We start from the raw sequence: 56,272 nt of genomic DNA, 5'->3' as shown, positions 1-56,272 counted from the left end.
CCGAGGACATTCACGGCATGCACGCCGCCAAGGGGATTCTGACCAGCCGAGGCGGCATGACCAGTCACGCGGCCGTCGTCGCCCGCGGCATGGGCCGTCCCTGTGTGTCCGGCGCCGGGTCGCTGCGCATCGACTACGCTGCGGGCACCCTGTCGGTGGCCGGCGAGACGCTGAAACGCGGGGACATCATTACGCTCGACGGCTCGACCGGCGAGGTGATCAAGGGCGCGGTGCCGACAATCCATCCGGAGCTTTCCGGCGACTTCGCCACCCTGATGGGCTGGGCCGACAATGTGCGCCGCATGAAGGTGCGCACCAACGCCGAAACCCCGCTCGACGCGCGTACCGCCCGTCAGTTCGGCGCCGAGGGCATCGGCCTGTGCCGCACCGAGCACATGTTTTTCGAGGCCGACCGGATCATGGCGGTGCGGGAGATGATCCTGTCGGAAACCGAGGCCGAGCGCCGCGCCGCGCTGGCCAAGCTGTTGCCGGTCCAGCGCGAGGACTTTACCGAGCTGTTCCACATCATGAAGGGCCTGCCGGTCACCATCCGGCTGCTCGATCCGCCATTGCACGAGTTCCTGCCCCAGACCGACGAGGAACTGAAGGAGATCGCCGAACAGGCCGGCGTTTCGCTCGCCACCATGCGCAAGCGCGCCAACGAACTGCATGAGACCAATCCCATGCTTGGACACCGTGGCTGCCGGCTGGGCATCTCCTATCCTGAGATCTACGAGATGCAGGCCCGCGCCATCTTCGAGGCGGCGCAGGAGGTGCATCGCCAGACGGGCGATACGGTCGTGCCCGAGATCATGATCCCGCTGGTCGGCTCCAAGCGCGAGCTGGACATCCTCAAGGGCAGGATCGACGGCATCGCCAGGGAGCTGGGCTTCAAGGCCGACGGATACGTCGTCGGCACCATGATTGAGCTGCCGCGCGCTGCGCTGCTGGCAGACCAGATTGCCCAGACGGCGGCGTTCTTCAGCTTCGGCACCAACGACCTGACGCAGACGACCTATGGCCTCAGCCGTGACGATTCGGCCAGCTTCCTCGAGGATTATCTGCGCAACGGCATCTACGAACGGGATCCGTTCGTGACCCTCGACCGGGACGGTGTCGGTCAATTGGTGCGCATGGCCGCCGAAAAGGGCCGCGCCACTCGCCCCGAGATCAAACTCGGCATTTGCGGCGAGCATGGCGGCGATCCGGCGTCCATCGCGTTCTGCGAGGAGGTCGGCCTCGATTATGTCTCGTGCTCGCCCTACCGCGTCCCGATCGCCCGGCTGGCGGCGGCGCAGGCGACGCTCAACAACGCACCCGCCAAGGACTGAGGATTGGCCGCGCGGGTCCCCGATTTTCAGACCCTTGCAGCCGGCACCAAGCCGGCCATGGCGGCGGCGCTGGCCGCCATCGAGCGCGACCCCGGCGCCCCGGATGTCGTTGCCCTGCTGGACAGGGCGTGGGCGGCGCCCAGGGCCCATGTCATCGGTCTGACCGGTCCGCCCGGCGTGGGCAAGTCAACGCTCACCGGCGCGCTGATCCGCGCTTGGCGCAGCGAAGGCAGGTCCGTGGGGGTGATCGCCGTCGATCCATCGTCGAAGCGCACCGGCGGCGCCCTGCTGGGCGACCGCACGCGGCTTGCCACCGATGCCGAGGACCAGGGCGTGTTCGTCCGCTCCATGGCAGCCCGCGACCGGCTGGGCGGCCTGGCGTCGCTGACCTTTGCCGCCATGGTGCTGATGCGCGCGGTTTATGACATCGTGCTGGTCGAGACCGTGGGCGTGGGTCAGTCGGAGACGGATGTGGTGACTGTCGCCGACACGGTGGTGTTCTGCATCCAGCCCGGCTCGGGCGACAGCCTGCAATTCATGAAGGCCGGCATCATGGAGGTGCCGCATATCATCGTCGTCACCAAGGCCGATATGGGCCAGCCTGCAATCCGCGCGCGCGCCGATGTGAAGGGTGCCCTCAGCCTGAACAGCGCGGGCGATGGCTGGGACGTGCCGGTGCTCCTCGCCTCGGCATCCTCGGGCACCGGCCTGGAGATGCTGCGGGACGCGGTGGACAATCGCTGGTCATGGCTGGGTGAGGATAACCGTCTGATCGACTCGCGCCGCGCCCAAGACGGTCACTGGCTGGAGGAAAGCCTGCGCGACCGCTTCGGCCGCGAGGGAATCAAGCGGCTCGGTCCCGCCATAGATCATCGCGAAGGCTCGCCCTTCGACCGCGAAGCCCGATTGGGAAAGATGCTGCTGGAACAGTAGCCTAGGCGGACATGCTCATCAGGACGATCCCGCCGATCACACCGATGGCCAGGACGATCCAGAGCCACTTTTCCTTGCTCTGCTGCTGTTCCTTGCGTTTACGCGAAGTCATGTTGTGGGCCGCCTGTACCGGTTCTTTACTCAGGACGTTACCGTGCCGCACCGACTGTAGCCGGTTGCGGCGGCGGACCCAAGAGGGTGGTGCGCACCAATGCCTCGAAACGGGCGAGGGCGTCCCGCGTACCGTCCGGATCGTAGATCGCCTGCGCAGCGGGATCCGGGCCGCTGCATAATCCGAACGCGTAGCGCACCGAGGCGGCGGTAACCGTCAGGTTCGATGCGTGCTCCACGAACACGTTGGGCTCGGTCTCGGTGAAAAAGCAGCGCACCGGCAGATTGCCGCGCACCGGCAGCTTTTCGACAAGGCGGAAATAGGGATGCGGGTAATCGAATGCGTGCCCGCCCGCCGGATAGACCTGCATGTCGATGCTCAGTCCCGGATTGTCGTGTTTCAGCCGGCCGGCGAAATCTGCGCACAGCGCGGCGGGCGTGACCCGGTCGAGACCGCCGCTCAGGATCAGTACCGGCGCGCCGGTTGCGGTTTCCTCGAGGAACGAGAAGCCGCACCATGGATAGAACGCCACATGCAGGGCAAAGCGGCTGTCCTCTGTCGCCAGCGTGCCGCGGAAGCGTTCGAGACTGGCAAGGAGCGCGGGGCCGGCCCCCTTGGAAAAACCCATGATGCCAATGCGTTGCGAATCGATTCTTGGGTCCTTGCTTAGAATGCCTAGCGCCGTGTAGGCGTCGGCGATGATCGATGCCTCGGAAACCGCCGCCTGGTCGAAGATGGTTTCCTTGACCTTGCGTCCGCTGAAACTGTCCACCGCCAGGGCGGCGATGCCCCACTCGTTCAGCAGCCGGGCGTAGAACCAGTCCTGCGATCCCTGGCCGGTGCCGCCATGCAGGATCACCATGGCGGGGACTTTGACGCCCGCCGGCGTGCCGGACGGCATCATCAGGCTGCCGGTGATCCGCTGCGGCAGCGCGTCCGATGGATGGGCCAGTTCGTCGATGAAGCCCAAGGTCCGGCTGTCGAGGGCGATCGTCTGGCGGTCGGGCGGCGCGCTGGCGCCGCAGGCGGTGAGCAGGATCACCAGCAGCAATGCCAGGGCTATGCGGCAACTCCATTTCCAGCCGTCAATCGGCCAGGTCTGGATCCCGGCCTTCGCCGGGATGGCGGCGATATGGATGTTGAAGAAAGTCCCCCAAGCCATTGGATAATACTACCTAACTCAACTCCTTGTGCCGGAAGCACGACGCCGTGTGGTCATTCACCATGCCGACGGCCTGCATGAAGGCATAACAGATGGTCGGGCCGCAGAACTTGAAGCCGCGCGTCTTCAGGTCTTTCGACATGGCCCGGCTCTCGGCGGTCTCGGTGGGCACCTGGTCCATGCCCGTCCAGTGGTTCTGAATGGTCTTGCCGCCGGTGAACTGCCACAGATAGTCGGAGAACGAGGTGCCCTGCTCGCGCATCTCCAGATAGGCCCGTGCGCTGGTGATGGCGCCCTCGATCTTGCCTCGGTGACGGATGATGCCGGCGTCGCCCAACAACCGGGCAATGTCCTGCTGGTCATAGCGGGCGATTCTTTCCGGCTCGAAGCCGTCGAAGGCCTTCCGGAAGTTGTCGCGCTTGCGCAGGATGGTGATCCACGCCAGTCCGGCCTGGAAGCCGTCGAGCATCAGCTTTTCATAGAGCGCCCGGCTGTCGCGCTCGGGTACGCCCCATTCACGGTCGTGATAATCGATATAGAGCGGGTCACTGGACGGCCAGGAACAGCGAACGGGCTCGGTCATGGCGCGAGAGCCTCCACGTGCAGCGTGGCCGACCCGGCAGTCAGCGACGCGCCCTGTTCGCGGGCCTGGTCCACGTCCTCGATGCGCAGCAACGCGATGCCCCGGTTGCCGGCGACCGAGCGCACCTGGCCCGCGGGCTTGTCGCCCAGCAGCACCTCGGCGCCCGGCGCGGCGGCGCCTTCAAACAGCACGGGGTAAAGCCTGCGGCGGACATTGCCGCGATACTTGGTGCGGGCGGTCAGTTCCTGGCCGACATAGCAGCCCTTGCTGAACGACACGCCGTTGAAGGTGTCGAAATTGGCCTCCAGCAGCAGGGTCTTGTCCACCTCCAGGTCGCGGCGGGCATCGGCCGCGCCCACTGCGACGCGCAGCGCCTCATAAGCCACGAATGGCGCCGGCGCGAATCCCATCCCCTCCAGCGCGTCGGCGGCGCCGGCGCGCGGCAGTACCGCGCGGGCGCCGAGCCGGGCCGAGCGCGGATCGGCGAAGATCACGCCGCCGTCCACGTCCGGCGCGGCGCCGGGCGTGCCGCCGATGCCTTCGACGGGGCCGAGCAGCGCATAAACGGCGAAATCCGCGCTGCGGTCGGCGATGGCAGCATCCGAGCGCAGCTTGTACATCATCAACCGTCTCTGCAAGTCGGGCAGGCGGTCGCGGTCGGTGTCGAGCAGCAGCACGTCGCCCAGTTCGGCGATGAAAAACTCGAACAGGAACTTGCCCTGGGGCGTCAGCAGCGCGGCGTAGACGGCGCCGGAGGGGCCGACCTGCTCCACGTCGTTGGAAATCAGCCCCTGCAGAAATTCCCTGCGCTGCGATCCGCCGATGGCCAATATGCCACGTTCTTCCAGTAACACCGCGTTTTTCAACGGCTTCTCCTTCTTGACGCCCGCGTTCCAGGGAGGCTGGCAGGTGCGTAATGTATGGTGGTGCCGGGTTACGGGCTTTTGCAACTCGATTTAGTGACATATAACCCGAAGGCCAACAGAACCACGGATCGCATGGCCAGTTTCGACCTTCTCATCCGCAACGCAACCTGCGTCTCGCATCGCGGCATCGGCCAGGCCGATGTCGGCGTGCGCGACGGCAAGACCGCCGCCATCGGCGATTTGTCCGGGGCGAGCGCCGCCCAGGTGATCGACGCGACCGGCCTGCACCTGCTGCCCGGCGTCGTTGACAGTCAGGTGCATTTCCGCGAGCCGGGACTCGAGCACAAGGAAGACCTCGAATCGGGCAGCCGCGGCGCTGTGCTCGGCGGCGTCACCACCGTGTTCGAGATGCCGAACACCAAGCCATCGACGACCACCGCCGACGCGCTGCAATACAAGCTCGACCGGGCGCTGAACCGCATGTGGTGCGACCACGCGTTCTATGTGGGCGCCGCCGCCGAGAACGTGGAATTGCTTGGCGAGCTTGAGCGCCTGCCGGGCTGCTGCGGCGTGAAGCTGTTCATGGGCGCCTCGACCGGCGATCTGCTGGTCCACGAGGACGAGACCATCCTGCGGGTGCTGCAGAGCGGCTCGCGGCGGGTGTCGATCCACTCCGAGGACGAGCAGCGCATGCGCGACCGCAAGGGACTGGCCGAGGAAGGCAACGTGCTGACCCATCCGGTGGTGCGCGACGACCAGTCGGCGATCATCGCCACCCAAAGATTGCTGAAACTGGCGCGTCAGGCGGGCAGGCGGGTGCATGTGCTGCACATCACCACCGCCGACGAGATCGAGCTCTTGTCGCGCCACAAGGACATCGCCACGGTGGAAGTGACGCCGCAGCACCTGACCCTCGCCGGTCCCGAGTGCTACGAGCAACTGGGAACCAGGGCGCAGATGAACCCGCCGATCCGCGACGCCCGCCACCGCGACGGCCTGTGGCGGGGTATCGCCGACGGCATTGTCGATGTGCTGGGGTCGGACCACGCGCCGCATACGCTGGACGAGAAAGCCAAACCCTATCCCGCCAGCCCGTCGGGCATGACCGGTGTCCAGACGCTGGTGCCGATCATGCTGGACCACGTCAACGCCGGGCGGCTCAACCTGCAGCAATTCGTCGATCTCACCAGCGCCGGTCCGGCCCGTATCTGGGGCATGGCCGGCAAGGGACGTCTCGCCGTGGGCTGGGACGCGGACTACACAATGGTGGATATGAAAGCCTCCAGGATCATCGAGGACGGCTGGATCGCCAGCCGTGCCGCATGGACCCCGTTTGACGGACGCACCGTCACCGGATGGCCCATCGGCACCATAATCCGGGGCCAACGCGTGATGTGGGACGGCCAGCTGGCCGACTCCGCCGCAGGGCACCCGGTACGGTTCAACGATACCCTGCGGGCACATGGATAGCCTGCCGCTTTTCATCAAGGGACTGCTGATCGGCATAATCGTCGCGGCGCCCATGGGGCCGGTGAATATCCTGTGCATCCATCGCACCATCACCTGCGGCCGGATCGCCGGCCTGGTCGCCGGCCTCGGCGCGGCGCTGGGCGATGCCGCATTCGCGCTGGTGGCGGCGCTGGGCATCACTGCGGTGGCTGCCTTCGTCCAGGCGCACGAAGCCTGGTTCCGTATTCCCGGCGCGATCATGCTGCTGGCGCTGGGCGTCAAGCTGTGGCTGTCCCATCCCCATTACGAGCAGCGCGAAACCAACGGCCATGGCCTGTTCCGGTCGCTGGCCGCGACCTTCCTGCTGACCGTCAGCAATCCCATCACCATCGCCGCCTTCCTTGCCCTGTTCGTGGCCTGGGGGCTCGGTTCGGGCCTCACCGTGCCTGCCGCCGCCGAGGTGGTGCTGGGCACGCTCGTGGGCTCGGCGGTCTGGTGGGTGGCGCTGGTATTCATCATCGGCATGCTCCACCGCAAGATCGAGGACAGGCACATGCTGCTGCTGAACCGCATCACCGCCATTGCGGTGGTGCTGTTCGGGGTCTACGCGGTGGATTCGGTGACGCTGAAGATCTTCAGCTAGGCCGCCGGCCACCGCGATCTGCGGCCCTGTTTCGGAACATTAACGTCTTTCCGTTGTTCGCATCCCATGCGGCCGGCCCATGAAACCGCACATGGCCGGGCCGGCCCCGCAACAACGGGAGAACTGTCATGGCAAGAAACCTTGGACCCATCGTGGGACTTTGCGCGCTCGCGGCCGCCGGACTGAGCGCCTGCGGCGGCGCCACGCCATACCAGCCCGCCGCCGAGCCTGGCCGCAACGCACCCAGCGGCTATGGCTACAGCGAACAGCGGCTGGAGCAGGATCGCTTCATCGTCATGTTCAGCGGCAACAGCATGACGTCGCGGAACACGGTGGAAACCTACCTGCTGTACCGGGCGGCCGAGCTGACCGCAGGCACCGGCTACGATTGGTTCCTGACCGTCCAGCGCGGCACCGACCGGCACACCCGGACGCGTATCGACCGGGCCTATGGCGGCATCGGACCCTATCCCTATTGGGCGCCGTACTGGCGCTACAGCAGCCCGCGCTTTGGCTGGCGCACCTGGGATCCCTATATGGGCGATCCGTTCTGGGACCGGGGCGTCGATGTCCGCAACATCGACCGCTACGAAGCCAGCGCCGAGATCGTGATGGGCAGGGGACCGCGGCCGGACGATCCGCGCGCGTTCAACGCCCGCGATGTTCTCGCATCGCTGTCGGGCAAGATCCAGGAGCCGCGCTGATCCGGCTGGCGCTCAGCGCCGGCCCCAGGCGATGAAGAACGGGTTCTCGAAACCCGGCTTGCCGTAAAGGAACGCGGCGCCGTCGACAGTGGTGACGGTGCCGCCGGCGGCGCGCAGCACGGCGTGGCCGGCGGCAATGTCCCATTCCATGGTCCGGCCCAGCCGCGGATACATGTCGGCCTCGCCGGCGGCGATCAGGCACAGCTTGAGCGAGCTGCCGGCGGCCTTCAGTTCCTTGACGTCAAAGTCCTTCAGGAACTCCTCGGTCTTGTAGTCCCGGTGCGACCGGCTCGCGACCACCGTCAGGCCCTTGTCGGGCACGGGATGCGCCTTGATCGGCGCGCCGTCTCCGGTGGCGCTGTCGCCCCAGCCGCAGAACATGCGGCCGATGGCGGGCGCATAGACCACGCCAATCACCGGATGGCCGTCCTCGATCAGCGCGATGTTGACGGTGAACTCGCCGTTCCGGTTGATGAATTCCTTGGTGCCGTCGAGCGGGTCCACCAGCCAGAACCGGCCGCCCGATACGTCGGGCACGTGTCCGGCGGCGACGCTTTCCTCGGCGACCACCGGAATATCCGGCGCGATTCGCGCCAGGCCCCTCAGGATGACGGCCTCGGCCGCCTCGTCGGCTTCGGTGACCGGCGAGGAATCGTCCTTGCGGCGCACCTCGAAGTCGGTGTTGTAGATGGCCAGGATGGCGTCGCCGGCGTCGCGGGCGATGGCCTGGAGTTCGGTGCACAGGGCGGCGTGAGTCTGGGCGGCATGATGTGTCATGGGACAGGTTTTTAATGGGCGGATTTGACCAAGTCACGCGGCAAGCGCGGCAGCGGCGACGAATTGCCGTCCTTGCCCAGAGGCGGCCTCCCGCTATATAGCCACCCCATGCAGACGGCACCGGCGCATGGGGCGGCCCCCGCGATCGACCTGGGACTGGGCAAGGCGCCCGGCGCCTCGCGCGTCGTCGTCGCCATGTCGGGCGGCGTCGACAGCTCGGTGACGGCGGCGCTGCTGGCCGAGGCGGGCTATGACGTGGTCGGCATCACCCTGCAGCTCTACGATCACGGCGCGGCGGTGGCCCGCAAGGGCGCGTGCTGCGCCGGGTCGGACATTCACGACGCCAGAAGGGTTGCCGAGGCGCTGGGCATTCCCCATTACGTGCTGGATTACGAAAGCCGGTTCCGCCAGTCGGTGATGGACGACTTCGCCGACAGCTACCTGCGCGGCGAGACGCCGATCCCCTGCGTCCGCTGCAACCAGACGGTGAAGTTCCGCGACCTGCTCGAAACCGCCCGCGACCTGGGCGCCGAATGCCTGGCGACCGGCCATTATGTCCGGCGCATGGACGGGCCGGACGGCGCCGAGTTGCACCAGGCCGCCGATCCGGCCAAGGACCAGTCCTATTTCCTGTTCGCCACCACCGGTCAGCAGCTCGATTATCTGCGGTTTCCGCTGGGCGGCATGAGCAAGGGCGAGACGCGGGCCCATGCGGCCCGCTTCGGCCTTGACGTTGCCGACAAGCCCGACAGCCAGGACATCTGCTTCGTGCCGTCGGGCGATTATGGCGCGGTGATCGAGAAGCTGCGCCCCGGCGCCGGCGCGCCCGGCGACATCGTCCATCTGGACGGCAGGGTGCTGGGGCGGCACGGCGGCGTGATCCATTATACCGTCGGCCAGCGGCGCGGCCTGGGCATCGGCGGCGGCATCACCGACGGCAACAGCCCGCTGTTCGTGGTGCGGATCGATCCGGCCGCCCGGCAGGTCGTCGTCGGCCCGCGCGAGGCGCTGGCGGTTACCGATGTCTATGTGAAGGATCTGAACTGGCTGGGCAGCGCCATTCCGGCGCAAGGACTGGACGTGGCGGTAAAGGTGCGCTCGACCCGCCCGCCGCTGCCGGCGCGGATCAGGCCGCTGGGCGAGGGCAGGGCGGTGGTCGCGCTGCTGGCCCCCGAGGAGGGCGTCTCGGCCGGCCAGGCCTGCGTGGTCTATGACGGCGGGCGCGTCCTGGGCGGCGGCTGGATCATGGGCGCCGAGCGCACCAGCCTCTAGATACGAAAACGGCGCGGACCGTGGCCCGCGCCGTGTGTCTTCCCGCCAGGGAAGGCTCAGTTCGTCTTCTGCGCGTCCTTCAGGGCTTCACGATTGTCCTCGTTCTGCTCCTTGACCGCCTCGTTGACGGCCTTCTGGTGCGCCTTGAGGTTTTCGCGCTGGTCTTCCTGGGCCTCGCTCAGGGCGTCATCGTCGGTGACCGGATCGAGCACCTCGTCCTGGACGTCCTGCCGGTCCTTCAGCGCCTCGCGCTGCTCCTCCTGAAGAGCCGTCGTGGCCTTCATGTCGGCCTTCTGCTCATCTTTCAGCGATTCGCGCTGGTGCTCCTCGTAAATCTTCTCGACCTTGGTGTCGGCGTCCTCGGCATGGGCGGCATGGGCGCCGAAGGCTACCGACGCCGCGATAAGGGCTGCTTGGAGTCGCATCTGAAAGACCTCTGTCTGGTTGTTCACTGGGGCACTAACGATAGCGCGCCCCCGCAGTTCCCTGATGGCTTGACAGACCGCCCGCCCGCGCCGTATATCCGCGCCTCGTTGCCCCGTCCGGGGCGCGCCCCTTGGGGCGGAGTAGCTCAGCTGGTTAGAGCAGCGGAATCATAATCCGCGTGTCGGGGGTTCGAGTCCCTCCTCCGCTACCAAAATCCCTTTTGCGACTTTTGCGGATCGGTACCGTTTGTCCCGGAGACATCGGCGGCGATGCCGTGTCGCCCGTTTGTGGGCTGGCGGATGCATTACGGTGACGGTTTGCTTGCCACCTCCTGTCTGCCATCCTCTCCCGGTCTGACAGGGGAGGCGCACTATGGGGAGATTGGCGCGGTTGGGGGTTCCCGGGCTGTCGCATCACGTGACGCAGCGGAAAAGCCGGCGCGAGCACGTGTGCTTCTGTGACTACCGGCAACTGGACCTGATCGGCGCGGCCGCGCACAGGTACGGTACGGCGGTGAATGGGATATTTAGTGAACTGTCACCTTAATCCGGGGCCCGAAGCCGAAGGATAGTTGAGTGCACTGTCACCGTAACCCTATCCGTAACCCTGTCACCGTAACCCATCTGAGTCGGTAGCCACTGGCATGCCAATACTGTCCGGCGTCAGGATTGGTTCTTCCATTTGCGTGAAAGAAAGTTGCTGTCGTCGCTTTGTTGGCGAGCAGTGGGGAGGAAGATTCAGATGCCCGAAGGTGCCATTAGCCGAACCACGCGGAAAGCACGCCACTCACCCACAAAATCCCAAGCAGGCCAACGATCGATAAGACGATCGGGTACGTGCGACGGCCCTGCGCACCCGGAATCTGCCCGCCTGAAACGCTGGAACTGCGCCGTGCTCGCCGCTTCATTTCGATCATTATCGACTCCCTGCATTTGTTAATGAACATCCATGCGGGGACTTGGTTCCGCCTTGGCAACGACCTCTGTGAGATGTCGCACGGCGCCTGGCCTGCCAAGTTGGACTTGCGGCGCGTGCCGGGCTGGTTCCTCGGAAAATGAGGTTCGTCCGGGCCGTTGGGCGTCTCCTTCATGGAACTTCCAGCACACAGGATTCGTTCAGGTCGAGATCTGAATCGGCGTTGCCGCTCCGCCGGCTAAGGAAGAACCCTTTAATCCGGCACGATGGAGTCACTTATGAAGAAGATCCTTTTTTCAATCGTTACCGCGTCAGCACTACTCACCGCTGGCGTTGCTTTCGCAGAATCGTCGACCACAACCACAACCACTTGGACCGCGGACGACGGGACAGTGATCAAAGAATATTCGACGACCAAAAACTATGCTCCGATCAACGATCCCGCGCTGAATGCGGAAATCGGCGTGGTACTACCGGGTACGGTAACGGTCTATCCGCTGCCGGAAACCATGAAGGTGGAAAACCCCGATCACTACAGCTACACGATCATCAACGGCACGCCGACGGTTGTTGAACGCAGCAGCCGGCGCATCGTCCACGTCTGGTAAATCCACCTCATAGTAGAAGCGTCACTCAATCAGGCCCGTCGGAGCAATCTGGCGGGGCTTTGCTGCGTTCACGGCCGACACTCGCGGACCAGATGCCGTGACATCCTCGTGTCCGCGCTCGTCTGAATTGGCGGCGCGGGAATACGTGATCGAAGCATTTGCATGCTTGGATTTCACGAACTTGGCGGCCTCCAAGGCATCCTCTGCCCCAAGCGTTACATTTTCGGATGTCTCGTTGATCCGGTAACCGACGGTGTCCGTCGTCACAACATTTGGCGTAGATCTCGGCTTGGATTAGCGGAGGATTGGCCTCGTCTGGGGTTGATGTTAGGCGGCGAGCTTGCGGTGCTGCAAGCGCCGGTGTTCGATCGTCTGTCGCTTGATCCTTTCGCACTGTTTGCCTCCCCCGCAGTGATCCGTCTGGCCCTCGAGTAACGATTGCCACCCTAATGTGCTTCTGCAGACCGCCACACAGGCACGGTGGCGCGCAGCCGTGATTTGCCGTGGAACCGCCAAGACCTAGTCAACGTTAAGGCAACACCAAGGCAGTTCTCGGCTGAACCGTGGTCCCGCCTGGTAGTCCGGCCCTGGCGACCAGAGAACGCAAATCAAGGATTGGATGGTTACATGATCAAAGTGGGAGCTCTCGCGGCATTGACTTTCGTGGCACTGTCGGCGTGGCCGTCGACGGCGCAGGTGGCATGGCGCGACATCGGCAGCGTCGACTTCGATAGAGGCGGCGATCACGAGCGGCAATACGGCAATTTCGGCGGCCCGATCGAGAAGCTGAGATTGGCCGCATCGGGTAACGATGTGATCTGCAAGTCCGTTACCGCGACTTTCAACAACGGCAAGACGCGACAGATATTCGAGGGGCGCATCCGCAAGGGTGCCGCAACCGCCGTGGATCTCCCTGGCAAGGAGCGCCAGATCCGCAAGCTCGGCTTTCGCTGCCGCTCCGAAGGCCGGCGTGATGCCCGCATCAACATCGCGGCCGATCTGGGTAGTTTCAGCGATATCTGGCAAAGGAATCCGGCCTGGGCGAGCCTGTTCGGCGTCGCCGTAACGGCAGACCGCGGACATGATCGCCAAGATGGCCGCAGTGATGGTCGCCACAATTACCGTGATGAAGATCGCATGAACGGCTGGGTGCGCCTCGGCGCCGACAGTTTCGAAGGCAGGCGCGATCGGGAAGCGGTTTCCGCCGGTTGGAAGGGCAGGAGCGTCGACACACTGGGTCTCCGCGCAGTAAACGGTGATGCCCGTTGCAGCCGCGTCTACGTCACCTTTGGTAACGGCAAGACCCAGGATCTGGACATCGGTGACCGTGGCCGTCTGCGCGAAGGTGATTTCCACCGCATTGATCTGCCCGGCGACGAGCGCAATGTCCGCCAGCTCCAGCTGGTGTGCAGCTCGATCGGCGATCGCCAGGTGACTATCGAAAGCTACGCCCATGAGGGTCGCCGCAATTACCGTGATGAAGATCGCATGAACGGCTGGGTGCGCCTCGGCGCCGACAGTTTCGAAGGCAGGCGCGATCGGGAAGCGGTTTCCACCGGTTGGAAGGGCCGGAGCGTTGACACGCTGGGTCTTCGCGCGGTAAACGGCGATGCCCGTTGCAGCCGCGTCTACGTCACCTTCGGTAATGGCAAGACCCGGGATCTGGACATCGGTGACCGCGGTCGTCTGCGCGAGGGTGATTTTCACCGCATCGATCTGCCTGGCGACGAGCGAAATGTCAGCCAGCTCCAGCTGGTGTGCAGCTCGATCGGTGATCGCCAGGTGACTATCGAAAGCTACGCCCACAAGTAGAGAGCACGGCTTCGGAAAGGCTCCCCGGGTTCGTCCCGGGGAGCCTTTTGCTGTTCTCGGAAGGCACGTACGCCAGATTCCCGGTGCCTGGCCAATCCGACTCCACTTGCGCGCCTTGGGATTGTACCTCGCGCTCGTTGGCTCGTCGCCGGATGCGCGGCAGAAGGATACCGTCCGCATCATGTATATTCATGTGCCGGCGGGCTTGGATGGCGCTGTCGACCTATGTTCTGATGGCGATCTTCAGCGGCATGGGGTTCGTCTGGAAGCACCCTTTCGCCGACATCGCCGCCAAGAACTGCGCGCCCATCGGCGCCAATCAGCTTTTAAGCGCAATCAGGACGTTCGGGTCACTTCTCAACGAGCCGTGGTTCCGGCCCTTGGCCTGCTGACGTGCAGCCAGGAACGTCGAGAGGTAGGCCGAGCAGAATGATGGCGGGGAATGGAAGGTAGAGGATGGTTCTTCGGTCGTATGCCGTTGCCGCGCGCAATTGGAGAATGTTCGATGTGAGTCCCTTCTGCTCTACCAATACCTACCCAGAACCTATCTCGGCCGAGCCCTCTGCCGGACCGTCAATGGCGCGGAAAGCCTGACTTTTCCATGTAAGTCCGTACTGCGCGGATCTGCCAGTAGGGGTGAGCTGTTCTCTGCTAGGCCTCATTCTCTGCACACCCCGTATTTCGTCAAAAAAGTACGCAGAATTTTGCCGAGCTAAATCAGGAGCTTGAGAATTTTCAGATGTAGGACAGTTCGAACTGACCAGTGGTATGCGAGGGGAATTCCAAACGCTTGAAACGGTACGGCACTGCTGGAAACTGAGTGCCACCTTCCAAGTCTTGCCCCCGACCCTATTCGGTTTTTGCGCGCCCTGAAGGGGCATATTGGTCAACCTGCCACTGCCGCAACAGCAGACATTAGCGGGAGATTCTGCAAATCCAGGTCGTCGGCACAAGGTACTGCATTTATGATCACTGCGTTTCCTTCCAGCAAATCGGATTTGGCAAATCATGATTGATACTGAGGATGCAACCTTCCTGGCTCCCCGGAGGTGTCTGCGAGAGCCCGTTGATGAGATTTTCATTGCTGCCGACCTTTTGACTCATGCGGTCGATGCGCATCTAGCCGGTGAAATTCGCGCGGCGGGCGAGTTTATCAAACGCGCGGACCTGCCACCAATCCGAGTCTGGACAGAATCGTTGTGGGGAAGCAGCAAGTCTAATCCAGAGCAGTGGCGCTATATTCGCTACCGACAGCTTTCCGACGCTCCTCCACTTTTAGGAAAAGGTGAGCGAACCCCGGTTCGGATGCCAAACGCTTCAGAGAAGAAGGCGGTGCTTCGAACGTACGGCTACAACTGCTGCTTCTGCGGCATTCCGCTTGTCAGGAGTGAGGTGAGGAAAGCGTTTACCCGGATTTACCCTGAGGAGGCGTACTGGGGTGGCTCCAATGCGAGCCAGCACGCGGCATTTCAATGCATGTGGTTGCAGTACGATCACCTACTTCCTCATTGTCGCGGCGGGGACAATTCGTTGAGCAACGTCGTGATAACGTGCGCAGGGTGCAATTACGGAAGGATGCAGTGGACGATCGATGAACTGGGTTTGGTGGATCCTAGGACGCGTTCGCCCCTAAGCAGTGTCTGGGATGGACTCGAACGCTTGCTCGGATAATTTGTCGGCCGCCTAGCGTTGAAGTTTTCGCCTGCTCAGCGGCCTTCTCAATCCGCAGATATGCATTGGCGCGGACCTCGAAACCGGCACGCATTCATAATAAGATATCCACAGACGATCAGGGGCAGGCCAAGACCACCGTGGGCGACTAGCGGCTATGGGCGGCATGAGGCCGCTGACTGTTGCAGGGGCATCCAGCGCCAGCGACTTTCATTTCCGGGCGCCTGGTTGCGCAACCCGCACTAGCTAAATCGGGAGCGCTACCATTGGCACAAAGGCCACCATGAACTAGCATTGAAACCGGATCACCAGTCAGAGGCAGTCCAGCATCTCGGTCGAACCCATTTCATTGACGGCCGAACAATCGCTTGCTGATCGTTTTCGTCGGCGGCTGGTGAATCAGAGGGCGCCAAATGGGGGCTCGCTAGTCAAATCGGAGGCTTACGCTATGAAGATCGCAACCATCGCGACGATCTCCCTGCTCGTCGCTGCCCCGGTGTTCGCCGCCGACCCGGTCTCGCTCATCGGCACCTGGAAGGGGGAGGAGGCCGGCGTGGGCGCGCAGGACGGTTGGGACCGGCACGAACTCATCATGGAAGTCCGCGAACAGCAGAAGACCGCGTTCAAGGCCGTCAAGTCCCACGGCGCCCCTGGCGCCTATGAAACCACCGACGTCTACGGCAGCATGACCCCGGATGGGCGCGTCGTCGTGGTCGTTGACGCCGACGGCGTCTTCACCGGCTCCCTCGCCGGCCCCGACGTGCTCGACCTCTGCTATACCGAGACTGGCGAGGACGCCTCGGCTAAGTGCGCCCGCCTCGTCCGGCAAAAGTAGTTCAGGGCCTAGGTTACGGTCTAGGTTACGGTGACAGTGGGTTACGGTGACAGGGTTACGGTGACAGTGCACTTAATTGACGCCTGCCGCTGATGCGGCGATAGTGGGCCATGGCCCGTCTCGCCCGCATCGTCATTCCCGGTCTGCCGCACCACGTCACCCAGCGTGGCAACGGGCGGGCGCGGACGTTCTTCCGAGACGAAGACTATGCGCTCTACCGCGACCTGCTGGCGGCGTCGTGCCGCGCGGCGGGCGTCGAGGTCTGGAGCTGGGTGCTGATGCCCAACCACGTTCACCTGATCCTGGTGCCATCCGACGCCGACGGGCTGCGGCGCGCGCTGGCGCCGGTGCACCGGCGCTATGCCGGTTCGGTCCATGCGCGCGAGCGGCGGACGGGACATTTCTGGCAGGGGCGGTTCGGCGCCGTCGCCATGGACGAGGCGCATCTGGGCGCGGCGGTGCGGTACGTCGCGCTCAATCCGGTGCGGGCGCGGCTTGTCGCGCGGCCCGAGGGCTGGCCGTGGACCAGCGTGCACGCGCACCTGTCCGGCCGCGACGACGGCATCACCACCCTGGCGCCGGTGCTGCAGCGTTTCTCGCCGTTCGCCGACTTCATCGCCGACGAGGGCGACCCGGCGCTGCTCGACGGCCTGCGCCGCGCCGAGACCATCGGCCGGCCGATCGGCGACGAGGCGTTCATCACGGCGCTGGAAGAAGCGACGAATCGCATGCTCAGGCCCGGCAAGCGGGGCCCGAAGCCGAAGGATAGTTGAGTGCACTGTCACCGTAACCGCCACCGTAACCGCTCGCCGCCCCGATAGCGTGCAGCGGTGAGAGGCTAGCCACAGGTTGCTGCCTGGCGAAGCATTTTCCGGAACTTTCTGTCCCGCTTCAGGTGCCATTCGCGGCTCATCGCAGCGCTCGGCGTTGCATGTTTTTCTGCATAAAGCAGGACCCACAGCCGGCCCCGGGTCGATTTTGCGCCACTGCCGGCGTTGTGCTGGGCGACCCGCCTGTCGAGATCCGTCGTCCATCCCACATAGGTGCGGCAGGAACGGTCGTCGTCGCTTCCCAGGACATAAATGTAGCAGGTCATGGTGGATCCCGCAGACATCCCCGATCGGTTGGATACAGGGGCGGACTGGCCGGATGTTGGCCGGACTCGGTGAATGAAAGCTGGCGTGGTTCTTCTGCCGCCTGTCGTTGTCGCGCCATCCAAGTTTGTTCGATGCAAGTCCTACCTGCACTAGCAAAATTCCCTGGTGCGGTTATGGCGACGGGGACCGCCTCCACGCCGGACGGCGCACAAGGGAACGAGTTCATGTGCGGCCTGGTCCAGCTAGTGCGCCGGCGCAGGCCGGCAGCACCCTTGGGATAGGGTGCCTAAACGCTGCGACTGGGCCGCCAGACCTCGCGCACGATAGATCGTCATGGCCGCCTTTCGCATTGTCACAGCGATCCGATCCGGGTCTGTGACGACGCAAAATGCTGGAGGCATTTATCATGATACAGCGCGTAAACTATGCTCAACGATCGCCCGAGCCGATAGAGGCGTTCATTCATGGGCCAGGCGCGGACGAGCTGGTGCCGTCGCGTTATGCACTGCGGGTCGGCCAGCTCGATGTGCTGGTGATCAGCGATGGCGTGCTGCCTTTGCCCACCGGGACGCTGGCCACCAATGCGGCCCCGTCCGTTCTGGCGGCGTGGCTCGAGGACACGTTCCTGCCGCCGGACTTGTTCGATTGGCCGCTGAACGTGCTGGTGGTGCGCAGCGGCGACCAGACGATCCTTGTCGATGCCGGGCTGGGCGGACAGTTTCCCGGCTTTCCGCGGGCCGGGCAGTTTCCGCTGCGGCTGCAGGCCGCCGGCATCGATCTCGCATCGGTGACCGACGTGGTGCTGACCCACATGCATATGGACCATATCGGCGGGCTGCTGGTCGAGGAGGTAAAGCGCCGGCTGCGGCCGGACCTTCGGATTCATGTGGCGGCGGCCGAGGTCGCATTCTGGGCGACGCCCGATTTCTCCCATACCGACATGCCGACACCGGTGCCGGACGTGCTCCGCTCGACCGCCCGACAGTTCCTGAACGAATATCGCGGCCAGCTGCGGACCTTCGACACCGAGCACGAGGTGGCGCCGGGGGTGGTCGCCCGCCGCACCGGCGGCCACACGCCGGGGCACAGCGTGGTCTGCCTGGAATCGGCCGGCGAGCGCCTGACCTTCCTGGGCGACGCCATCTTCCCGGTGGGCTTCGAACACCCCGACTGGCACAACGGCTTCGAGCACGACCCTGAGGAATCGGTGCGTGTGCGGGTTCGTCTGCTGCGGGAGGCGGCGGCCACCGGCGAGCTGCTGGTCGCCACTCACCTGCCGTTCCCGTCCATCGGCCGGGTGGCGGTCGACGGCGAGGCTTTCCGCTGGGTGGCGGGTTACTGGGACTACTGACCACCTGCCGGCTTGGAGGCCAAGGGGTGCGCGCTCGCCGGCGGGCGCGCGCCCTGCGCCGCGTTGCGGGGTGAACGCTGCCTTGCTCGCGGCCGGCTAGCCGGGGCCGAACACCGACCAGCCGGTCCGCTGCACCAGCCGCTCCAGCGCCAGGGTGCCCAGCTGTGAATTGCCCCGGTCGTTCAATCCGGGCGACCAGACGGCGATGGACGCAATCCGCGGGGCGATCGCCAGGATGCCGCCGCCCACACCGGACTTTCCCGGCAGGCCAACGCGGTGCGCGAACTCGCCCGATCCGTCGTAATGGCCGCAGGTCATCATCAGCGCCAGAATCCGCCTCGCGCGCTGCGGCGTGACCACCGACAGGCCCGTGTCCGGGTTGCGCCCGCCGGTCATCAGGAAACGGCCGGCACGCGCCAGCTGCCGGCAGTCCATCGACAGCGAGCATTGGTGGAAATAGACCCCCAGGGTCTTGTCGACCGGGTGATGGATGTTGCCGAAGGCGCGCATGTAATTGGCGAGCGCGACGTTGCGAAAACCGGTGTCGCGCTCGCTTCGGGCGACGATCTGGTCAATGGCGACGCTGTCATCGCCCGTGAGCATGCGCATGAACTGAAGAAACTCGCCGATCACTTCGGCCGGCTCGTAGTGGGAGAGCAGGATGTCGGACACGACGATGGCGCCGGCGTTGATGAACGGGTTGCGCGGAATGCCGCGTTCCCACTCGAGCTGGACGATTGAATTGAAGGCGCTGCCCGATGGCTCCCGCCCGACCCGGTGCCACAGGGCATCGCCAACCGCACCCAATGCCATGGTCAGCGCGAAAACTTTGGTGATGCTCTGGATCGAAAACGGCACCTGCGCATCGCCGGCGACATGGCATTCACCGTCCATGTCAACGATCGCCATGCCGAAGTGCCAGGGCGAGACCGACGCCAGCTGGGGGATATAATCAGCAACCGCGCCGCGGTCGCCCGCCAGCTTCATTTCCTCGGCGATCTCCTGCACGATCGACCCCAAAGGAACACTATTCATGGACATCTCGCCTTGGTCTCTGGGGGCGTGCACGCTGTCGGTGTTTATAACCGCGATCATCTGTAGCGGCCATACCCTGCAGAGGACCGTACCCCATAAATCCCGGCCCCGGGCATGGTTCGCATTCACTTCACAGGAACTTTCGTGTATAATTGAAACTTCCGAGCGTCCATCCTGCTCAGGAAAAAATCCGGAATCTATGCCAGAGGAGAGTTGCATCAATTTCTTTGATGAAATGCTTGGCGACGAAAAATCAGTTCGCGAACCTTATGTCACTTACGGCGCGTGGCTCGATAAAGAAGATCCTTCAAGGATTAGGCGAAAGACACGGCAAGCCGAGGCATTTTTTCGAAGAACCGGGATCACCTTCAATGTTTATGGCACCGATGAGGCCGACGAACGCTTGATCCCGTTCGATGTGATCCCGCGGATTATTTCCGACCGCGAATGGCGCCGGTTGTCGCGCGGCATCGAACAGCGGGTGAGGGCGCTCAACGCCTTCCTGCACGATATCTACCATCGCCAGGAAATTCTCCGCGCGGGCCGTATTCCGGTCGAGCTGATCGCCACCAACGAGGCATTCCTGCTGCCGATGGTCGGCGTGAACCCGCCGGAGGGCATCTACACGCACATTGTCGGTACCGACATTGTGCGCACCGGACCCGACGACTTCTATGTGCTCGAGGACAACGCCCGAACGCCGTCCGGCGTTTCCTACATGCTGGAAAACCGGGAAACGATGTTGCAGATGTTTCCCGAGCTGTTTTCGCGTATCGCGGTTCAGAAGGTCAGCGACTACCCGGCCAATCTGCGCCGGTCGCTCGCGGCCTGCGCCCCGGCCAGGTGCACCGGCACGCCGGTCGTCGCGGTGCTGACACCGGGCATCCACAATTCCGCATATTTCGAGCACAGTTTCCTGGCCGACCAGATGGGCGCCGAACTGGTCGAGGGCAGCGATCTGCGCGTTGCCGACGGCCGGATCGCCATGCGCACCACCGAAGGCGATGTACCTATCGACGTGCTCTATAGGCGGGTCGACGACGACTATCTGGATCCGATGAATTTCAGGCCGGATTCGATGCTGGGCGTGCCGGGCATCTTCGATGTCTACCGCTCGGGCGGGATCACCATCGCCAATGCCCCGGGCACGGGGATCGCGGATGACAAGGCGCTCTATTCCTACATGCCGGACATCATCGAGTTCTATACCGGCGAGCAGGCCTTGCTGAAAAATGTCCCGACCCATCGCTGTTCCGACCCGGACCAGCTGGCCTATGTGCTCGAGCGGCTGCCGGAACTGGTGGTCAAGGAGGTTCACGGATCGGGCGGCTATGGCATGCTGGTCGGCCCGGCCGCCTCGAAGAAGGAGATCGAGGCGTTCCGCAAGAAGCTGCTGGCCAAGCCTTCCAATTATATCGCCCAGCCGACGCTGGCGTTGTCGACGGTCCCGATCTTTACCGATCAGGGTCTGGCGCCGCGGCACGTTGATCTGCGGCCGTTCGTGCTTCTGTCCCCCGACGGCATCGAGATCACGCCGGGCGGGCTTACGCGGGTGGCCATGTCCGAAGGCTCGCTGGTGGTGAATTCCAGCCAGGGCGGCGGCACAAAAGACACCTGGGTCCTGGAGGAGTAACGCCATGCTGAGTAAAACCGCAGGCGGACTCTTCTGGATGTTCCGCTACCTCGAACGCTGCGAAAATAACGCCCGGTTGCTCGACGCGGGTTTCCGGATCGCCCTGACCCGTTCTGCGACCGCAGCTGCGGAATGGAAATCCGTGCTGACCACGTCAGGGTCGCTGGGCGATTACAAGAAGCTGCACGGCGATTTCGTGTCGTCCAATGTGGTCGATTTCGTGCTGCGCGATCCGGCCAATCCCTCCAGCGTCATTTCCAACGCCAAGCAGGCGCGCGATAACGCCAGGCTGGTGCGTACGGCGCTGACCCGCGAAGTCTGGGAGGCGACCAACGAGTGCTGGATGACGCTGAAGGCGCTGCTGGACAAGCCGGTGCCGGAACAGGAGCTTCCCGATACGCTGAGTGTCATTCGCCAGCAAAGCGCGCTGGTGCGCGGGGCGACCCATGGCACGATGATGCGCAACGACGGCTATCATTTCGCGCGGCTGGGCACCTTCCTGGAACGGGCGGACAACACGGCCCGCATTCTGGACGTGAAGTACTACCTGCTGCTGCCCTCGATCGCCCAGATCGGCTCATCGCTCGATAAGGTCCAGTGGGAAACGATCTTGCGGTCGGTATCGGCGCAGCGCGCCTATCGCTGGCTGAACGGCTCCAACATAAATCCGCTCAACATCGCCGAATTCCTGATCCTGAATGACGAAATGCCGCGATCGCTGGCATTCAGTTACGCAAATCTGGAAAACCATCTCACCCGGCTTGCCACGCGCTACAAGGTCGAAAAGCCTTCCAATGACCGGGTGCGGTCTGTCCATTCCATGGTGAAGGACACGCATATCGACCAGATATTCGAGGAAGGCCTGCATCAGTTCATCGAAAGATTTCTTGTCGAGAACGGCAAACTCGCCCTGCAAATTCAGACCGACTACAGATTTCAGGGGTAATCATGCTGCTGCACATCAACCACACGACGACCTACCAATACGATGCGCCCATCGATTACGGGCTGCAGCAAATCCGGCTCACACCGAAGGACCGCGACGGCCAGAAGGTGGTGCGTTGGAACATCGCAATCGATGGTGGCAAGAAGGAACTGAGCTTCTCCGACCATCACGCCAATATTGTCGACCTCGTGAGCGTCACGCCCGGCCGGGATCGGATCGTCATTCGGTGCAGCGGCGAGGTCGAGGTTTCGGATTCCTCCGGCGTCGTCGGCCTGCACCGCGGCTTCATGCCGCTCTGGGCCTTCCGGCAACCGACGCCTCTCACCCAGGCAGGCCCACAAATTCAGGCCCTGGTAGAGGAATTGGGCACCGACTTTTCGGACGACATCTCGCGCGGGCACGCATTGTCGGCGCTGATCGGCAAGCACATGCCCTATGAAACCGGCCGCACCGGTGCGGAGACCAGCGCGGAACAGGCGCTCGGGATCGGCTTTGGCGTGTGCCAGGACCATGCCCATGTGTTCCTGGCGAGCATGCGCCTGCTCGGACATCCGGCGCGCTATGTGTCCGGCTATCTGATGATGAACGACCGGCAGCATCAGGATGCCACCCACGCCTGGGCTGAAACCTATATGGATGGTATCGGCTGGGTCGGCTTCGATGTGTCGAACGGCTATTCGCCCGATGACCGGTACGTGCGTGTTGCGACCGGGCTGGATTACGAGGATGCCTCACCGATTTCCGGCATGCGCTACGGCAGCTCCAACGAAAACATGGTGGTTCAATTGCAGGTCCAGCAATAGGCTGGAACGGCAAGACCGCGGCTTCCGGAAGATCGGGCCAGGCGCCGTTGTCGGACGTCTCGGGCAGACGCGGCCTGACCCGCGCGCCTCCCTCAGCGCAACGCCAGTGCGGCCCAGGGACGCCGGATAACTCTTGAGACCTTGCATTTTTTCATGAAGGTGCAGCGGTCTTCCTTACCGAAAGCGAATGTATTTGCGCAGGTTTTCATGCCCCGAATGTGGCAGTCAGGTTCACTTCGACAACAGCAGGTGCGAGGCCTGCTCGTCGTCGCTGGGCTATGCCGCCTCGATCGATCAGGTGCTCGTCGTGCCCGGTCACACCGACAGTGCCGGCACAGTGGCGCCGGAGCATCTGTTTTGCGCCAACCGGGATCTCATTGGCTGTAACTGGTTGCAGGAGACGCCCAACGCGGCAGGACTGTGCCAGAGCTGTCTGCACACGGTCAAAATCCCCGACATCACCGATCCTGAAAAGCTCCTGCGGTGGGGCAGGCTGGAGCGCGCAAAGCGCCGGCTGTTCTACGCCCTGATCAAGTTCAATCTACCGCTGGCCATCGAAGCCGACTATTCCGAAGGCTCCTTGCGCTTTGAATTGCTGGGCGACGAGTTCCATCCGGATGGAATGAAAAAGCGCGTGATGACCGGCCATGACGATGGCCTGATCACCATCAACATCGCCGAAGCCGATGACGCGATCCGCGAAAAGAACCGGACGGCCATGGGCGAGCCATACAGGACGCTGATCGGCCACTTTCGGCACGAAGTGGGCCATTATTACTGGGACAAGCTTGTCGACCAGGCCGGGGTGATCGAGATGTTTCGCGCGTGCTTTGGCGACGAACGCCGCGACTATTCAGACTCCCTGAAGCACTATTATGCCAACGGACCCGCCCAGAACTGGACCAATTCCTATGTCAGCGCCTATGCGAGCGCCCATCCGTGGGAGGATTTCGCGGAAACATGGGCGCATTATTTTCACATGGTCGGCGGCCTGGAAACGGCCTACGCCTACGGTCTGAACCCTCAGCCCTTGCAGGATGGCGCATTGCCGCTGGTTCAGCTGGCAGATCCCTATCACGTCGTCGACTTCGATCAGCTTGTCGAGCACTGGGTGCCGATCACCGTGGCCATGAACGCCATGAACCGATCAATGGGGAACAGGGACTATTATCCGTTTGTGCTGTCGCTGGATATTTCCGAGAAAATGAAATTCATTCACAGAGTGATCAAGGACCACCTCTGAATTCCTCTTGCTCGGCCGGGCAGCCTCAGCGGCGGCCCGGCCGGAAGGGTGATCAGCTGAAGATTTCGAACAGGCCGGCGCCGCCCTGGCCGCCACCGATGCACATGGTCACCACGCCCCATTTGGCGCCGCGGCGCTTGCCTTCCTGCAACAGGTGGCCTGTGCAGCGGGCGCCGGTCATGCCGAAGGGATGGCCGATGGCGATCGAGCCGCCATTGACGTTGTATTTGGCGGGGTCGATGCCCAGCTGGTCGCGGCTGTACAGGCACTGGCTGGCAAACGCCTCGTTCAGTTCCCACAGGTCGATGTCGTCGACGGTGAGGCCCTGACGCTTCAGCAATTTCGGCACCGCGAAGATCGGGCCGATGCCCATCTCGTCAGGTTCGCAGCCGGCGGCCGCCCAGGATACGAAACGGCCAAGGGGTTCCAGCCCGCGGCGCTCGGCTTCCCTGGCCTCCATCAGGACCACGGCGGCAGCACCATCGGACAGCTGCGAGGCGTTGCCGGCGGTGATGAACTTGCCCGGTCCCTTGACCGGCGTGAGCGCGGCAAGACCCTCGAGCGTGGTGTCGGGCCGGTTGCACTCATCGCGGTTGACCACATAGTCGACGATGCTCTCTTCCTTGGTCTCCTTGTCGACGACCTTCATCCGGGTCGCCATCGGCACGATTTCGTCCTTGAACAGGCCCGCCTGCTGCGCCGCTGCCATGCGGCGTTGTGATTCCAGCGAATATTCGTCCTGGTACTCGCGGCTGACCTTGTAGCGCTCGGCGACGATGTCGGCGGTGTCGATCATGGCCATGAAGATGGCGGGCGCGATCTCCAGCAATTCGGGATCGACCGATTCCTTGGGCAGGGCGCCGCCGGGAACCGAGAGGCTCTCGACGCCGCCGGCCACCACGCAGTCGGCGTTGTCGCCGCGGATGTGGTTGGCGGCCATGGCGATGGACTGCAGCCCCGACGAGCAGAAGCGGTTGATGCTGACGCCGCCGATGGTCTTGGGCATGCCGGCCAGCAGGGCGGCCAGACGGGCGATGTTCGGCGCCGCGTGGGAAATGTTGCCCAGGTAGCAATCCTCGACGAAGTCCGCCTCGACGCCTGACTTGGCGACAGCGTGCTTGATCGCATGCGCGGCCATGGTCATGGGCGGCGTGATGTTGAATCCGCCCCGGCCCGCCTTGGCAAGGCCCGTGCGGGCGTAAGAGATGATGACTGCGTCGCGCATTGGCCGGGCCCCGTTTTCAATGTTGATTGGACACTATTGTTATACGGCGGGCCGGGTATCAGGCAACTGCGTTGCTGGGCCGGTTTTGTAATCATTGGAGGGACCTGCGAGAATTCCTTCCTGCTTTCGTTTTATTCCCGATTGATTGATTTGAATCCATGACGGACGTCCAGCCGGGGCGTATTTCTCTAGATCAAGCCCAATCGGCATGCCCGTTCGATGCCATTTGAAAAGGAGGGTCTGATGCAGTTGCCCCACGGTACGATCGTCGCCGTCATCGATGGTGAACACCTTGAACTCTACAGAAACAGCGGCGACGAGGCGCATCCCGCGCTGGACGTCATGCCGGCTCCCAAACTCGACCTTCACAACAAGGCGGCCGGAACACATCATCACACGAGTTCCGCCAATCCGAACGGGCATCTGGTGGCCGAGGATGCGCACGCCGCAGGCGTGGTGGACTGGCTCCAGACCCAGGTCCTGGCACACAAGATCGATCATCTGGTCGTCATCGCGGCGCCGCGCACGCTCGGCGAAATGCGGCTGCATTACAGCAAGCAGCTTCAGGGCGTTCTGACCCAGGAGATCGCGAAGGATCTCATCGGGCGCAGCGGTTCTGAAATCCTTGGGTCGTTGAAGACGCAATAGTTTCCGCAACGGCCTGACTGCAACGGACGCCAACGCCTTTCGCCGATTGCCCCGTGTGCCATGGCCGACTAGTGTCGGCCTTGGTAAATTTTTCTCGGGGAATTCACTGATGAGACGCCGGTTCCTGAATGCCCGCTTTGCCGGGCGGGTTGCCGCCTTGACCCTTGGTTCCGCCGTGCTGTCGGTGCCGGCGACGGCCGAGGGGCCTTCGACGGCTGTGCCGGCAGCGGCGTGTGCCGCGGATCCAGGCGGCATCACCGTGCCGCCCGGGTTTTGCGCCACGATCTTCGCCGACAATATGGGGCATGTCCGCCACCTCGCGGTGGCGCCGGACGGCGTGGTTTATGCCAATACCTGGAGCGGTACCTATTACGGCAAGGACCAGCCCAAGACGGGCGGTTTCGTAGTGGCGATGCGGGACTCGGACGGCGACGGCAAGGCCGATGTGGTGCGGCGGTTCGGCGAAACTCCCGAGAGTGGTGGCGCGGGCGGCACCGGCATTGCGTTTCACGACAACGCCGTGTTCGTGGAGGAGAGCGACCGTATCCTGCGCTATGCGATTCCGCAGGGCATGATGGCGCCGGACGCAGCGCCCGAGATCGTCGTCTCCGGCCTGCCGCTGGACGGCGATCATCCCATGCATCCTTTCGCCATCGACGGGTCTGGTGGGCTTTATGTGGACCTGGGTTCGGCGTCGAACGCCTGTCAGAGCGAGAACCGCGCCGCCGGTGCGCGGGGCGCCCGGCCCTGTGTCGAACTGGAAACGCGCGGCGGCATCTGGAGGTATGAGTCTGCCAAGACGGGTCAGACGTTTTCCAAGGCGGAGCGCTTCGCCACGGGCATCCGCAATGCGGTGGGCATCGCCGCCGATGCGACCGGTGTCTATGCGACCCAGCACGGCCGGGACCAGCTTTTCGAAAACTGGCCCAAACTGTACACCCAGGAGCAGGGCGCCAATCAGCCCGCCGAAGTGTTGCTGAAGCTGCAGCGCGGCGCCGACTTCGGCTGGCCGGAATGCTACCACGATGGCGAGCAGGGCAACCTGGTGCTGGCGCCGGAATATGGCGGTGATGGCGGCAAGGCGGTCGGCCCCTGTGCGGACAAGCAACCGCCGGTCGCGGCGTTTCCCGCACATTGGGCACCCAACGGTTTGGCTTTCTATCACGGCGCCATGTTCCCGCATGCCTATGCAGGCGGCGCGTTCATCGCCTTTCATGGATCGTGGAACCGGGCGCCCCGGCCCCAGGGCGGCTACAACGTCGTATTCCAGCCGCTCAGCAAGGGCAAGGCAACGGGACCCTTCGTGGTGTTCGCCGACGGCTTTGCCGGCGCGGTCAAGGAACCGGGCCAGGCCCGGTACCGGCCATCCGGCGTTGCTGTCGGGCCCGACGGCGCGCTTTACATCGGCGAAGACACGCGCGGTCGGATCTGGCGTGTGACCTTCCAGGGCGACCGGTCGGCGGCGACGCTCGAGCGTGCGCCCGAGCCGGCGCCGATCGCGGTGGAAATGACCGCCGCCGCAGATCTGCCCGTGCCTGAGGGCTTCACCAGTGACCAGATTGTGCTGGGCCGCGATGTGTACCTGGCGCAGTCGTGCTCCGGCTGCCACGCCTCGAACGGCAAGGGCACGCCATTCGGACCCGATCTGACCAGCGGCACGTGGTTGTGGGGTGACGGCAGCGTTGCCGCGATCTCCGAGGCCATCCGGGACGGCATTCCGGCGCCCAAGGAATACAAGAGCGTCATGCCGCCCCTGGGGGGAGGCGCGCTGTCTGAAGCAGAACTGGCAGCGATCGCCGCCTATGTCTGGGCGCTTGGCAACGACGGCGCGCAGCAAGGCCGCTGACGCCGGGCATCATTGCCTGTTACCGAAACCGAGAAGCACGGCGGTGCATGTGCGCTTTCCGACGATCAGCCGGGCGGGATCGCTTGCCACCGTTGGGGCAAAGACCCTACAACCGTAAGAGCCGGACGCGGATACGCGGCCTGACGGCGCCGCAAGAATTTGCGGCCTGACGGCGGCGCGAAAGTTCGCGGCATGGGGCCTGTCCCCGCTGGTCATTATCGGGAAGTCTCCGGCTGATCGCCGGCGCTTGTCACCGACTGAGCGGGGAGGCTCGGGAACACTGTCGACTATTGAGCAAACCGGAGCCGCCGGAGCGGACGAAAAGCCCGCATGGTCCGTTGGAGGCCGCAACTACGTCCTGATCCTGTTGACCGCGGTCGCGGCGGTCAATTTTCTCGATCGCCAGATTCTGGGCGTCTTGCTCGAGCCGATCCGCGAGGAGTTCGGCCTGGCGGACTGGGTACTGGGCCTGCTCACGGGATTTGCGTTTGCGGTCTTCTATGCCTCGCTGGGCATCCCCATTGCCGCGCTGGCGGATCGCTTCAGCCGCCGCAACATCATCGTCATCTGCACCGGCATCTTCAGCGTGATGACCGCGGTTTGCGGCGGCGCGCAGAACTTCTGGCATCTCTTCCTTGCCCGGATCGGCGTTGGCGTGGGCGAGGCGGGGACCATGCCCGCATCGCAGTCGATCATCTCCAACCTGTTCCCGATCCAGAGTCGGGCCGCGGCCATGGGGCTGCTGGCGACGGGCGGCAATATCGGCCTGATGCTGGGCCTGCTCATCGGCGGGTGGGTCAACGAATGGTGGGGCTGGCGCTGGGCATTCGCCGCGGCCGCGATTCCCGGCCTGCTGCTGGCGGCCGGCATCTGGCTCACGGTCAAGGAGCCGAAGCGGCCGTACAATCCAGACGAAGCGGCCGGCACGAGACCGCATGTTGTCGCGGAAACCATCGCCAGTATCGCCTACATGGCGCGGGTGCCTTCGATCCGCTGGTTCACCGCCGGCGGCGCGCTCTACGGGCTGACGGGCTATGGCCTCTACACCTTCATGCCGTCCTATTTCATCCGCTACCATGACTTCTCGACCGGCGAGGCGGGTACCGTCATCTCCATCATGACCGGCGTACTCGGCGCCATTGGCACCTTTCTGGGCGGCTATATCTGCGCCAAGCTGGCGGCGCGGCGGGGCCTGCACTGGAACGGCTGGCTGCCGGCCGTCGCCATCGTCCTGAGCGCGCCGTTCATGATCACCATGCTGCTGTCGGACAATGCGTGGCTGGTCATCGGGCTGTTCATCGTTCCCGGCTTTCTGTCCAGCGTTTACGCCGGGCCGACCTGGGCGATCATCCAGGAACTCGTGTCGCCCGGCCGGCGCGCCATGGCTGCATCCGTCTACATGCTGATCTACAATCTCATTGCGCTGGGGTTGGGCCCGGTGTTCACCGGCACGGTAAGCAGCGTCATCGAACCGTATGTGGGCGACCAGTCGCTGCGCTATGCCATGGTCGCGGTTGTCATGATCAGCCTGGGTGGCGCCTTCGCATATGTCATGGCATCGCGCAGCGTAACCCGCGATATCGAGCAGCTTCGCAGCCGGCGATGATTGCCCGGCGGCCTCGACGCGGCAATTAAGGCAGCCGCGCACCGGAGCGCCCTACCCGGGGCGAGTTAATCCCGGAATGGCCGCAGTTAAGCCGAAAAATCAGGACATTGAACGGAGGTAGCCTCGAACCGGGGCACCGAAGGGAGGAACCGAATGTCCAACATCAGAATATCGGCACTTGCACTGGCCGGCACGCTTCTGCTTGGTGGCTGCGCCACGGAAAAGTACGTCGATCAGAAGGTTGCCGCCCTCGAGGCGCAGGTCAACGCGCAGGATCAGGCCCGGGGACAACAGATCAGCACGCTCGATGTGCGGGTGGCTGCGGTCGAGCAGGCAGCGCGCGAGGCGATGGAGCGCGCCAACGCGGCAGCGCGCGGCAAGTTCGCTTACAGCGTGGTCGCGACGGTCGATGTCGGGCCATTCAAGGTGGGCGGCTCCACGCTGACCGACGACGGCAAGGCGAAGCTCTCCAATCTAGCCGGCCAGCTCAAGTCGGCAAACCGGGGCGTTTCCATCGAGGTCCAGGGATATACCGACGAATCCGGATCGGCCGCCGCCAACTACAAGCTGGGCTGGCAGCGGGCCGAGACCGTGCGCCGTTTTCTTGGCCAGCAGGGCGTGCCTCTCAGGCACATGGCCAGTATCTCCTACGGCGAGGACGCGCAGACACCGGGCGGCCGCAAGGAGAATCGCCGGGTGGTGGTCGTCGTTCTCGAATAGGAAGGCGGCCCCGCGCCTCACATGGCCGACGCTCGCGCAGTGGCAGGTGCGCCGCCGCCAAAATCGCCGTAGTCTCATACCTCCGGGCGAGTGCGTATGGGCAATGGATGACAATCGAGCGACATGGCACGACCGGCCGGCGGAGGCGGCCCTTGAGGCCCTGAAGACACCGCCTGCCGGCCTCAGCGGACCGGAAGCCGAGGCCCGGCTGCGGTCCAGCGGCCCGAACCGCCTGCCGGAGGTCCGGAAGCGCAGCATGCTGACGCGCTTCCTGCTGCAGTTTCACAATATTCTGATTTACGTCCTGATCGGCTCCGCTGTCATTACGGCGCTGCTGGACCATCTCTTCGATACGCTGGTCATTCTGGCGGTGGTGCTCGCCAATGCCATCATCGGCTACATCCAGGAAGGCAAGGCGGAGAAGGCAATGGACGCCATCCGCAAGATGCTGGCGCCCCGCGCGACCGTGCTGCGCGGCGGCGAGCGCCGCAGTGTCGCAGGCGAGACGCTGGTGCCGGGCGATATCGTCCTGCTGGAGGCCGGCGACAAGGTTCCGGCCGATCTGAGGCTGTTGTCGGCCCATGGCCTGTCGGTGCAGGAGGCCATTCTCACCGGCGAATCCGCGCCGGTGGAAAAGCATGTGGAACCGGTTGCCCCGGACGCCCCGCTGGGCGACCGGTCCGGCATGGCGTATAGCGGCACGCTGGTGACCGCCGGCCAGGGCAGGGGCGTCATCGTGGCGACTGGCGGCGCCACGGAAATCGGCCGCATCAGTGGCCTGCTGTCGACCGTGCAGGTGCTCACCACGCCGCTGGTGAAGCAGATGGACGGCTTCGCCAGATGGCTGACCCTGCTCATCCTGATGATCGCCGCGCTGCTGCTGGTCTACGGCTATTTCGTCGCACATTATGACTTCGAGGAAATATTCATGGTGGTGGTGGGCCTGTCGGTGGCCGCCATACCGGAAGGATTGCCCGCCGTCCTGACCATCACGCTCGCCATCGGTGTCCAGGCCATGGCAAGGCGCAACGCCATCGTGCGCCGGCTGCCGGCAATCGAGACGCTGGGCGCGGTGTCCGTCATCTGCACCGACAAGACCGGCACGCTGACCCGCAACGAAATGATGGTCGCTTCGGTACTCACGCGCCACCACCTTTTCACGCTGGAGGGCACAGGCTATGAGCCGAAAGGCGTCATCCGGCTGGACGATGCGCTGGTGGACGCGAACGAGCACGCCGTGCTGGAAGAACTGGCCCGCGCCAGTGCCCTGTGCAACGACGCCGCCCTTCGCGAGCATGAGACTGTCTGGGTAGTCGAGGGCGACCCGATGGAAGGGGCGCTGCTGGCTTTCGCCGCCAAGGTCGATCTGGATGTGCGCCAGCAGCGGGCGGAATGGACGCGCACGGATGCCATTTCATTCGATGCCCAGCACCGATTCATGGCGACCCTGGTCCATGACCACGAGCGCCATGCGTGCATCTTCGTGAAGGGTGCGCCCGAGCGGATCATTGAAATGTGTGTCGATCAGCGCGTGCCAGCGGGCGGCACCGAGGCGGTCGACCGCGAATACTGGACCGGCGAATCCGACAGGATCGCGGGGCTGGGCCAGCGGGTGCTGGCCTTCGCCGTGAGGTCGGCGGAACCGGCGCAGACAGTGCTCGAGCACAGCGATGTAGAGGGAACCCTCACATTGCTGGGCATGGTGGGCATGATCGATCCTCCAAGACCTGAAGCCATCGCGGCCGTTGGCGAATGCCGCGATGCGGGCATCCGCGTCAAGATGATCACGGGCGACCATGCCCGGACCGCTGCGGCCATCGGCAGGCAGATCGGCCTGCGAAATCCTGACAAGGTGCTGACCGGCGCCGATCTCGACGGCATGGGTGAGGCGGCACTTAAAAGCGCGGTGCTGGATTGCGACATCTTTGCCCGCACCAGCCCGGAGCATAAGTTGCGCCTGGTCATGGCGCTGCAGTCCCACGGCATGACCGTGGCCATGACCGGTGACGGCGTGAACGACGCGCCCGCGCTCAAGCGCGCCGATGCCGGGATCGCGATGGGCCGAAAGGGCAGCGAGGCCGCCAAGGAAGCCTCGGTGCTGGTGCTGTCGGACGACAATTTCGCGTCAATCGCGGCGGCCGTGCGCGAGGGGCGCACCGTTTACGACAACATCAAGAAGGTTGTCAGTTGGACGCTGCCCACCAGCGCGGGCGAGAGCGTGACCATTATCGTCGCCCTGCTGCTCGGCGTGACCCTGCCGCTGACGCCGCTGCAGATTCTCTGGATCAACCTGATTACCGCCTCGACGCTGGGTCTTGCGCTCGCCTTCGAGCCGACCGAAGAGAACACCATGCGCCGACCGCCGCGGCAACGGAATGACTCGCTGATCGGCGGCGAACTGGTGTGGCATATCGTGCTGGTGTCGGTGCTGTTCGTATTCGGGGTGTTCGGCATCTTCAGCTACGCGCTCGATCGCGGCTATTCCGTGGAACTGGCGCGCACCATGGGCCTCAACACCCTGGTGGTGATGGAAATCTTCCATCTCTTTTTCATCCGCAACATCTACGGCACGTCACTGACATGGAAGGCGGCGCGCGGCACGAAAGTCGTATGGCTGACCGTGGTCGTCGTCACCCTGGCGCAGTTCGCCATTACCTACCTGCCGCCGCTGCAGGTCATCTTCGATACCGAGGCCATCAGGCTTCGCGATGGTGTGCTGATTGTCGGCGTGGGTGTGGCGCTGTTCGCCCTGATCGAAACCGAAAAGCAGATCAGGCTTGCCATCAGACGGGAACGGACGGCCGATTATATCTGATCGGCGGGCGCAGATCCTTCAGGCGGTGCTGCGTCCCATGAAGGCGCGCACCACCGGGTAGATCTCGTTCTGGAAGCGCGAGCCCGAGAATACGCCGTAATGGCCGGCGCCGACCTGGATGTGCTGGCCGCGCTTGTAGTCGGGGATGTTGGGGCAGATGTCGTGGGCCGCGACGGTCTGGCCGGGCGGACACATATTGTCCTTGTCGCCCTCGATGGTCAGCAGCGGCATGTCGCGGATGGCGCCAAAATCCACCGCGTCGCCCCGATAGGTCATCACGCCGCGCGGAATGTGGTGCTCGAAAAACACCCGCTCCAGCGATTCCACATAAAAGGCCTCGGTCATGTCCAGGACCGCGAAATATTCATCGTAGAAGTCGCGGAAGACGTCGGCCTCGTCGTCGTTGCCCTTGATGCCGTCGCCGAGGAACGAGGCGTGCCGCTTGATATGCGGCATCAGGTTGATCGACATGAAGCCGCTCAGCTGGAAGAAGCCCGGATAGACCCGGCGTCCGGCACCGGGAAAGCCCCTTGGCACGGTCTTGATGGCGACCTTGCGCATCAGCTTCAGCGGCACTTTCTCGGTCAGCTTGTTGATGAATCCGGGGTTGATCCGCGTATCCATGGGGCCGGCCATCAGCGTCAGGCTGGCCGGCACAAGCTCGGGGTTACGCTCGGCCAGGATCGCTGCGGCGACAAGCGCCGGCGGCGCCGCCTGGCAGGTGGCGACCATGTGGGTGCCGGGACCAAGGTCGGTCATGAACTCGATCAGGTAGGCGACATAATCGTCGAAGCCGAAATCCCCTTCCGACACAGGCACCTCGCGGGCGTTGCGCCAGTCGGTGATATAGGGGGCGAAATCCCGCGCGAAGCCGCGCACCGTGTCGCGCAGCAAGGTTGCATGGTGCCCGGACAGGGCGGCGGCGATCAGCACCTTCGGCTTCTCGTCGGCGCCGTCGACCTGGAAACCGACCAGATCGCAGAACGGGAGGCGCGAGACAACCTGCTCGCGAAGGGCATAGGTTTCGCCGTCGCGCTCGGCGGTAACGCCGAACGCCTGCTTGGGGTAATCCTTCAGGATACGGTAGGGCGTTTCAGCCAGCGCCGACAGGGTCCGGCTGAGAGCCGTGTCTTTCAGGGGGTTCAGGTCGTGGTTAAGCATCGACCTGTAGCTGTCCAGAAAGAAAGTAAGAGGCCGCGTCATGTGGCGGGCGAACTCATAGCTGTCGTAAAGCACTCGCATCTCTCCCGGAAGCACAGCTTAGAGATCGCGCGCTTCGTTCAACCCAATCTGAGCGTGGGGATGTTGGCCTTCCCACAATCGTCCCTAATAACGACGCTTCAGGTGCTTTGTTCTCGCACGTAAGTACCGGGCGCGTCGCAGAGCGGGGGTAGACCCTCGCATCCGGGCAACGCCGGCGCAACGATGTTGTTACCCGATCTGGCCGCACACCAGGTTGCCCAGCTTTCCCACCAGCTTCCCGACGTCTTGGCGGCATGTTCGAGCCAGTCGTCGGCGGTGGGCCTGATGTTGTCGCCGACCCAGTAATAGGCCTTGCTGTTGCCGGGCGGGTTGACCAGCGCGGCGATGTGGCCGCCATTGCTGAGCGCGAATGTCGACTTGCTGTTCACCAGGTGGACCGTTTCGTAGCAGCCCTTCCACGGCGTCAGGTGGTCGGTGAGCGCGCCGACGATGAAGGTGTCGCACCTGATCTTGCCCAGATCGATGGCCTCGCCGAGGATTTCGAAGGCGCCCGGCTCGATCAGGTCATTTTCCTCGAACAGATGCAGGAAGTCCTCGTGCAGCTTGGCGGGCAGGTTGGTGCTGTCCTTGTTCCAGGCCAGGATGTCGAAGGCCGGCGGTACATCACCCATCAGGTAGTTGTTCACCCAGTATTTCCAGATCAGGTCGTTGGGCCGCAGCCAGGCGAATACCTTGGCCAGGTCCTTGCCCTGCAGCACGCCGTCCACCTGTGACTTGGCTTTGGCAACCGACAGCATGGCGGGCAGCCGGAACGCGCCCAAAGAGGCCTCGGCCTTGTAGTTCATCATGGTGACGCACAGGGTCGCGGTATTGACCCAGGATTTCTTCCGGGCCGCCAGCCAGGCAACCATGATCGCGGTCAGCATACCGCCGGCGCAGAAACCGACGAAGTTGGCCTTTTTCTGGCCGGTGATCTTCAGCACCGCCTCGGTCGCCTCGATCGCTGCCTGCAGGTATTCTTCCAGTCCCCAATCGCGGTTGTCGGGCGACGGGTTGCGCCAGCTCACGGTGAAATAATGCAGCCCCTGGCTGACGGCGTATTCGGCGAAACTCCGGCCCGGCGCCAGGTCGGTGAAATAATAGCGGCCGATCTGGGGCGGGATCAGGATCACCGGCAGCTGCTTCACCGTTTCCGTCGCCGGCCTGTACTGGATCAGCTCGAACATCTCGGTGCGCAAGACGACCGACCCGGGTGTCACGGCAAGGTTTCTGCCGACCTCGAAGCTTGAATTATCGACCTGTTGCGGCAGGCCGTCGTTCTCGAACATGTCGCGCCACAGCGCCATGCCGCCGGTCCACAGGTTGGTGCCGCCGGATTCGATGGTCCGCTTCATGGCTTCCGGATTGCCCCACAGCGAGTTGGTGGGGGCGATGGCGCTGGCGAGCACCGTGGCGGCGAAGTCGGCGCGGGCCTTTTCATCCTTCGGCAGGTCGTCGGGGACCATCGCCTCGATCGCGTCCGACATGGCGAGATAGGCCTGGGCGAGACGTTTATAGGCGGGACTCTTCAGCCAGGCCTCATCCTTGAAGCGCCAGTCCTTGCGGTCGGGGGCGATCTCCGAGGTGCCCGTCGAAACCTGTAACAGGTTGAAATACAAATCGCTTGTGGTCTTCAGAAACGTCTCCGGGCGGATCGCGTGCGTATAGGAATAGAACAGGTCGTGAAGGCCCATTTCGGTCAGGGTCTCCGACGCGTCTCCTGGCTGCAAGGTGCCGGCTGGTGTAGTTTTATCGCCTGATTTACCGGACATTTCACGCCTCCCCAAACGCTTTGTGTCACTACGACGACAACGCTATCACGCCGGCTAACCTCAATCTATATATCAACTATTTGCAAATGCATGCGTGCACAATCTGGTCGGCGGCGGGCGCATTGGCCGGTTAATCCGACAACTCGACCCAGGCAGGCGCGTGATCACTGGGCTTCTCTCGGCCGCGTATTTCCTTGTCGACGCCGGCGGCCGTCATTCGCCCGGCTACCGCAGGACTGAGCAGCAGATGGTCGATGCGAATACCGGCATTCCGTGCATAGGCATTCCGCCAGTAGTCCCAGAACGTATAGATCGACTGGTCAGGATGCATTGACCGGATCGCGTCGGTCCAGCCCTGGGCCAGCAGCCGGCTGAACCCGTCCTTCGCCTCCGGCGCGAACAGCGCATCTCCCAGCCAGCGCTCAGGCTTGTAGACGTCGTTGTCGGTGGGAATGATGTTGAAGTCGCCTGCCAGAACCACTGGCATGTCCGACGCGATCAAAGCCGAGGCGTGGCGGATGAGGCGTACCAGCCAGGCCAGCTTGTAGTCGAATTTGGGGCCGGGCGCCGGATTGCCGTTGGGCAGATAAAGGTTCCCGATCAGCACGCCGTCCACCGCCGCCTCGATGTAGCGGCTCTGCTGGTCGCCGGGATCGCCGGGCAGGGTGCGCCGCGTCTCGACAGGATCTGTGCCGCGCGCCAGGATGGCGACGCCGTTCCAGCGCGCTTCGCCGAGCCAGATGCAGCCATAGCCGGCGCTGCGTATGGCGCTTTCCGGAAACTTGTCGCCGGGCGCTTTCAACTCCTGGAGACAGACCACGTCAGGTTCGGCTTCGCCCAGCCATTCCAGCAGGCGGGGCAGGCGTCCGTTCACGCCGTTGATATTATAGGTGGCGATCTTCACGCCGATCTCCCTTCGCGCCATCAACGCCATGACATGGCCGCGGGTCCGCCGGAACTTTCGTATTCGCGGCGAGGTTCATGTCCCGGCAAGGGGAAACGTGCGCGGCGCCAATCAGACGTTGGCTTGCGCTGTCCGCGCCAACCCAGAGTGGACAGAAGAAATGACGGTTCTTCAGGCATACCGGTCCTATGACTTCGGCGTCTATTGCCGCCAGCATGACCGGTTGACATACACCATCACGGCGGTGGCCTACGTGCCGCAACGTGAGGACGACGACTGGCAATACATCTTCATGATTGCCGACCCGGTGGGCGGAAAGCAGGCGTTCGATTGCTTTGTCTGCCGCAAGTCGGGGCCCAGCCGCGAGGATGCGGACCGGATCGCTACCGAAGAGATCCTGCCGCACATTCACGGCCTGATCGAGGCCGCGACGGATACACATCTGCCGACGGCGGCCAAAGGTACCAATTATTACGTGATTCTGCCGACAAGGCCGAAGGTGGCCGCTACGCGCTAGGTCCGCGCCGGTTGAGAAGCGACCTATCGTTTGCACGCCGCGTCCTTTATATTGACTGTTTGGTCAGGGAAGAAGCGGAGAACCAGCATGAGCGAATCCATCGAAGTCACCGTACGGCACCTCAAGGACGTCGAGGACATCAAGACATTGCGTCACAAATATTCCTACGGCGCCAATGTCATCGACGGCCAGGCGGGAGACCTCAAGGCGTTCGCGGCGCTGTTCGCCAACGATGCCTCCTTCGATGTGGGCATGGGCGAAGCAGTTGGCCCGGCCGCCATCGAAGCCATGATGGAGGCACTGACCACCCAGTGGAAATGCGCCATGCATTACATGCTGAACCCCGTCATCGAGATCGACGGCGACCGGGCAAAGGGGACATTTACCGGATTGTTTGCCTTCACGTCGGAGGCCAACCCGGTGCCGGTTTTCCTGTCCAATATCTACACCGATACCTATGTGCGCACGCCGGGCGGTTGGAAGTTCCAATCGGTGCGGGTGCGCATGACCTTTGCCGATCCCGTGTTCCTCGAGGGCTACGCGGATCATCTGGCCGAGCCCGCGGCCTAGCGGATGCGGGTCAGGCCTGGGCAGCGGGTGCCCTGAGCAGATGCGGCGGCACGTCCCTTGGGGGATTTGCCACGCGGACCCGGGCCAGTTCGCGCACATAGCTTTCATGCCAGACCGTGATCGTATTTGAAGACACCACGTCGTGCATGGCGGTCCAGCGCGCGATGCGTTCGTCGAGCGGCATGGTGAGGGCGCGGTTCAGGGCCGCGGCCATCGCGTCCACGTCATAGGGATTGACGAGAAGCGCATCGGTCAACTCGCGCGCCGCGCCGGCAAAGCGGGACAGGACCAGTACGCCGGGATCTTCCGGGTTCTGTGCCGCCACATATTCCTTGGCGACCAGGTTCATGCCGTCTCGAACCGGGGTCACGAAGCCGACCCGGCTCGAGCGGAAGAATCCGGCCAGCACGTCGCGGGACAACGCCTTGTTGAGATAGCGCACCGGGGTCCAGTCGAATTCGGCGAAGCGGCCGTTGATGTGTCCGGCAAGACCTTCGATTTCCTGCCGCAGCGACCGATACTGGCTCAATTCGCCGCGCGATACCGGCGCGACCTGCATGAAGGTGACCCGCGAGCGGTGTTCGGGCCAGTCGGTCATGAGTTTCTCGAACGCCTCGAGACGCTGGGGGATTCCCTTGCTGTAATCGAGCCGGTCGGTGCCGATGACCAGCGCGCGGCCGGCCAGGCTTTCCCGCAGCCGGCGGGTCTCGTCGCTTTCCTGGGACATGTGGGCGAGGCGCGAGAAATGATCGGTATCGATGCCGATGGGGAACGCGGCGGCGTGCACCGACCGGCCCAGGGTCTCGATATGGCCGCCCGCGCTGACACTGCCCATTTCCTCGTCGATCAGATACCGCATGAGCGCACGGACATCGTCCTCGGTCTGAAGGCCGATCAGGTCGTATTTGCACAGATCGCTTACCAGCTGCCGGTGGACCGGCAGAGCGGTCAGCATTTCGGCAGCGGGAAATGGAATGTGCAGGAAAAAGCCGATGCGGTTACGCACGCCGAGCCGGCGCAACTCGGCCGCCAGCGGAATGAAATGGTAGTCGTGGATCCAGATCAGGTCGTCGTCCTGCAGTAACGGTGCGAGATGACGTGCGAACGCCTTGTTGGCGCGCAGATAGCCTTCATAGCCCGAGCGGTGAAAATCGGACCGGTTGAGCTGGTGATGGAACAGCGGCCACAGCACGCCGTTGGAAAAATCCTCGTAGAAGTCCCGGTGATCTTCCTCCGTCAGGTCGATCGTGGCGTAGGTAATACCGCCCGAGTGGCGGATCCTCGGCTCGGCGGGGGCGCTTTTTGTCACGTCGCCGCTCCAGCCGAACCACAGCCCGCCTCGCTCTTTCATGGCTTCGCGCAGGGCGACCGCGAGACCGCCGGCGCGCGAGGGCGACTTGCCTGGTTGGGCCACCCGGTTCGAAACACAGACTAATCGGCTCAAAATGCATCCTCCCAACGGTTCGACAGGTGCATGGCGCACAGGATCAGGCCCACGAGCGAATAGGTCTGGGGAAAATTACCCCACAATTCGCCGGTTACGGTGTCGATGTCCTCGGAGAGCAGTCCCAGGTGATTGCGGCAGGCAAGCGTCCGTTCGAACATCTCCCGGGCTTCGTCCCGCCGTCCCACGGCTGCAAGGGCATCGATGTACCAGAACGTGCATATGGTGAAAGCGTTCCGGGGCTTGCCAAAATCGTCGGCCGAGCTGTAGCGGAACAGATGATCGCCGCGGCGCAGCTGCCGTGTTATCTGGTCGAGGGTGCCGGTGAAGCGCGGATCGTCGGCCGAGACCAGTCCGATTTCGCGCAGCAGCAGCAGGCTCGCGTCCACGTCCTCACCGCCGAGGGCGCTGACGAACGATCCCAACTCGGCGTTCCACGCCTTGTCCAGGATGACCTCGGCGATGTGATCGGCCTCGGCGCGCCAATATGCGGCGCGATCCGGCAACTCGAGTTCCAACGCGATCCTGGCGAGCCGGTCGCAGGCCGCCCAGCAAAGCGCTGCGGAGTGCGTATGCACATGGGTTCGGCCGCGCAGTTCCCAAAGCCCCGCATCGGGCACGAATGCCCGCTCGCGTGCTTTCTCGCCCAGATGCTCAAGCCTTGCGAACAGCCGTTCGTCGCCGCGATTGGGCAAGCGGCGGTCGAAGAACATCTGCGCCGTGGCGAGCACGACGCTGCCATAGCTGTCGTGCTGTATCTGTTCCTGCGCCTGGTTGCCGATGCGCACCGGCCCCATGCCGCGGTAACCGGCCAGGCTGGTCACGATCGTCTCGGTCAACGGCCGGTCCGGCAGGATGCCGTAGACGGGCTTCAGGTCGGAGTCGGTTTCGATGGCCAGCACGGTCGTGATGTAATCGAGATACTTTTCCATGGTGCGCGTCGCACTCATCCGGTTGAGCGCGTGCACCGAAAAATACGCGTCCCGCAACCAGCAATGGCGATAATCCCAGTTGCGCCCTTCGTCCGGCGCTTCGGGAATCGATGTCGTCAGGGCGGCGACAATGGCGCCGGTTTCCTCGAACTGGCAAAGCTTGAGGGTGATCGCCGCGCGGATCACCGCGTCCTGCCATTCGAACGGGATCGACAGGTAGCGCGACCATTCGATCCAGTATTCCCGGGTCCGCTCCAACTGGTCATGGACGAAGAACGGAAGTGCTTCTCCCACCGATTCATCGCTGCCGAAAACCATGTGGAACGCGGACGTCACCGCGAAGGGCGATTCCGACTCCACGTAGGTGATCGGCGCGTCGGTGGTCAGGCGCAGGGTCTGACCGGGCATGACGAAGCGCATGTGGTTGCTGCCGCGGGTTCGGGCAGGCACGCTGGCGCCGTGGTCGTGAAGCGGGCGCACCCGCATGCGCGCCAGCGGAATGCCGCCGAAGGGTTCCACCCGGCGGATCAGCACGGCCGGGCGGAAGATTCGTCCATAGAGCTTGAAGCGCGGCGCGAAGTCGGTGATGCGCAGGCCCGCGCCGTCCGTGCCGTGCAGCGTGGTGACCAGCACGGCGGTGTTGGGCTCGTATTCCTGCGATGTCGACGCCAGATTTTCGAGCGTCACCTCCATGAAGCCGGCCGCCGGATCGTCGCCGTTGAGCAGGCTGCAGAACACCGGATCGCCATCGAAGCGTGGCAGGCAGTGCCAGCAGATGCGGCCTCCCGAGTCGATCAGTGCGGCGACGTTGCCGTTTCCGATCACGCCCAGGTTCATGTCCATACTCACATCGCTCCCGGTATTTGTGAAAACGCGCCGAGCCAGGCGCGAACATCGGCGGGTGTCTCGAATGCCGTATCCCGGCGCGCGCTGTGAACGCGTCCCACCGGCAGCGCCGTGCCCCCGAAACTCTCGACGGCCGCGAAGCCGTCCTCGTCGGTGACGTCGTCGCCGACGAATATGGGCAGCCTGCCCGCGAATGGCGGCGTCTGCATGAAATCGTGAACGGCGGTTCCCTTGGAGATGCGGGCGTCGCGCACTTCGAGCACCTTGCGGCCGTGGACCAGGAGCAATTCCAGGCCGCTGTTGGCGACCAGATTTTCGATCCGCGCCTTGAGCGTATCCGGTACCTGGGGTGCGGCCCGGTAGTGGACCGCCACGGTCTGCCCCTTGTCCTCGACCTCGACGCCGGGAATGGCCGCGGCCACTTCGGCGATCTTGCGGCGCAGGCTGAAGGGGATGGGTTCGGTGCTGCGGGGCGTCACGACGCCGCCGTGCTGCAGCCGCATCTCGCTGCCGTGCTGGCCCGAGGCAGGCGGCCGGAGCGGGGCGAGCAGATGGTCGATGTCGGCGATGGACCGTCCGCTGACAAGCGCCAGGGCCCCGTCCAACCGCTGCGCGACGCCGCTGATGATGTCGAGAAGTGCCGGCGGCACTGTCACCAGATCCGGCCGTTCCCTGATCTCCAGCAGCGTGCCGTCCACATCGAGAAACAGGGCAACTGGCTTCGTCGATCGGAACGGATTGCCGTCGACGGCTGATTTCTCACCACTGACCCGATTGCCGGGCCTCGTGGTTAGCGGATCGTGCACGTGAGCCATTCTCCCATGGACCTATCCTGAACGGATTGTCCCCTCAGCAGTTCCTCAACGGGGCATGCCCATTGCGAAGAGGAGCGTTGCGCGTGTCATTCCGGGACATGTCCCAATCTTGATGTGGTAAAAAAATGCCTGGTTTAAAGGGACGCATGGCTGCAATCCATATCGGCTAGGCCGGCTCCAGCACCAGCCCGAGAACCGCCTGGCCTTCCCCTGCCGCCGCCGGGTTGTGGGCCAGCCCGGCGGCGTTCGCTGCAAGACCGGAAAGCTTGAGCCCCATGAACAGGGGCGCGGTCGCCGCGAGGTCCATCAGCATCCGCTCGGCTCGCCGGGCATGGGACGCCGCGCCCCGGCCGTTGCCTGCCCGGACCTTTACCCCAGCCGCAGTCAAGGCGATCAGCGCCTGCATCAGCAGGGCCGTCGGCCCGGTCCGGCCGCAGGCGTTCCAGAGCCCTTCCCAGGCCTCGTGCGCTTCCCAGTAATAGCCGGCGTTGAACAGGTCGATGCCGCGAAGATAATCGCGGCTGTCCCTCCATCGCGCAGGGTCGGGCACGGGCGGCGCAGGGCTGTGCAGGCCGTAGCTGTGGCCGCGAGGATCGCGCACCGGATGGGGATCGCGCCCCGGCCTGTAGGCATAGGCAGGAAACGGCTCGTCCGGCAGGTAGCGGATCATCCCTCGGTGTAGGCGACGGCCTCGGTCATGGGCCGGGCGCCGGGCGGCCCGCCCCACGGCGCGCGCGCCGCCTGCCGCACGCCGACATATTTCATCAACCGGTAGCGCCAGCCTTCCGCGGTGCGCACGTAGCGCTCCTCATAGGTGCCCAGGAACCAGGCCGAGGCACCGTCGGGCATTTCGCTGGCGCCGATGAAGTGCCAGTGCCCGGTAGCCTCATCGCCCGTCACCTTGATGTCCGGACAGATGGCGTTGTGGAAGGCAAAGGGCAGGGCGCGCAGGTCGACGAACAATTGGCGGATCGCGGCCTTCCCCCGGGCCGCGGGCATGCCGGGACTGGCGTCCCACACGCCGTCGTCGACGAACAGGTCGGCGACCGGGCCGGCATGGGTGCCGCCCTGTTCGGGCCAGCCGCCATCGACATAGTCGCAGTACCGGGCTTTCAGGGCGCGGATGTCCTCCTTGTCCTGCAACGCCTGCAGGCGCCGCTCCAGCACCTCGATGCGGCGTGTGAGCTGTGCCGTGTCGGCCATGGCTATCCTCCGCGTACCATTGTGACAGGACATCCGACCAGTGCGCCCGCCGGCTGTCAAGCGAGCCCCGTTGATCCGGATCAATGAACCGGCCGCTTTCTTCACGCATGAAGGAAACATCAATTCTTCACAGGAGAAACCCCATGGTTGCCATCGTCAGGGTCAAGGAAAGCGTCAGGACGCCCGCCATGAAGGCGCCCGAGCCCAAGATGGGCAGCGAGGTCATCCCGCACCAGCGCTACATCTCGCCCGAGTTCATGAAACTCGAATGGGAACGCATGTGGACGAAGGTCTGGCTGGTAGGCTGCCGCGAGGAAGAGATCCCTGACGTGGGCGACTACATCACGACCGATATCGGCGAGGAATCGGTGCTGATCGTGCGCGGCGAGGACGGTGTCGCCCGGGCGCTCTACAATGTCTGCAACCACCGGGGAAACCGGGTGAAATTCGACGAGTGCGGCAACGCGCGCACGCTCCAGTGCGCCTACCATTTCTGGGAATATGACCTGACCGGCAAGCTGATCTTCCTGCCGGACGAGACCGACTTCCACCAGGGCTGCCCGCCGGAGAAGCTGAGCATGAAGCCGATTCGCACCGAGACGTGGGGCGGCTTCGTCTGGTTCAACCTGAACCCCGACGCCGAGCCGTTGATGGACTATCTCGGGGTCATTCCCGAGCATCTCGATCCCTATCACTTCGAGAACCTGGCCATGACCATGGACGTCACCGTGGAATGGGACTGCAACTGGAAGACGTCGGTGGACGCGTTCAACGAGGTCTATCACGTCCAGGGAATTCACCCCGAGCTGTGCTACACCATCGACGATGTGGACGTGCAGATCGACCTGTACGAGAAGCACAACCGCTATCTGGTGCCGTTCAAGACCCACAGCCCGCGGGTGGGCGAACAGACCGAGGTGCCCGAGGCGCTGGCCGAGGAGTTGCGCGCCATCGGCATGGATCCGCAGCCGTTCACCGGACGGGTCACCGAGATCCGCCGTGCCGTGCAGGTTTACAAGCGGGCCAACGAGAAGGCGTTCGGCATCGACTATTCAGGGCTGAACGACGATCAGCTCTCGGACGATTACCACTACTTCATCTTCCCGAATATCACGCTGAACGTGCATTCGGATTCGCTGCTGTTCTTCCGCCAGCGCCCGCATGAGACCGATCCGGACAAGATGTATTACGACGTGCGCATGTTCCAGCAGGTGCCCAAGGGCGCCGAGCGCCCGCCCTTGCCGGATCATGAGCACGTCAAGCATGGCGAGCGGTCGCTGGGCCTTGTCCTCGACCAGGATTCGGTGAACCTGCCCCATGTCCAGAAGGGAATGCACTCGGCCGCCTTCCAGGGCTTGTGGATTTCCCATCAGGAACGGCGTATCCGCCACATGCACAAGACCCTGATGGACTATGTCGAGGGCCCCATCGCCAACGACGCGTGATTGCCCAACCGGCCGGTGCGCTTGGCGCGCCGGCCGGCTCGATCAGGCCCGCCTGAACCGCAGATGCAACTCCAGCAGGCCGAGCATGATGCCCGGCTGATGCGCCAGGGTGTTTTTCGCGGGCGCCAGTTCCCAGCTTTCGATCCGGTCCAGCCACAGATTGATGGCGATATTCTGCTCCAGCCGCGACAGGCCGGCGCCCGGGCAGATGCGCGGTCCTTGCGAGAATGTCAGGTGACGGCCATCAGCAGAGTGCTGGAAAGCACCTATACGCGGCTGCGCAACTGGCGAGGGCGCTAGACGCGCCGACGAAATTCCATGAATTGGCGGGCGAGGTGTTGCGGCGATGCCATCTGCTCCGGCCCGATCATCAGGACGGGCATGCCGCGTTGCCTGATCGCGGCAATTTCTATGGCCGTGCCGCCGGTGCCGTAATGGGGCGTGGACAGGACCAGCGCGGCCTTGCTGCCGTCGATTGCGTGGCGGAGGAATGCGGACAGGTCGCCATCCGGCGTTGGCTCCAGTTCACGGGACAGCCGGCGCGGCGCCGACCAGCGGTCCCACCAGGGTGCGAAACCGGCTGCGGCCGCTGCCGCGACCACCGGCCCGACCAGACGGCCTGCGTCGCGCCACTTGTAGCTGATGAACAGGCCCGGTCTGTAGTCGAGGGCATCTGCATAATGTTCCGTGGCCATGGCCGACGCCTCGTCCAGCAACCGGTTGGTGCGCAGCTGGACGCCGAAAGGCCTCGCCGATGAGAGCGCGAGCGTGCCGGACCTGCCGCTGAACCGCAGCCCCATCAACAGTCCCGTCGCGTTATTCCATGCCAGCCAGCGGCTGCCGTCGCCGGCACGGACCTTGAGCGCGCCGCTGTCGAGGATGAGGCTGCCGACAACCAGTTCTGCGTCGAGCGATGGCTGCGCCAGACCGAATTTCCGGTCACTGCCCACGAACCAGAGCCGGTCGCCCGGGCGCAGCAGCCGGTGCATATGTGGCTGGCGCGTGGCGTAGCCGATCGGCCGCGCCGCGCGCTCGGCTAACGGCTCGGCATCTCTGGCGCTTGCCGTCGCGGCGGTGCGCCGCCGTGGTATCCAGACCAGAAACTGCCGCATCTTTCCATCCCATGGCGTGCCTGATGGCAGCATCCGCGGCGGCGCCGGGTTTGTCCACCGGACGGCGTTCGAGGATTACATGCGAGGGTGACTTTCGTAGTGCGCGCAAGCCGGGCTGTGCTAGCCTGCCCGGGGACGTACACAGGGGAGACACCGACATGAGCACCACACTGGATTCAGCCATATCCGACCCGGCAAATCCGCAATCGCCCGAACAGGTCGATCTGCTGCACAAGGATGTGCTCGATTGCCCGCACATGGCGAACAAGGTGCTGCGCGAGCAGGCGCCGGTGTGGTGGAACGAGAAGCTGGGCGGCTTCGCGGTGTCGCGCTACGACATCATCCGCAAGATCATCATGGATCCGACCAATTTTTCCAACTCCAAGAGCCAGGAGGACATGCCCATCCAGCAGGACAAGATGAAGCGCATGATCGCCAAATTCGAGGAGAAGGGCTGGGTGCCGGCGCGCACGCTCGCGGGGCGCGACGATCCCAACCACAAGCAGATGCGCGGCCTGTTCGAACAGGCGTTCCGCGCCAGCCGTATCAAGGCCATGGATCCCTTCGTCGAGGCGACGGCCTACAAGCTGGCGGACGAGTTCATCGCCGCCGGCAACGAGTGCGATTTCGTCCATGCCTATGCCGTGCCGCTGCCGTTGATCGTCATCATCAAGCAGCTGGGCGGCCGCATCGAGGACATGTGGGACATCAAGCGCTGGACCGACGCCTGGATCAAGCGCATCGGCCGCATGCAGACCGAGGAAGAGGATCTTCGCAGCGTCGAGCTGGAAGTGGAGATGCAGCACTATTTCCAGCCCATCTTCGAGCGCCTGCGCCGCGAGCCCGACGACACGCTGCTGTCCGACCTGGTGAATGTGGTCATTCCCGAATGGGGCCGGCCGCTGAACGATCATGAACTGCACGCCGAGATCATGTCGGACGGCTTCGGTGGCGGTTCCGAGACCACGACCAATGCGCTGTCGGCGGGCATCAAGCTGCTGATCGAGAATCCCGACGCCTGGCAATTGCTGAAGGGCAACCCGGACAAGTACATGCGCACCTTCATCGAGGAGGTGCTGCGCCTGGAATCGCCGGCGCACACCATGGTCCGTATCGCCCAGAAGGATTGCGAACTGGCGGGGACGCATGTGCCCAAGGGGTCGGTGCTTTATGTGCGCTACACCGCGGGCAACCGGGACGAGGACCACTTCCCGAATCCGGACAAGCTGGACCTGGAACGCGCCAACGCGGCGACCCATCTGGCCTTTGGCGGCGGTGTCCATCACTGCATGGGCGCACCGCTGGCCCGGCGCGAGCTGTATTGGGGGTTCAAGGCCATCGTCGACCGGATCGACGACATGTGGTTCATCCCCGGCAAGAACGATTTCCGCCACCAGCCCAACTTCGTGGTCCATGCGCTCGAGGAGCTGCATATCGGCTTTCGGGCGAAATAGATGGCAGCCGACGGCAAGGTCGCGCTGGTCACGGGCGCCGGCAGCGGCATCGGCCGCGCGACGGCCTGGGCGCTGCTTGATGCGGGGTACCGGGTCGCTTTCAATGGCCGCAATCGCGAGAGGCTCGTGGAAGCCGCTGCCGAAAAGGATCCCGGCGGCACCCGCACGCTGATCGTGCCCGGCGACGTGGCCGATCCAGACGCGGTGGCCGGGATGTTCGAGGCGCTGATGGCCCGGTTCGGGCGGCTCGACCTGTTGTTCAACAATGCGGGCGGCGGATCGGTCCCGGTATCCATCGACGAGGTGACCTTCAAGGACTGGACCAGGGTCGTGGGCGCCAACCTGACCGGCACCTTCCTGTGCACCCAGCACGCCTTCCGCATCATGCGTGCCCAGGAGCCGCAGGGCGGCCGGATCATCAACAATGGCTCGATCTCGGCTCACGTGCCGCGGCCCCATTCGTCGCCCTATGCCGCTACCAAGCACGGCGTCAGCGGTCTGACCAAGGCGACGGCGCTGGACGGGCGGGCCCATAACATCGCCTGCAGCCAGATCGACATCGGCAACGCCTCGACTGGCCTGACCAGCCAGATGGCGGTCGGCATGCTGCAGCCCGACGGCTCGACAAGACCCGAGCCGCTGATGCATGTGGACGATGTGGCCCGCGCCATTGTGTTCATGGACAGCCTGTCGCTCGACTCCAACGTGCCGTCACTGACCATCATGGCAACCTTGATGCCGTTTATCGGGCGCGGCTGAGTGCGTTCGGTCGAAGCGGCTGCGCTTCGCCACCCGAGCGCCGCGACAACCAGGGAGATGCATCATGTTCCGGCTGGCAGCCAATCTCAGCTTCCAGTTTGGCGAGACGGGATTCCTTGACCGGTTCGAGCGCGCCGCGAAGGCGGGCTTCACCGGCGTCGAATATCTGTTCCCCTACGGCCATGACCCGGCGGCGCTGGCCGCCCGGCTCAAGCATAACGGCTTGCAGCAGGTGCTGTTCAACATGCCGCCGGGTGATTGGGCGGCGGGCGAGCGCGGCCTTGCCGCCGTGCCGGGGCGGGAATCCGAATTCCGCGCGTCGGTCGATAAGGCGATCCGCTATGCCGAGGCGCTCGGCTGCCGGCAGATCCATGTCATGTCGGGCCTCGGGGAAGGCGCCGGGTCAAAAGCCGCCTACCTGGCCAATCTGGAATATTGCGCGCGGCGCCTCGAGCCCTACGGCATCACGCCGCTGATCGAACCCATCAACAGGCGCGACATGCCCGGCTATTTCATGGCCGATTTCGATGACGCCGTGGCGGTGATTGCGGCAGTCGCGGGTGTCCGCCTGCAGTTCGACATCTACCACCGGCAGATTATCCACGGCGACGTCACCGCCGGCCTTCGCGCGATGATGCCGGTCACCAGCCATATGCAGATTGCCGGCGTGCCGGACCGGCATGAGCCGGATAGCGGCGAACTCAGCCTGGATCATGTGCTGGGGACGGTCCGCGATCTGGGGTATGCCGGCTGGATCGGTTGCGAATACCGTCCCAGGGGCCTGACCGAAGACGGTCTTGGCTGGATCGGACGCGCCGTTCCGGGTTGAGGGCCGGACAGGGTTGCGATGAATCAATGCCGGCCGGGGCGATGTCCTCTAGGATCGGACGATATGAACGGGAGGCCTGCAATGTTTAGTGACATCCTCGTGCCCTTGATGAACGTGCCGGATGACGAGTCCGGGGCGATCCTGGAAAGGATTGCCGCTACGGCAGCTACCCTGGGCGGCGCTGTCTCGGGCATTGCCGTCGAGATCGAATATGCCCAGCCGGTCTATATGTACGCCGACGCCGTGGTGTTCATGTCGCAGGCCTTCAAGGATGCCCAGTCGCTCAATCATGCGCGCGTCGAGGCGCTGGTCCGGCACTTCGAGGAACAGGCGGGCTTTGCCGGTGTCGCCAGCGAGTCCGAGATTGTCGGCGCCGGCGCCGGGGATGTTCCGGGTTTGCTCGCGCAACGTGCGAGACTGCACGACCTGACCATGTTCGTGCTCGACGACGACGATCCGTATGCGCGCAACTGCGTGGAGGGGGTTGTCTTCGGCTCCGGCCGTCCGGTGCTGGTGCTTCCCCGCGCGGCGCCTGCGGCCGCCATGAAGAAGATTGTTGTGGCCTGGGACTTCAGCCGCGAAGCCGCGCGCGCCTTTGCCGACGCCATGCCGGTCCTGCGTCAGGCGGAGAGCGTCACGGTGCTCCACGTCACCGACGACGGCGCTTCCTGGCACCCCGGCGCCAAGGCGCTGGAGCGGCACCTGGCGCGTCTGGATATCGGCGCCAGCTACGTCCAGACCGCAAGGGGCACAGCGAGTGTCGACGAGGCGCTCGAGGCACATGCCAGCCACAACGGCGCCGACCTGATCGTGATGGGAGCCTATGGCCATTCCCGGCTGCGCGAGTTCGTGCTTGGCGGCGTCACCCGTGCGATCCTGAAGGCGCCTGCCATGCCGGTTCTGCTGTCGCACTAATACGGGCGGTCGCCGTCCACGGTCACCCGGTGCATCACCCGGCGCTGGCCCTGATAGTCGTTCAGCGCAAAGTGCTGGGTGCAGCGATTGTCCCAGAAGCCTATCTCGTTCTCGCTCCAGCGATGCCGGTAGACGAACGGTGCGCTGGTGGCGTGGCGGCACAGAAAATCCAGCAGCGGCTGGCTTTCGGCGCGGGTCATGCCCTTGAACTTGGTGGTGAACGCCTCGTTGACGAACAGCAACTTGCGGCCGGTTTCCGGATGGCTGCGCACGACCGGGTGCTCGGCGCGGCCTGACGCCTGCTCGGCGGCCATCGTCTGCATGGTGCGGCCGTCATCGGTGTAGATGCCCTTGGCGCCGTAGATGTCCTCGGCGGTATGGATGGCGACCAATCCGCGCAGCAATTGTTTCATGCCGTCGCTGAGCGAGTCGTAGGCCAGGTACATGTTGGCCCACATGGTGTCGCCGCCCTGTGCAGGAATTTCCCGCGCATAGAGGATCGAGCCCAGCGCAGGCTCTTGCTGGAACGTCATGTCCGAATGCCAGCCGCCGCCGAAATTGAACCGGTCGGTCGGCTCCTTGACGATGTTCAGCACCTCGGGATGGCCGTCCAGCGGCTTGACGTGGGGATGAATGTTCAGCGTGCCGAAGCGGCGGCCAAAGTCCTTGTGTTGATCCGGCGTGATGTGCTGGTCGGGGAAGAAGATCACCAGATGGTCGAGCAGCGCCTGGCGCACCTGGCCGAAGACATTGCCGCTCAGCGGCTGCGACAGGTCGACTCCGTGGATGCGGGCGCCCGCGGCCGATCCCAGCGGTTCGATTTCGATGCCGGTCATGACGTTCTCCCCGTCAGTGGCGGTTCCCTGCATTGATACGCCCTGGCCGGGTCGCGAAGCAATGATCGGAAGAATCAAAGAAAGCAGTTCATTGAAAAATCATTCGTGCTTAAACTGGCCCGCGAATCCGTGGCCCACCACGAGGAGGAACACATGGTAGCGATCGTCCGCGTTCAGGAAACCGTCAAGACACCCATCGACAAGGCGCCCGAGCCCAACATGGGCGGGGACTACATCCCCAAGGAGCGCTACATCTCGCCCGAATTCATGAAGCTCGAATGGGAGCGCATGTGGACCAAGGTCTGGTTGATGGGGTGCCGCGAGGAGGAAATTCCCGATGCCGGTGACTATGTCACCCAGGAGATCGGCCCGGAATCGCTGCTGATCGTGCGCGGCGAGGATGGCAAGGCGCGCACCTTCTACAACGTCTGCAACCACCGCGGAAACCAGGTCAAGTTCGACCAGTGCGGCAATTCACGCACGCTGCAATGCGCCTACCATTTCTGGGAATATGACCTGACCGGCAAGCTGATCAATGTGCCGGACGAACAGGATTTCACCCAGGGCTGTCCCAAGGACCAGCTCAGCCTGAAGACCGTCAAGACCGATACCTGGGGCGGTTGGGTATGGTTCAACCTGAACCCCGACGCCGAACCGCTCATCGACTATCTGGGCATGGTGCCGGAGCATCTGGACCCGTACCACTTCGAGAAGATGCACCTGGTGCTCAACGTTACCATGGAATGGGACTGCAACTGGAAGACGGCAGTCGACGCATTCAACGAGATCTACCACGTCCAGTGCATCCATCCGGAACTGTCCTATACGATCGACGACGTGGACATCCAGATCGACCTGTACGAGCGCCACAACCGCTATCTGGTGCCGTTCAAGACGTACAGCCCGCGACTGGGCGAGGATCTGCAGGAAGTCCCGGAGCATCTCGCCGAGCAAATCAGCGCCATCGGCATGGACCCGGCCGAGTATGAGGGCAGGGTGGCCGACATCCGGCGCGGCGTGCAGGTGTACAAGCGCGAGAACGAAAAGGCGCTGGGCTTCGACTATTCGGAGCTGAACGACGACCAGCTGTCCGACGATTACCATTACTGCATCTATCCGAACCTGACGTTCAACATCATGGCCGAGAGCTTCGGCCTGTTCCGCCAGCGGCCGCATCCGACCGATCCGAACAAGATGTTCTTCGACGTTTACCGGGTCGTCCACATTCCGGAAGGCAAGCCGGTGCCGCCGCTGCCGGACCACGAGCAGCACAAGCACGGCGAACGGTCGCTGGGCCTCGTCCTCGACCAGGATTCGGTGAACCTGCCGCATGTCCAGAAGGGCATGAATTCGGCGGCGTTCAAGGGTCTGTGGATATCCAGCCAGGAGCGCCGCATCCGGCACAACCACAAGACGCTGATGGATTACATCAACGGCCACTACAGCAACGACGCCTGACGCGCCGTCGCCGGGGCGCCGTAATTCCGCCCGTAACCCTCGAAGGTGCCTGTGCGTTCTCGTTCCGTGCGCCCATATAAGGCCCACGGAGCCGGAGACCTGAATGTTTACCATGGACGTGGCCGATCAGAACTGTATCCCCGGGCAGGTGATCCTGTTCACCACCGGCAAATCCCATGACGTGCCCAGGTTCCTTGCCCGCGCCGTGCGCCCGTTCAACGTTGCGGAAGCGTTTCGCCAGTTCCGGGACAGCGAGGGTGCGCTGCCGAAATGGGAGAGCTTCCTGACCTGGATGCTGCGCAGCGGATACATCGAAGCGGTCGAGCACACGGAAGTGCATATGACTGCGTCGTGGGCCGATGGCGACAGTGTCGACATGCAGCCCATCTCCACCCAGGAGGACATCATCGAAATGGCCAACGGCAAGGCCTGTCCGAAATGCGCCTCGCATCACGTGGTGCCGGAGATGAAGCGCGGACACGCCGACATGGCACGGCGGGTCTGCACCGATTGCGGCCACCACTTCAGCGTGGCGGCCTGAGGCCCTATTCGCAGATCCGGTAGCCGTTGTTGCGCCGGATCAGGTCGAGGTGCAGGTGGTCCGCATGGGCCGCGTTCGCGCCCGGTCCCAGCACCGTCGTGAAATAGGCGCAGGCGCCGCCCCGGATCGCCGCCTGGAAGGCGCGGGCGCTGTCGCCGCTGTCGGGACGGGCCATGACAGGCACGGCTTCGCCGTCGCTGAAGACAATGCCCGAAATGTCGATAGCATTGGCCATGGCGTGTTCGCTGACCTTGAACTCGCCCTCGCCACGGCGGGTGCGGCACTGATAGGAATCGCCCGTGGCAATGGCCACGGGTGTGGCCTTCAGATGGAGTTTCGCCGAAGGGATCATGACGTCGCTCGTCCAGATGGCGAGGGCGCGCGCGACCTCGCACCGGGTCGTCACGGCCGGCCGCAGGTCGATGCCGACGGACGAGACCTTCAGTGGCCGCCTGGCGCCGCAGCCGTTCTCGTCCGAAATCGGCTCGAGCATCTCGAACGCTGCGCCGAGCAGTCTCAGCTCTGCTTCGCACTGCGCGGCCTGTGCGTCGTCGTCGGCCGGCGGCGCCGCGCTGGATGCGTCGTCGGCCACCGGAGCCGCATCCGCAGGCGGTGTCGGCTCGGCGGCCTGGACCGCCGTCACCGGGCCACCTGTGGCAAGGCTGATCGGCTCCAGCGCCGCTTCGTGCACCGCCGGCGATCTGGAGAACGCGACGAGGGCGAGTGCGCCCACCAGCAGCATGCCGATGACAAGGCCGAACGATTTCACCGCCTAATCCTCGAAGCTGACCGGCACGCCGGGCTCGACCATCCCGGCCAGCGTCTCGGCGTCCCAGTTGGTCAGCCGGGCGCAGCCGTGGCTGAAATGCTTGCCGATGGGCGAGGGCTCGGCGGTGCCGTGGATCCCGTATGTGGGCTTGTCGAGGCCGATCCAGACGGTGCCCACCGGTCCGTTCGGCCCGGGCGCGATGCGCATGTTCTCGGTATTGCCGCCCTGGGTGAAATTGACGTCCGGCCGATATGAATAATCCGGATTGTGGACGACGACCTTTACCTTGTGGGTGCCGCTGGGGCTGGGCAGGGAATCGCTGCCGACGGTTACGGGGAAGAAAGCCAGTACCTTGCCGTCTGCGCCAATTGCCCTGAGGCTCGCGCTTTCGCGGCTCACGGTGACCTTCGCGGCCTTGCCGGTTTCGGGCCGCTGACGCAGCGATGCGACAAGGATGCGGGTTCCGGCCTTGCCCCAATCCGCGTCGGGGTTCAGCAGGTGGAGCAGCTTGATGTCCATGTGGAAGCGCTCGGCCAGCATCTCGTCGGCACCGGTGAACGACAGATGCTTCATCTTGGCCATCTCGGCGTAATCGCTGGGCACTTCGGCCAAGTAGGGCCCCTTCAGGTCCTCGCTGGTGATGGTGTAATTGCCGAATACCGGTGCTTCGTCGGCCGAGAGCTTGTCCCAGGACTCTTCGTCGAGCTGGCCATCGACGGGCAAGCCGTTTGCCTCTTCCCAGGCGGCCAGCGCCTTGGTGACATTGTCGCCGAAATAGCCGTCGATCACCCCCGGTGAGAAATCCTGGCCGTCGAGCAACACCTGAACCCTCATCGCCAAAGCGCTGCGCGCATCGGCCGTGATTTCGGCGCCGTCGAAGGTGGCGGCATTGATCTGCGCGGCAGTGAAGGCGTCATCGGATGGCGGCGCGGGCTCGGCGGCATAAGCGGCGACCGGAAGCAGCAATGCCGCACAGGCGAGGGACAGGCGGGAAATCGGCATCGGCCACCGTGGATTGTGATTGGTGACACGTGAACAATCGTCATGCGTCCCGGTTCCGGTGGTGATTCCGCAATAGTGCCGGCCTATGATCCGGCCATGAACACAAACGACGGCGCCCAGGCGGCGCATGACAGGCGGCTGACGCTTCAGGGCGCGCCGAATTTTCGCGACTTCGGCGGCTACCCTGCCGCCGGCGGCGGCATCGTCCGGCGCGGTGCGCTCTTCCGCTCGGGCGCACTCGGCCTGCTGACCCAGCCCGATGTCGGCATGCTCAACAGCCTTGGTGCCTGGACGATTGTCGACCTGCGGCATGAGGCCGAGCGGATTGCCGCGCCGACCCCGGCGCAGCTGGTGTCGTCCGCCGTTCATTCGCTGCCCATGGGCTCGGGCAACGGCGCGGCGCCCGTGCCGCGTCCGGCGCTGCTCACCGTGCCGGGCGCGACGGCCGGCCAGGCGGTCGAGGCCATCAAGGCCAGTTACCGGCGCTTCGTTCACGATCACCGGAACCGGTTCACCAGCCTGTTCGGCGTGCTGCTCGACGGCGCGCCCGGTCCCGCGGTGATCCACTGCACCGCGGGCAAGGACCGCACCGGCATCAGCGTGGCGCTGGTCCTGCTGGCGCTGGGCGTGGACCGCGATGCGGTGGTCGGGGATTACTGCGCCACCCGCAACTATCTGGACCTGTCCTGGCGCGAACAGATCCTTGCCGCCATGGTGGGCGATCCGGGAGAGGTGAACCGCGGCGTTGCCGACGTCATGTTCGACGCCCATCCCGACTATATCGGGGCGTCGCTGGACGAGATGGACCAGCATCACGGCTCGCCGGAAGCCTACTTACGTGATGTGATCGGCCTGGATGCGGGCCGCATCGAAACGCTGCGGCGCCGCTATCTGGCCTGACCGCACCGGCTAGTGGCTTGTGGCACGCTCGAGGGCGCCGGGCTTGTCGTACAGCGCCAGCTGGTCGACGATGGTTTCGCTGGCCCTGTTCATGCCCACGACCGTCACGTGGATGCCGCGCCGCCGGAATTTCAGGATCACCGAATCGAGGGCGGCCACGCTGGAGATATCCCAGATATGGGCGCGGCTGACATCGATCGCGACGTCGGTCACGTCCTCCTTGATGTCGAACGCCTTGGCGAAGTCATCGGCGGAGGCGAAGAAAATCTGGCCTTCGACCGTGTAGGTGCGCCGGTGACCGTCATCCGAGATCACCGACGTGACGCCGAACAGCCGCGAGATCTTCCACGAGAAGAATATCCCGGAAAGCAGCACCCCGATCAGCACGCCGATGGCGAGATTGTGGGTGAACACGACGCCGCCGACCGTTGCCAGCATGACAATGCTCGAGCTGCGTGGATGGGTTCGCAGGTTGCGGATCGACGACCAGTTGAACGTTCCGATCGAGACCATGATCATGATCGCGACCAGCGCGGCCATGGGAATGACCCTGACCAGATCGCCCAGCACCACGATCAGGAACAGCAGGAAGGCGCCGGCGCAGAACGTGGACAGCCGCCCACGCCCGCCGGATTTCACGTTGATGACCGACTGGCCGATCATGGCGCAGCCGGCCATGCCGCCGATGAAGCCGGTGATCATGTTTGCAATGCCCTGGCCGACGCATTCGCGGTTCTTGCCGCTGGGCGTGTCGGTCATGTCATCGACGATCGACGCCGTCATCAGCGATTCCAGCAGGCCCACCGCCGCGACCGCCGCCGAATAGGGCAGGATGATCTGCAGCGTTTCCATGTTCAGCGGGATGTCAGGCAGCAGGAACATCGGCAGGGTCGCCGGCAGCTCGCCCATGTCGCCCACGGTCCGCAGGTCGAGGCCCATC

Annotated in this window: 54 protein-coding genes and 1 tRNA gene (2 of these 55 cut by a window edge); 33 read left to right on the top strand and 22 right to left on the bottom strand. The window is 64.1% G+C overall.

Translation table 11 applies throughout. From position 1 onward, the window contains the following. Together ppdK and WJU21_RS03075 are read left to right on the top strand one after the other, a co-directional pair. Positions 1-1,331, top strand: partial view of a pyruvate, phosphate dikinase gene (gene ppdK, locus WJU21_RS03080; RefSeq protein ID WP_346321906.1) — the 3' portion only. Its footprint begins 1,336 nt before the window's first position; only the last 1,331 of its 2,667 coding nucleotides appear in the window; its start codon lies off the left edge, out of view; its stop codon occupies positions 1,329-1,331. 57 nt (positions 1,332-1,388) lie between these two features. Beyond that, on the top strand, positions 1,389-2,264 hold the full coding sequence (locus WJU21_RS03075) for a methylmalonyl Co-A mutase-associated GTPase MeaB (RefSeq protein ID WP_346322444.1): 876 nt from the start codon (positions 1,389-1,391) through the stop codon (positions 2,262-2,264). Between the two features lie 149 nt (positions 2,265-2,413). Here the strand turns inward: WJU21_RS03075 and WJU21_RS03070 are convergent, their stop codons facing one another. The 3 genes from WJU21_RS03070 to WJU21_RS03060 are packed head-to-tail and all read right to left on the bottom strand — an operon-like array spanning position 2,414 to position 4,987. Then, the gene (locus tag WJU21_RS03070) at positions 2,414-3,538 is read right to left on the bottom strand and encodes a dienelactone hydrolase family protein (RefSeq protein WP_346321905.1); all 1,125 of its coding nucleotides are present in this window, start codon (positions 3,536-3,538) and stop codon (positions 2,414-2,416) included. 13 nt (positions 3,539-3,551) lie between these two features. Beyond that, entirely contained in the window at positions 3,552-4,121 is a 570-nt protein-coding gene (locus WJU21_RS03065; RefSeq protein WP_346321904.1) for a DNA-3-methyladenine glycosylase I, read from the bottom strand. Further along, a complete protein-coding gene (locus tag WJU21_RS03060) occupies positions 4,118-4,987 on the bottom strand; it encodes a folate-binding protein (RefSeq protein ID WP_346321903.1) in 870 nt (289 codons plus the stop codon). Before WJU21_RS03060 ends, WJU21_RS03065 begins: the two co-directional genes overlap by 4 nt. Positions 4,988-5,119: 132 nt before the next feature. Here WJU21_RS03060 and WJU21_RS03055 point away from each other — a divergent pair, with 132 nt between their 5' ends. The 3 genes from WJU21_RS03055 (at position 5,120) to WJU21_RS03045 (ending at position 7,783) form a co-directional block, all read left to right on the top strand. Further along, on the top strand, positions 5,120-6,457 hold the full coding sequence (locus WJU21_RS03055; RefSeq protein WP_346321902.1) for a dihydroorotase: 1,338 nt from the start codon (positions 5,120-5,122) through the stop codon (positions 6,455-6,457). Continuing rightward, positions 6,450-7,079, top strand: coding sequence for a LysE family transporter (locus WJU21_RS03050; protein ID WP_346321901.1), 630 nt, complete (start codon positions 6,450-6,452; stop codon positions 7,077-7,079). The genes WJU21_RS03055 and WJU21_RS03050 overlap by 8 nt, the downstream gene beginning before the upstream one ends. Before the next feature lie 128 nt (positions 7,080-7,207). Beyond that, on the top strand, positions 7,208-7,783 hold the full coding sequence (locus tag WJU21_RS03045) for a hypothetical protein (RefSeq protein ID WP_346321900.1): 576 nt from the start codon (positions 7,208-7,210) through the stop codon (positions 7,781-7,783). Positions 7,784-7,795: 12 nt separating this feature from the next. On the opposite strand, the gene cysQ is transcribed toward WJU21_RS03045, so the two are convergent. Then, positions 7,796-8,560, bottom strand: a complete 765-nt coding sequence (cysQ, locus tag WJU21_RS03040; protein WP_346321899.1) for a 3'(2'),5'-bisphosphate nucleotidase CysQ — start codon at positions 8,558-8,560, stop codon at positions 7,796-7,798. A 108-nt stretch (positions 8,561-8,668) separates the two neighbouring features. Between cysQ and mnmA the strand changes: the two genes are divergently transcribed. Then, positions 8,669-9,832, top strand: coding sequence for a tRNA 2-thiouridine(34) synthase MnmA (gene mnmA, locus WJU21_RS03035; protein WP_346321898.1), 1,164 nt, complete (start codon positions 8,669-8,671; stop codon positions 9,830-9,832). Between the two features lie 56 nt (positions 9,833-9,888). On the opposite strand, the gene WJU21_RS03030 is transcribed toward mnmA, so the two are convergent. Further along, positions 9,889-10,257 (bottom strand): hypothetical protein, encoded by a 369-nt coding sequence (locus WJU21_RS03030; protein ID WP_346321897.1) that lies wholly within the window; start codon positions 10,255-10,257, stop codon positions 9,889-9,891. Between the two features lie 135 nt (positions 10,258-10,392). Here WJU21_RS03030 and WJU21_RS03025 point away from each other — a divergent pair. After that, a tRNA-Met gene (locus WJU21_RS03025) sits at positions 10,393-10,469 on the top strand. A 546-nt stretch (positions 10,470-11,015) separates the two neighbouring features. Here WJU21_RS03025 and WJU21_RS03020 read toward each other — a convergent pair. Continuing rightward, on the bottom strand, positions 11,016-11,174 hold the full coding sequence (locus WJU21_RS03020; protein WP_346321896.1) for a hypothetical protein: 159 nt from the start codon (positions 11,172-11,174) through the stop codon (positions 11,016-11,018). 277 nt (positions 11,175-11,451) lie between these two features. Here WJU21_RS03020 and WJU21_RS03015 point away from each other — a divergent pair, with 277 nt between their 5' ends. The 5 genes from WJU21_RS03015 to WJU21_RS02995 all read left to right on the top strand — a co-directional run bounded on the left by WJU21_RS03015 (position 11,452) and on the right by WJU21_RS02995 (position 16,872). Further along, positions 11,452-11,781, top strand: a complete 330-nt coding sequence (locus WJU21_RS03015; protein ID WP_346321895.1) for a DUF1236 domain-containing protein — start codon at positions 11,452-11,454, stop codon at positions 11,779-11,781. Between the two features lie 480 nt (positions 11,782-12,261). Further along, complete coding sequence (locus WJU21_RS03010; protein ID WP_346321894.1) at positions 12,262-13,593, top strand: hypothetical protein; 1,332 nt, start codon at positions 12,262-12,264, stop codon at positions 13,591-13,593. Positions 13,594-13,802: 209 nt separating this feature from the next. Then, positions 13,803-13,985, top strand: coding sequence for a hypothetical protein (locus WJU21_RS03005; protein ID WP_346321893.1), 183 nt, complete (start codon positions 13,803-13,805; stop codon positions 13,983-13,985). Positions 13,986-15,712: 1,727 nt separating this feature from the next. Further along, positions 15,713-16,099: a hypothetical protein gene (locus tag WJU21_RS03000; protein WP_346321892.1), complete on the top strand. Its 387-nt coding sequence runs from the start codon at positions 15,713-15,715 to the stop codon at positions 16,097-16,099. Between the two features lie 110 nt (positions 16,100-16,209). After that, positions 16,210-16,872 (top strand): transposase, encoded by a 663-nt coding sequence (locus WJU21_RS02995; RefSeq protein WP_346321891.1) that lies wholly within the window; start codon positions 16,210-16,212, stop codon positions 16,870-16,872. 65 nt (positions 16,873-16,937) lie between these two features. Here the strand turns inward: WJU21_RS02995 and WJU21_RS02990 are convergent, their stop codons facing one another. After that, entirely contained in the window at positions 16,938-17,195 is a 258-nt protein-coding gene (locus tag WJU21_RS02990) for a GIY-YIG nuclease family protein (RefSeq protein ID WP_346321890.1), read from the bottom strand. A 407-nt stretch (positions 17,196-17,602) separates the two neighbouring features. On the opposite strand from WJU21_RS02990, the gene WJU21_RS02985 reads away from it, so the two are divergent. Beyond that, positions 17,603-18,547, top strand: a complete 945-nt coding sequence (locus WJU21_RS02985; RefSeq protein WP_346321889.1) for an MBL fold metallo-hydrolase — start codon at positions 17,603-17,605, stop codon at positions 18,545-18,547. Between the two features lie 96 nt (positions 18,548-18,643). On the opposite strand, the gene WJU21_RS02980 is transcribed toward WJU21_RS02985, so the two are convergent. After that, a complete protein-coding gene (locus WJU21_RS02980) occupies positions 18,644-19,588 on the bottom strand; it encodes a glutaminase (RefSeq protein ID WP_346321888.1) in 945 nt (314 codons plus the stop codon). A gap of 193 nt (positions 19,589-19,781) precedes the next feature. On the opposite strand from WJU21_RS02980, the gene WJU21_RS02975 reads away from it, so the two are divergent. The 4 genes from WJU21_RS02975 (at position 19,782) to WJU21_RS02960 (ending at position 24,207) form a co-directional block, all read left to right on the top strand. Continuing rightward, complete coding sequence (locus WJU21_RS02975; protein WP_346321887.1) at positions 19,782-21,215, top strand: circularly permuted type 2 ATP-grasp protein; 1,434 nt, start codon at positions 19,782-19,784, stop codon at positions 21,213-21,215. Positions 21,216-21,219: 4 nt separating this feature from the next. Further along, complete coding sequence (locus tag WJU21_RS02970; protein ID WP_346321886.1) at positions 21,220-22,161, top strand: alpha-E domain-containing protein; 942 nt, start codon at positions 21,220-21,222, stop codon at positions 22,159-22,161. A 2-nt stretch (positions 22,162-22,163) separates the two neighbouring features. Next, the gene (locus tag WJU21_RS02965) at positions 22,164-22,964 is read left to right on the top strand and encodes a transglutaminase family protein (protein WP_346321885.1); all 801 of its coding nucleotides are present in this window, start codon (positions 22,164-22,166) and stop codon (positions 22,962-22,964) included. A 193-nt stretch (positions 22,965-23,157) separates the two neighbouring features. Further along, entirely contained in the window at positions 23,158-24,207 is a 1,050-nt protein-coding gene (locus WJU21_RS02960) for a putative zinc-binding metallopeptidase (RefSeq protein ID WP_346321884.1), read from the top strand. A 52-nt stretch (positions 24,208-24,259) separates the two neighbouring features. Here WJU21_RS02960 and WJU21_RS02955 read toward each other — a convergent pair whose 3' ends face one another. Further along, a complete protein-coding gene (locus tag WJU21_RS02955) occupies positions 24,260-25,432 on the bottom strand; it encodes an acetyl-CoA C-acyltransferase (RefSeq protein WP_346321883.1) in 1,173 nt (390 codons plus the stop codon). 243 nt (positions 25,433-25,675) lie between these two features. On the opposite strand from WJU21_RS02955, the gene WJU21_RS02950 reads away from it, so the two are divergent. The 5 genes from WJU21_RS02950 to WJU21_RS02930 all read left to right on the top strand — a co-directional run bounded on the left by WJU21_RS02950 (position 25,676) and on the right by WJU21_RS02930 (position 33,067). Beyond that, a complete protein-coding gene (locus WJU21_RS02950) occupies positions 25,676-26,080 on the top strand; it encodes a host attachment protein (protein WP_346321882.1) in 405 nt (134 codons plus the stop codon). Positions 26,081-26,189: 109 nt separating this feature from the next. Then, positions 26,190-27,926, top strand: a complete 1,737-nt coding sequence (locus WJU21_RS02945; RefSeq protein WP_346321881.1) for a c-type cytochrome — start codon at positions 26,190-26,192, stop codon at positions 27,924-27,926. A 367-nt stretch (positions 27,927-28,293) separates the two neighbouring features. After that, entirely contained in the window at positions 28,294-29,532 is a 1,239-nt protein-coding gene (locus WJU21_RS02940) for an MFS transporter (RefSeq protein ID WP_346321880.1), read from the top strand. Between the two features lie 153 nt (positions 29,533-29,685). Further along, a complete protein-coding gene (locus WJU21_RS02935) occupies positions 29,686-30,252 on the top strand; it encodes an OmpA family protein (RefSeq protein WP_346321879.1) in 567 nt (188 codons plus the stop codon). A gap of 103 nt (positions 30,253-30,355) precedes the next feature. After that, the gene (locus tag WJU21_RS02930) at positions 30,356-33,067 is read left to right on the top strand and encodes a cation-transporting P-type ATPase (protein ID WP_346321878.1); all 2,712 of its coding nucleotides are present in this window, start codon (positions 30,356-30,358) and stop codon (positions 33,065-33,067) included. Between the two features lie 18 nt (positions 33,068-33,085). Here the strand turns inward: WJU21_RS02930 and phaZ are convergent, their stop codons facing one another. The 3 genes from phaZ to xth all read right to left on the bottom strand — a co-directional run bounded on the left by phaZ (position 33,086) and on the right by xth (position 36,985). After that, on the bottom strand, positions 33,086-34,303 hold the full coding sequence (gene phaZ, locus WJU21_RS02925; RefSeq protein WP_346321877.1) for a polyhydroxyalkanoate depolymerase: 1,218 nt from the start codon (positions 34,301-34,303) through the stop codon (positions 33,086-33,088). A 104-nt stretch (positions 34,304-34,407) separates the two neighbouring features. Further along, on the bottom strand, positions 34,408-36,081 hold the full coding sequence (locus tag WJU21_RS02920; protein ID WP_346321876.1) for an alpha/beta fold hydrolase: 1,674 nt from the start codon (positions 36,079-36,081) through the stop codon (positions 34,408-34,410). A gap of 130 nt (positions 36,082-36,211) precedes the next feature. Next, the gene (gene xth / locus WJU21_RS02915; RefSeq protein ID WP_346321875.1) at positions 36,212-36,985 is read right to left on the bottom strand and encodes an exodeoxyribonuclease III; all 774 of its coding nucleotides are present in this window, start codon (positions 36,983-36,985) and stop codon (positions 36,212-36,214) included. Here xth and WJU21_RS02910 point away from each other — a divergent pair. Further along, positions 36,972-37,502, top strand: coding sequence for a hypothetical protein (locus WJU21_RS02910; RefSeq protein ID WP_346321874.1), 531 nt, complete (start codon positions 36,972-36,974; stop codon positions 37,500-37,502). The genes xth and WJU21_RS02910 overlap by 14 nt on opposite strands. A gap of 87 nt (positions 37,503-37,589) precedes the next feature. Further along, positions 37,590-38,072, top strand: a complete 483-nt coding sequence (locus tag WJU21_RS02905; RefSeq protein WP_346321873.1) for a nuclear transport factor 2 family protein — start codon at positions 37,590-37,592, stop codon at positions 38,070-38,072. Between the two features lie 10 nt (positions 38,073-38,082). On the opposite strand, the gene otsA is transcribed toward WJU21_RS02905, so the two are convergent. From otsA to WJU21_RS02880, 5 genes are all read right to left on the bottom strand, one after another. Then, complete coding sequence (gene otsA / locus WJU21_RS02900; protein ID WP_346321872.1) at positions 38,083-39,516, bottom strand: alpha,alpha-trehalose-phosphate synthase (UDP-forming); 1,434 nt, start codon at positions 39,514-39,516, stop codon at positions 38,083-38,085. Continuing rightward, positions 39,513-41,291: a glycoside hydrolase family 15 protein gene (locus tag WJU21_RS02895; protein WP_346322443.1), complete on the bottom strand. Its 1,779-nt coding sequence runs from the start codon at positions 41,289-41,291 to the stop codon at positions 39,513-39,515. The genes otsA and WJU21_RS02895 overlap by 4 nt, the downstream gene beginning before the upstream one ends. A gap of 2 nt (positions 41,292-41,293) precedes the next feature. Further along, entirely contained in the window at positions 41,294-42,100 is an 807-nt protein-coding gene (gene otsB / locus WJU21_RS02890; protein ID WP_346321871.1) for a trehalose-phosphatase, read from the bottom strand. Positions 42,101-42,275: 175 nt separating this feature from the next. Then, the gene (locus WJU21_RS02885; protein ID WP_346321870.1) at positions 42,276-42,779 is read right to left on the bottom strand and encodes a DUF309 domain-containing protein; all 504 of its coding nucleotides are present in this window, start codon (positions 42,777-42,779) and stop codon (positions 42,276-42,278) included. Continuing rightward, on the bottom strand, positions 42,776-43,312 hold the full coding sequence (locus WJU21_RS02880; protein WP_346321869.1) for a nuclear transport factor 2 family protein: 537 nt from the start codon (positions 43,310-43,312) through the stop codon (positions 42,776-42,778). The genes WJU21_RS02885 and WJU21_RS02880 overlap by 4 nt, the downstream gene beginning before the upstream one ends. 143 nt (positions 43,313-43,455) lie before the next feature. On the opposite strand from WJU21_RS02880, the gene WJU21_RS02875 reads away from it, so the two are divergent. Next, the gene (locus WJU21_RS02875; protein ID WP_346321868.1) at positions 43,456-44,757 is read left to right on the top strand and encodes an aromatic ring-hydroxylating dioxygenase subunit alpha; all 1,302 of its coding nucleotides are present in this window, start codon (positions 43,456-43,458) and stop codon (positions 44,755-44,757) included. Positions 44,758-44,820: 63 nt separating this feature from the next. Next, a complete protein-coding gene (locus tag WJU21_RS02870; RefSeq protein ID WP_346321867.1) occupies positions 44,821-45,057 on the top strand; it encodes a hypothetical protein in 237 nt (78 codons plus the stop codon). On the opposite strand, the gene WJU21_RS02865 is transcribed toward WJU21_RS02870, so the two are convergent. Further along, positions 45,054-45,869, bottom strand: a complete 816-nt coding sequence (locus WJU21_RS02865) for a hypothetical protein (RefSeq protein WP_346321866.1) — start codon at positions 45,867-45,869, stop codon at positions 45,054-45,056. The two genes, WJU21_RS02870 and WJU21_RS02865, sit on opposite strands and share 4 nt — an antisense overlap. Positions 45,870-46,027: 158 nt before the next feature. Between WJU21_RS02865 and WJU21_RS02860 the strand changes: the two genes are divergently transcribed. From WJU21_RS02860 to WJU21_RS02845, 4 genes are all read left to right on the top strand, one after another. Continuing rightward, the gene (locus WJU21_RS02860; protein ID WP_346321865.1) at positions 46,028-47,323 is read left to right on the top strand and encodes a cytochrome P450; all 1,296 of its coding nucleotides are present in this window, start codon (positions 46,028-46,030) and stop codon (positions 47,321-47,323) included. Next, a complete protein-coding gene (locus tag WJU21_RS02855; protein WP_346321864.1) occupies positions 47,324-48,082 on the top strand; it encodes an SDR family oxidoreductase in 759 nt (252 codons plus the stop codon). Positions 48,083-48,146: 64 nt separating this feature from the next. Next, complete coding sequence (gene otnI / locus WJU21_RS02850; protein ID WP_346321863.1) at positions 48,147-48,911, top strand: 2-oxo-tetronate isomerase; 765 nt, start codon at positions 48,147-48,149, stop codon at positions 48,909-48,911. 81 nt (positions 48,912-48,992) lie between these two features. Next, positions 48,993-49,826 carry a universal stress protein gene (locus WJU21_RS02845; RefSeq protein ID WP_346321862.1) on the top strand — a complete coding sequence of 278 codons (834 nt, stop codon included), beginning with the start codon at positions 48,993-48,995 and terminating at the stop codon, positions 49,824-49,826. Here the strand turns inward: WJU21_RS02845 and WJU21_RS02840 are convergent. Continuing rightward, positions 49,823-50,662, bottom strand: a complete 840-nt coding sequence (locus tag WJU21_RS02840; RefSeq protein ID WP_346321861.1) for a TauD/TfdA family dioxygenase — start codon at positions 50,660-50,662, stop codon at positions 49,823-49,825. The two genes, WJU21_RS02845 and WJU21_RS02840, sit on opposite strands and share 4 nt — an antisense overlap. A gap of 153 nt (positions 50,663-50,815) precedes the next feature. Between WJU21_RS02840 and WJU21_RS02835 the strand changes: the two genes are divergently transcribed. Further along, complete coding sequence (locus tag WJU21_RS02835) at positions 50,816-52,120, top strand: aromatic ring-hydroxylating dioxygenase subunit alpha (RefSeq protein WP_346321860.1); 1,305 nt, start codon at positions 50,816-50,818, stop codon at positions 52,118-52,120. 103 nt (positions 52,121-52,223) lie between these two features. Beyond that, positions 52,224-52,661, top strand: coding sequence for a hypothetical protein (locus WJU21_RS02830; RefSeq protein ID WP_346321859.1), 438 nt, complete (start codon positions 52,224-52,226; stop codon positions 52,659-52,661). A gap of 4 nt (positions 52,662-52,665) precedes the next feature. Here WJU21_RS02830 and WJU21_RS02825 read toward each other — a convergent pair whose 3' ends face one another. Both WJU21_RS02825 and WJU21_RS02820 read right to left on the bottom strand, forming a co-directional pair. Next, positions 52,666-53,430 (bottom strand): extensin family protein, encoded by a 765-nt coding sequence (locus tag WJU21_RS02825; protein WP_346321858.1) that lies wholly within the window; start codon positions 53,428-53,430, stop codon positions 52,666-52,668. A 3-nt stretch (positions 53,431-53,433) separates the two neighbouring features. Beyond that, on the bottom strand, positions 53,434-54,432 hold the full coding sequence (locus WJU21_RS02820; protein WP_346321857.1) for a L,D-transpeptidase: 999 nt from the start codon (positions 54,430-54,432) through the stop codon (positions 53,434-53,436). 96 nt (positions 54,433-54,528) lie between these two features. Here WJU21_RS02820 and WJU21_RS02815 point away from each other — a divergent pair, with 96 nt between their 5' ends. Next, entirely contained in the window at positions 54,529-55,332 is an 804-nt protein-coding gene (locus WJU21_RS02815) for a tyrosine-protein phosphatase (protein WP_346321856.1), read from the top strand. A gap of 9 nt (positions 55,333-55,341) precedes the next feature. Here WJU21_RS02815 and WJU21_RS02810 read toward each other — a convergent pair whose 3' ends face one another. Then, positions 55,342-56,272: the 3' portion of a SulP family inorganic anion transporter gene (locus WJU21_RS02810; protein ID WP_346321855.1), read on the bottom strand. 563 nt of this gene lie beyond the right edge of the window; only the last 931 of its 1,494 coding nucleotides appear in the window; its start codon lies off the right edge, out of view; its stop codon occupies positions 55,342-55,344.

Source organism: Emcibacter sp. SYSU 3D8 (assembly GCF_039655875.1).
Classification (GTDB): Bacteria; Pseudomonadota; Alphaproteobacteria; order SMXS01; family SMXS01; genus RI-34.
The sequence above is the reverse complement of the archived record's forward strand: the minus strand, read 5'-3'. Positions and strand labels throughout refer to the sequence as shown.

What these genes read in the sequence shown, in the direction of transcription:
- WJU21_RS03075 (WP_346322444.1), top strand. Translation starts at nt 1,389, where the DNA reads ATGGCGGCGGCGCTGGCCGCCATCGAGCGCGACCCCGGCGCCCCGGAT.
- WJU21_RS03070 (WP_346321905.1), bottom strand. Translation starts at nt 3,538, where the DNA reads ATGGCTTGGGGGACTTTCTTCAACATCCATATCGCCGCCATCCCGGCG.
- WJU21_RS03065 (WP_346321904.1), bottom strand. Translation starts at nt 4,121, where the DNA reads ATGACCGAGCCCGTTCGCTGTTCCTGGCCGTCCAGTGACCCGCTCTAT.
- WJU21_RS03055 (WP_346321902.1), top strand. Translation starts at nt 5,120, where the DNA reads ATGGCCAGTTTCGACCTTCTCATCCGCAACGCAACCTGCGTCTCGCAT.
- WJU21_RS03050 (WP_346321901.1), top strand. Translation starts at nt 6,450, where the DNA reads ATGGATAGCCTGCCGCTTTTCATCAAGGGACTGCTGATCGGCATAATC.
- WJU21_RS03045 (WP_346321900.1), top strand. Translation starts at nt 7,208, where the DNA reads ATGGCAAGAAACCTTGGACCCATCGTGGGACTTTGCGCGCTCGCGGCC.
- cysQ (WP_346321899.1), bottom strand. Translation starts at nt 8,560, where the DNA reads ATGACACATCATGCCGCCCAGACTCACGCCGCCCTGTGCACCGAACTC.
- mnmA (WP_346321898.1), top strand. Translation starts at nt 8,669, where the DNA reads ATGCAGACGGCACCGGCGCATGGGGCGGCCCCCGCGATCGACCTGGGA.
- WJU21_RS03030 (WP_346321897.1), bottom strand. Translation starts at nt 10,257, where the DNA reads ATGCGACTCCAAGCAGCCCTTATCGCGGCGTCGGTAGCCTTCGGCGCC.
- WJU21_RS03020 (WP_346321896.1), bottom strand. Translation starts at nt 11,174, where the DNA reads ATGATCGAAATGAAGCGGCGAGCACGGCGCAGTTCCAGCGTTTCAGGC.
- WJU21_RS03015 (WP_346321895.1), top strand. Translation starts at nt 11,452, where the DNA reads ATGAAGAAGATCCTTTTTTCAATCGTTACCGCGTCAGCACTACTCACC.
- WJU21_RS03005 (WP_346321893.1), top strand. Translation starts at nt 13,803, where the DNA reads ATGGCGCTGTCGACCTATGTTCTGATGGCGATCTTCAGCGGCATGGGG.
- WJU21_RS03000 (WP_346321892.1), top strand. Translation starts at nt 15,713, where the DNA reads ATGAAGATCGCAACCATCGCGACGATCTCCCTGCTCGTCGCTGCCCCG.
- WJU21_RS02995 (WP_346321891.1), top strand. Translation starts at nt 16,210, where the DNA reads ATGGCCCGTCTCGCCCGCATCGTCATTCCCGGTCTGCCGCACCACGTC.
- WJU21_RS02990 (WP_346321890.1), bottom strand. Translation starts at nt 17,195, where the DNA reads ATGACCTGCTACATTTATGTCCTGGGAAGCGACGACGACCGTTCCTGC.
- WJU21_RS02985 (WP_346321889.1), top strand. Translation starts at nt 17,603, where the DNA reads ATGATACAGCGCGTAAACTATGCTCAACGATCGCCCGAGCCGATAGAG.
- WJU21_RS02980 (WP_346321888.1), bottom strand. Translation starts at nt 19,588, where the DNA reads ATGTCCATGAATAGTGTTCCTTTGGGGTCGATCGTGCAGGAGATCGCC.
- WJU21_RS02975 (WP_346321887.1), top strand. Translation starts at nt 19,782, where the DNA reads ATGCCAGAGGAGAGTTGCATCAATTTCTTTGATGAAATGCTTGGCGAC.
- WJU21_RS02970 (WP_346321886.1), top strand. Translation starts at nt 21,220, where the DNA reads ATGCTGAGTAAAACCGCAGGCGGACTCTTCTGGATGTTCCGCTACCTC.
- WJU21_RS02965 (WP_346321885.1), top strand. Translation starts at nt 22,164, where the DNA reads ATGCTGCTGCACATCAACCACACGACGACCTACCAATACGATGCGCCC.
- WJU21_RS02955 (WP_346321883.1), bottom strand. Translation starts at nt 25,432, where the DNA reads ATGCGCGACGCAGTCATCATCTCTTACGCCCGCACGGGCCTTGCCAAG.
- WJU21_RS02950 (WP_346321882.1), top strand. Translation starts at nt 25,676, where the DNA reads ATGCAGTTGCCCCACGGTACGATCGTCGCCGTCATCGATGGTGAACAC.
- WJU21_RS02945 (WP_346321881.1), top strand. Translation starts at nt 26,190, where the DNA reads ATGAGACGCCGGTTCCTGAATGCCCGCTTTGCCGGGCGGGTTGCCGCC.
- WJU21_RS02935 (WP_346321879.1), top strand. Translation starts at nt 29,686, where the DNA reads ATGTCCAACATCAGAATATCGGCACTTGCACTGGCCGGCACGCTTCTG.
- WJU21_RS02930 (WP_346321878.1), top strand. Translation starts at nt 30,356, where the DNA reads ATGGATGACAATCGAGCGACATGGCACGACCGGCCGGCGGAGGCGGCC.
- WJU21_RS02920 (WP_346321876.1), bottom strand. Translation starts at nt 36,081, where the DNA reads ATGTCCGGTAAATCAGGCGATAAAACTACACCAGCCGGCACCTTGCAG.
- WJU21_RS02905 (WP_346321873.1), top strand. Translation starts at nt 37,590, where the DNA reads ATGAGCGAATCCATCGAAGTCACCGTACGGCACCTCAAGGACGTCGAG.
- WJU21_RS02895 (WP_346322443.1), bottom strand. Translation starts at nt 41,291, where the DNA reads ATGGACATGAACCTGGGCGTGATCGGAAACGGCAACGTCGCCGCACTG.
- WJU21_RS02885 (WP_346321870.1), bottom strand. Translation starts at nt 42,779, where the DNA reads ATGATCCGCTACCTGCCGGACGAGCCGTTTCCTGCCTATGCCTACAGG.
- WJU21_RS02880 (WP_346321869.1), bottom strand. Translation starts at nt 43,312, where the DNA reads ATGGCCGACACGGCACAGCTCACACGCCGCATCGAGGTGCTGGAGCGG.
- WJU21_RS02875 (WP_346321868.1), top strand. Translation starts at nt 43,456, where the DNA reads ATGGTTGCCATCGTCAGGGTCAAGGAAAGCGTCAGGACGCCCGCCATG.
- WJU21_RS02870 (WP_346321867.1), top strand. Translation starts at nt 44,821, where the DNA reads ATGCAACTCCAGCAGGCCGAGCATGATGCCCGGCTGATGCGCCAGGGT.
- WJU21_RS02865 (WP_346321866.1), bottom strand. Translation starts at nt 45,869, where the DNA reads ATGCGGCAGTTTCTGGTCTGGATACCACGGCGGCGCACCGCCGCGACG.
- WJU21_RS02860 (WP_346321865.1), top strand. Translation starts at nt 46,028, where the DNA reads ATGAGCACCACACTGGATTCAGCCATATCCGACCCGGCAAATCCGCAA.
- WJU21_RS02855 (WP_346321864.1), top strand. Translation starts at nt 47,324, where the DNA reads ATGGCAGCCGACGGCAAGGTCGCGCTGGTCACGGGCGCCGGCAGCGGC.
- otnI (WP_346321863.1), top strand. Translation starts at nt 48,147, where the DNA reads ATGTTCCGGCTGGCAGCCAATCTCAGCTTCCAGTTTGGCGAGACGGGA.
- WJU21_RS02845 (WP_346321862.1), top strand. Translation starts at nt 48,993, where the DNA reads ATGTTTAGTGACATCCTCGTGCCCTTGATGAACGTGCCGGATGACGAG.
- WJU21_RS02840 (WP_346321861.1), bottom strand. Translation starts at nt 50,662, where the DNA reads ATGACCGGCATCGAAATCGAACCGCTGGGATCGGCCGCGGGCGCCCGC.
- WJU21_RS02835 (WP_346321860.1), top strand. Translation starts at nt 50,816, where the DNA reads ATGGTAGCGATCGTCCGCGTTCAGGAAACCGTCAAGACACCCATCGAC.
- WJU21_RS02830 (WP_346321859.1), top strand. Translation starts at nt 52,224, where the DNA reads ATGTTTACCATGGACGTGGCCGATCAGAACTGTATCCCCGGGCAGGTG.
- WJU21_RS02820 (WP_346321857.1), bottom strand. Translation starts at nt 54,432, where the DNA reads ATGCCGATTTCCCGCCTGTCCCTCGCCTGTGCGGCATTGCTGCTTCCG.
- WJU21_RS02815 (WP_346321856.1), top strand. Translation starts at nt 54,529, where the DNA reads ATGAACACAAACGACGGCGCCCAGGCGGCGCATGACAGGCGGCTGACG.